At 46.9% G+C, this 57,671-nt stretch carries 54 protein-coding genes and 3 pseudogenes (2 of these 57 only partly in view); 21 read left to right on the forward strand and 36 right to left on the reverse strand.

The annotated features are described in order from the left end of the window. Window positions 1-81, forward strand: the 3' end of a protein-coding gene (locus tag A7975_RS26590) for an aldo/keto reductase (protein ID WP_053373483.1). The gene continues 837 nt to the left of window position 1, outside the view; 81 of the gene's 918 nt are visible here — the last part of the coding sequence; the start codon falls outside the window, past its left edge; the stop codon is at window positions 79-81. 85 nt (window positions 82-166) lie between these two features. Here A7975_RS26590 and A7975_RS26595 read toward each other — a convergent pair whose 3' ends face one another. The 3 genes from A7975_RS26595 to A7975_RS26605 form a co-directional block, all read right to left on the reverse strand. Next, window positions 167-715 carry a DinB family protein gene (locus A7975_RS26595; protein ID WP_065387126.1) on the reverse strand — a complete coding sequence of 183 codons (549 nt, stop codon included), beginning with the start codon at window positions 713-715 and terminating at the stop codon, window positions 167-169. A gap of 67 nt (window positions 716-782) precedes the next feature. After that, the gene (locus tag A7975_RS26600; protein ID WP_065387127.1) at window positions 783-1,730 is read right to left on the reverse strand and encodes a helix-turn-helix transcriptional regulator; all 948 of its coding nucleotides are present in this window, start codon (window positions 1,728-1,730) and stop codon (window positions 783-785) included. Window positions 1,731-1,758: 28 nt separating this feature from the next. Next, window positions 1,759-2,643: a LysR family transcriptional regulator gene (locus A7975_RS26605; protein ID WP_065387128.1), complete on the reverse strand. Its 885-nt coding sequence runs from the start codon at window positions 2,641-2,643 to the stop codon at window positions 1,759-1,761. Window positions 2,644-2,760: 117 nt separating this feature from the next. Here A7975_RS26605 and A7975_RS26610 point away from each other — a divergent pair, with 117 nt between their 5' ends. Next, window positions 2,761-3,510, forward strand: coding sequence for an SDR family NAD(P)-dependent oxidoreductase (locus A7975_RS26610; RefSeq protein WP_053373479.1), 750 nt, complete (start codon window positions 2,761-2,763; stop codon window positions 3,508-3,510). A 130-nt stretch (window positions 3,511-3,640) separates the two neighbouring features. Here the strand turns inward: A7975_RS26610 and A7975_RS26615 are convergent, their stop codons facing one another. After that, window positions 3,641-4,498 carry a class II fructose-bisphosphate aldolase gene (locus A7975_RS26615; protein ID WP_053373478.1) on the reverse strand — a complete coding sequence of 286 codons (858 nt, stop codon included), beginning with the start codon at window positions 4,496-4,498 and terminating at the stop codon, window positions 3,641-3,643. Window positions 4,499-4,970: 472 nt separating this feature from the next. Between A7975_RS26615 and A7975_RS26620 the strand changes: the two genes are divergently transcribed. From A7975_RS26620 to A7975_RS26640, 6 genes and pseudogenes are all read left to right on the forward strand, one after another. Next, window positions 4,971-5,129, forward strand: a complete 159-nt coding sequence (locus A7975_RS26620) for a carbon storage regulator (RefSeq protein WP_053373477.1) — start codon at window positions 4,971-4,973, stop codon at window positions 5,127-5,129. A gap of 372 nt (window positions 5,130-5,501) precedes the next feature. Next, window positions 5,502-5,675, forward strand: coding sequence for a carbon storage regulator (locus tag A7975_RS26625; protein ID WP_053373476.1), 174 nt, complete (start codon window positions 5,502-5,504; stop codon window positions 5,673-5,675). A gap of 183 nt (window positions 5,676-5,858) precedes the next feature. After that, a pseudogene (locus A7975_RS35685) lies at window positions 5,859-6,215 on the forward strand (flagellin N-terminal helical domain-containing protein); the annotation flags it as partial. A 1,890-nt stretch (window positions 6,216-8,105) separates the two neighbouring features. Further along, window positions 8,106-8,363: pseudogene (locus tag A7975_RS35690) on the forward strand (flagellin); the annotation flags it as partial. Between the two features lie 75 nt (window positions 8,364-8,438). Then, window positions 8,439-8,807 (forward strand): DUF8042 domain-containing protein, encoded by a 369-nt coding sequence (locus tag A7975_RS26635; protein WP_053373474.1) that lies wholly within the window; start codon window positions 8,439-8,441, stop codon window positions 8,805-8,807. A 291-nt stretch (window positions 8,808-9,098) separates the two neighbouring features. Beyond that, complete coding sequence (locus A7975_RS26640) at window positions 9,099-9,740, forward strand: FMN-dependent NADH-azoreductase (protein WP_065387129.1); 642 nt, start codon at window positions 9,099-9,101, stop codon at window positions 9,738-9,740. Window positions 9,741-9,897: 157 nt separating this feature from the next. Here the strand turns inward: A7975_RS26640 and A7975_RS35130 are convergent. The 5 genes and pseudogenes from A7975_RS35130 to A7975_RS26660 form a co-directional block, all read right to left on the reverse strand. After that, window positions 9,898-10,091 (reverse strand): annotated as a pseudogene (locus tag A7975_RS35130) (IS5/IS1182 family transposase); the annotation flags it as partial. Between the two features lie 237 nt (window positions 10,092-10,328). Beyond that, a complete protein-coding gene (locus A7975_RS26645; protein WP_065387130.1) occupies window positions 10,329-13,118 on the reverse strand; it encodes an Ig-like domain-containing protein in 2,790 nt (929 codons plus the stop codon). Between the two features lie 129 nt (window positions 13,119-13,247). After that, window positions 13,248-14,387 carry a response regulator gene (locus tag A7975_RS26650; protein WP_065387131.1) on the reverse strand — a complete coding sequence of 380 codons (1,140 nt, stop codon included), beginning with the start codon at window positions 14,385-14,387 and terminating at the stop codon, window positions 13,248-13,250. Continuing rightward, the gene (locus A7975_RS26655; RefSeq protein ID WP_065387132.1) at window positions 14,384-16,183 is read right to left on the reverse strand and encodes a sensor histidine kinase; all 1,800 of its coding nucleotides are present in this window, start codon (window positions 16,181-16,183) and stop codon (window positions 14,384-14,386) included. Before A7975_RS26655 ends, A7975_RS26650 begins: the two co-directional genes overlap by 4 nt. A gap of 198 nt (window positions 16,184-16,381) precedes the next feature. Then, entirely contained in the window at window positions 16,382-16,921 is a 540-nt protein-coding gene (locus A7975_RS26660) for an NADPH-dependent FMN reductase (protein ID WP_053373469.1), read from the reverse strand. A 363-nt stretch (window positions 16,922-17,284) separates the two neighbouring features. On the opposite strand from A7975_RS26660, the gene A7975_RS26665 reads away from it, so the two are divergent. Further along, window positions 17,285-17,686, forward strand: a complete 402-nt coding sequence (locus tag A7975_RS26665; RefSeq protein ID WP_065387133.1) for a RidA family protein — start codon at window positions 17,285-17,287, stop codon at window positions 17,684-17,686. 66 nt (window positions 17,687-17,752) lie between these two features. Here the strand turns inward: A7975_RS26665 and A7975_RS26670 are convergent, their stop codons facing one another. After that, window positions 17,753-22,156 (reverse strand): AAA family ATPase, encoded by a 4,404-nt coding sequence (locus A7975_RS26670; RefSeq protein WP_065387134.1) that lies wholly within the window; start codon window positions 22,154-22,156, stop codon window positions 17,753-17,755. 350 nt (window positions 22,157-22,506) lie between these two features. On the opposite strand from A7975_RS26670, the gene A7975_RS26675 reads away from it, so the two are divergent. Both A7975_RS26675 and A7975_RS26680 read left to right on the forward strand, forming a co-directional pair. After that, window positions 22,507-23,331: a MerR family transcriptional regulator gene (locus A7975_RS26675; RefSeq protein ID WP_065387135.1), complete on the forward strand. Its 825-nt coding sequence runs from the start codon at window positions 22,507-22,509 to the stop codon at window positions 23,329-23,331. A gap of 66 nt (window positions 23,332-23,397) precedes the next feature. Next, complete coding sequence (locus tag A7975_RS26680) at window positions 23,398-24,420, forward strand: serine hydrolase domain-containing protein (protein ID WP_065387136.1); 1,023 nt, start codon at window positions 23,398-23,400, stop codon at window positions 24,418-24,420. 138 nt (window positions 24,421-24,558) lie between these two features. Here A7975_RS26680 and A7975_RS26685 read toward each other — a convergent pair whose 3' ends face one another. After that, entirely contained in the window at window positions 24,559-24,837 is a 279-nt protein-coding gene (locus A7975_RS26685) for an alpha/beta-type small acid-soluble spore protein (RefSeq protein WP_053373464.1), read from the reverse strand. Between the two features lie 164 nt (window positions 24,838-25,001). Between A7975_RS26685 and A7975_RS26690 the strand changes: the two genes are divergently transcribed. Then, on the forward strand, window positions 25,002-25,382 hold the full coding sequence (locus A7975_RS26690; protein WP_053373463.1) for a DnaJ family domain-containing protein: 381 nt from the start codon (window positions 25,002-25,004) through the stop codon (window positions 25,380-25,382). A gap of 115 nt (window positions 25,383-25,497) precedes the next feature. Here A7975_RS26690 and A7975_RS26695 read toward each other — a convergent pair whose 3' ends face one another. The 4 genes from A7975_RS26695 to A7975_RS26710 all read right to left on the reverse strand — a co-directional run bounded on the left by A7975_RS26695 (window position 25,498) and on the right by A7975_RS26710 (window position 28,704). Beyond that, window positions 25,498-26,199, reverse strand: coding sequence for a DUF5666 domain-containing protein (locus A7975_RS26695; protein ID WP_141680423.1), 702 nt, complete (start codon window positions 26,197-26,199; stop codon window positions 25,498-25,500). A 121-nt stretch (window positions 26,200-26,320) separates the two neighbouring features. Beyond that, window positions 26,321-26,836 carry an RNA polymerase sigma factor gene (locus A7975_RS26700; RefSeq protein WP_369688964.1) on the reverse strand — a complete coding sequence of 172 codons (516 nt, stop codon included), beginning with the start codon at window positions 26,834-26,836 and terminating at the stop codon, window positions 26,321-26,323. Between the two features lie 190 nt (window positions 26,837-27,026). Continuing rightward, the gene (locus A7975_RS26705) at window positions 27,027-27,734 is read right to left on the reverse strand and encodes a DNA alkylation repair protein (protein ID WP_065387138.1); all 708 of its coding nucleotides are present in this window, start codon (window positions 27,732-27,734) and stop codon (window positions 27,027-27,029) included. Between the two features lie 271 nt (window positions 27,735-28,005). Continuing rightward, window positions 28,006-28,704, reverse strand: coding sequence for a DUF4386 domain-containing protein (locus A7975_RS26710; RefSeq protein WP_065387139.1), 699 nt, complete (start codon window positions 28,702-28,704; stop codon window positions 28,006-28,008). Window positions 28,705-28,793: 89 nt separating this feature from the next. Here A7975_RS26710 and A7975_RS26715 point away from each other — a divergent pair, with 89 nt between their 5' ends. Then, window positions 28,794-29,666 carry a helix-turn-helix transcriptional regulator gene (locus A7975_RS26715; protein WP_065387140.1) on the forward strand — a complete coding sequence of 291 codons (873 nt, stop codon included), beginning with the start codon at window positions 28,794-28,796 and terminating at the stop codon, window positions 29,664-29,666. A 223-nt stretch (window positions 29,667-29,889) separates the two neighbouring features. On the opposite strand, the gene rlmH is transcribed toward A7975_RS26715, so the two are convergent. The 3 genes from rlmH to A7975_RS26730 form a co-directional block, all read right to left on the reverse strand. Beyond that, on the reverse strand, window positions 29,890-30,369 hold the full coding sequence (gene rlmH, locus A7975_RS26720) for a 23S rRNA (pseudouridine(1915)-N(3))-methyltransferase RlmH (protein ID WP_053373454.1): 480 nt from the start codon (window positions 30,367-30,369) through the stop codon (window positions 29,890-29,892). Window positions 30,370-30,372: 3 nt separating this feature from the next. Then, window positions 30,373-30,540, reverse strand: coding sequence for a CxxH/CxxC protein (locus A7975_RS26725; protein WP_063845975.1), 168 nt, complete (start codon window positions 30,538-30,540; stop codon window positions 30,373-30,375). 385 nt (window positions 30,541-30,925) lie between these two features. Beyond that, window positions 30,926-32,290 carry a S1C family serine protease gene (locus A7975_RS26730; RefSeq protein ID WP_065387141.1) on the reverse strand — a complete coding sequence of 455 codons (1,365 nt, stop codon included), beginning with the start codon at window positions 32,288-32,290 and terminating at the stop codon, window positions 30,926-30,928. A 162-nt stretch (window positions 32,291-32,452) separates the two neighbouring features. Here A7975_RS26730 and A7975_RS26735 point away from each other — a divergent pair, with 162 nt between their 5' ends. Then, complete coding sequence (locus A7975_RS26735) at window positions 32,453-32,674, forward strand: hypothetical protein (protein WP_065387142.1); 222 nt, start codon at window positions 32,453-32,455, stop codon at window positions 32,672-32,674. On the opposite strand, the gene A7975_RS26740 is transcribed toward A7975_RS26735, so the two are convergent. The 14 genes from A7975_RS26740 to A7975_RS26805 all read right to left on the reverse strand — a co-directional run bounded on the left by A7975_RS26740 (window position 32,643) and on the right by A7975_RS26805 (window position 49,112). Next, window positions 32,643-33,449, reverse strand: coding sequence for an MBL fold metallo-hydrolase (locus tag A7975_RS26740; protein ID WP_053373451.1), 807 nt, complete (start codon window positions 33,447-33,449; stop codon window positions 32,643-32,645). The two genes, A7975_RS26735 and A7975_RS26740, sit on opposite strands and share 32 nt — an antisense overlap. Before the next feature lie 33 nt (window positions 33,450-33,482). Continuing rightward, window positions 33,483-34,238: a two-component system regulatory protein YycI gene (gene yycI / locus A7975_RS26745; RefSeq protein WP_053373450.1), complete on the reverse strand. Its 756-nt coding sequence runs from the start codon at window positions 34,236-34,238 to the stop codon at window positions 33,483-33,485. 25 nt (window positions 34,239-34,263) lie between these two features. Next, the gene (locus A7975_RS26750; protein WP_065387143.1) at window positions 34,264-35,718 is read right to left on the reverse strand and encodes a YycH family regulatory protein; all 1,455 of its coding nucleotides are present in this window, start codon (window positions 35,716-35,718) and stop codon (window positions 34,264-34,266) included. Continuing rightward, complete coding sequence (gene walK / locus A7975_RS26755; RefSeq protein ID WP_053373448.1) at window positions 35,718-37,565, reverse strand: cell wall metabolism sensor histidine kinase WalK; 1,848 nt, start codon at window positions 37,563-37,565, stop codon at window positions 35,718-35,720. The genes A7975_RS26750 and walK overlap by 1 nt, the downstream gene beginning before the upstream one ends. A gap of 2 nt (window positions 37,566-37,567) precedes the next feature. Next, window positions 37,568-38,314: a response regulator YycF gene (gene yycF, locus A7975_RS26760; protein ID WP_053373447.1), complete on the reverse strand. Its 747-nt coding sequence runs from the start codon at window positions 38,312-38,314 to the stop codon at window positions 37,568-37,570. Window positions 38,315-38,507: 193 nt separating this feature from the next. Further along, on the reverse strand, window positions 38,508-40,082 hold the full coding sequence (locus A7975_RS26765) for a M23 family metallopeptidase (protein WP_065387144.1): 1,575 nt from the start codon (window positions 40,080-40,082) through the stop codon (window positions 38,508-38,510). 141 nt (window positions 40,083-40,223) lie between these two features. Next, window positions 40,224-40,913: a hypothetical protein gene (locus A7975_RS26770; protein WP_065387145.1), complete on the reverse strand. Its 690-nt coding sequence runs from the start codon at window positions 40,911-40,913 to the stop codon at window positions 40,224-40,226. A 176-nt stretch (window positions 40,914-41,089) separates the two neighbouring features. After that, entirely contained in the window at window positions 41,090-42,376 is a 1,287-nt protein-coding gene (locus tag A7975_RS26775) for an adenylosuccinate synthase (RefSeq protein ID WP_053373444.1), read from the reverse strand. Between the two features lie 190 nt (window positions 42,377-42,566). Continuing rightward, a complete protein-coding gene (gene dnaB / locus A7975_RS26780; RefSeq protein WP_053373443.1) occupies window positions 42,567-43,928 on the reverse strand; it encodes a replicative DNA helicase in 1,362 nt (453 codons plus the stop codon). Between the two features lie 55 nt (window positions 43,929-43,983). Further along, window positions 43,984-44,427 (reverse strand): 50S ribosomal protein L9, encoded by a 444-nt coding sequence (rplI, locus tag A7975_RS26785; RefSeq protein ID WP_053373442.1) that lies wholly within the window; start codon window positions 44,425-44,427, stop codon window positions 43,984-43,986. Continuing rightward, entirely contained in the window at window positions 44,424-46,385 is a 1,962-nt protein-coding gene (locus A7975_RS26790; RefSeq protein WP_053373441.1) for a DHH family phosphoesterase, read from the reverse strand. Before A7975_RS26790 ends, rplI begins: the two co-directional genes overlap by 4 nt. An 18-nt stretch (window positions 46,386-46,403) precedes the next feature. Beyond that, window positions 46,404-47,309, reverse strand: a complete 906-nt coding sequence (locus A7975_RS26795) for a DUF2232 domain-containing protein (RefSeq protein WP_063845974.1) — start codon at window positions 47,307-47,309, stop codon at window positions 46,404-46,406. A gap of 239 nt (window positions 47,310-47,548) precedes the next feature. Then, window positions 47,549-47,980 carry a CBS domain-containing protein gene (locus tag A7975_RS26800; RefSeq protein WP_053373439.1) on the reverse strand — a complete coding sequence of 144 codons (432 nt, stop codon included), beginning with the start codon at window positions 47,978-47,980 and terminating at the stop codon, window positions 47,549-47,551. A gap of 79 nt (window positions 47,981-48,059) precedes the next feature. After that, a complete protein-coding gene (locus A7975_RS26805) occupies window positions 48,060-49,112 on the reverse strand; it encodes an LCP family protein (RefSeq protein ID WP_065387146.1) in 1,053 nt (350 codons plus the stop codon). Window positions 49,113-49,316: 204 nt separating this feature from the next. Between A7975_RS26805 and A7975_RS26810 the strand changes: the two genes are divergently transcribed. The 3 genes from A7975_RS26810 to A7975_RS26820 all read left to right on the forward strand — a co-directional run bounded on the left by A7975_RS26810 (window position 49,317) and on the right by A7975_RS26820 (window position 51,820). Continuing rightward, on the forward strand, window positions 49,317-49,673 hold the full coding sequence (locus A7975_RS26810) for a DUF4870 domain-containing protein (protein ID WP_053377548.1): 357 nt from the start codon (window positions 49,317-49,319) through the stop codon (window positions 49,671-49,673). Window positions 49,674-49,940: 267 nt separating this feature from the next. Beyond that, window positions 49,941-51,260 carry a hemolysin family protein gene (locus A7975_RS26815; protein WP_053373437.1) on the forward strand — a complete coding sequence of 440 codons (1,320 nt, stop codon included), beginning with the start codon at window positions 49,941-49,943 and terminating at the stop codon, window positions 51,258-51,260. A 107-nt stretch (window positions 51,261-51,367) separates the two neighbouring features. Continuing rightward, the gene (locus A7975_RS26820) at window positions 51,368-51,820 is read left to right on the forward strand and encodes a CBO0543 family protein (protein WP_065387147.1); all 453 of its coding nucleotides are present in this window, start codon (window positions 51,368-51,370) and stop codon (window positions 51,818-51,820) included. On the opposite strand, the gene A7975_RS26825 is transcribed toward A7975_RS26820, so the two are convergent. Further along, complete coding sequence (locus A7975_RS26825) at window positions 51,815-52,972, reverse strand: AI-2E family transporter (RefSeq protein WP_065387148.1); 1,158 nt, start codon at window positions 52,970-52,972, stop codon at window positions 51,815-51,817. The genes A7975_RS26820 and A7975_RS26825 overlap by 6 nt on opposite strands. A 166-nt stretch (window positions 52,973-53,138) precedes the next feature. On the opposite strand from A7975_RS26825, the gene A7975_RS26830 reads away from it, so the two are divergent. From A7975_RS26830 to A7975_RS26845, 4 genes are all read left to right on the forward strand, one after another. Then, window positions 53,139-53,807 carry a PspA/IM30 family protein gene (locus A7975_RS26830; RefSeq protein ID WP_065387149.1) on the forward strand — a complete coding sequence of 223 codons (669 nt, stop codon included), beginning with the start codon at window positions 53,139-53,141 and terminating at the stop codon, window positions 53,805-53,807. A 119-nt stretch (window positions 53,808-53,926) separates the two neighbouring features. After that, window positions 53,927-54,328, forward strand: coding sequence for a DUF350 domain-containing protein (locus A7975_RS26835; RefSeq protein ID WP_053373433.1), 402 nt, complete (start codon window positions 53,927-53,929; stop codon window positions 54,326-54,328). Window positions 54,329-54,350: 22 nt separating this feature from the next. Further along, window positions 54,351-54,857, forward strand: a complete 507-nt coding sequence (locus tag A7975_RS26840; protein WP_065387150.1) for a DUF4178 domain-containing protein — start codon at window positions 54,351-54,353, stop codon at window positions 54,855-54,857. A 9-nt stretch (window positions 54,858-54,866) separates the two neighbouring features. After that, the gene (locus A7975_RS26845) at window positions 54,867-55,652 is read left to right on the forward strand and encodes a DUF4247 domain-containing protein (RefSeq protein ID WP_065387151.1); all 786 of its coding nucleotides are present in this window, start codon (window positions 54,867-54,869) and stop codon (window positions 55,650-55,652) included. Window positions 55,653-55,735: 83 nt separating this feature from the next. On the opposite strand, the gene A7975_RS26850 is transcribed toward A7975_RS26845, so the two are convergent. From A7975_RS26850 to ssb, 3 genes are all read right to left on the reverse strand, one after another. Then, on the reverse strand, window positions 55,736-56,905 hold the full coding sequence (locus A7975_RS26850) for a cation:proton antiporter (protein ID WP_065387152.1): 1,170 nt from the start codon (window positions 56,903-56,905) through the stop codon (window positions 55,736-55,738). Between the two features lie 139 nt (window positions 56,906-57,044). Beyond that, the gene (rpsR, locus tag A7975_RS26855) at window positions 57,045-57,329 is read right to left on the reverse strand and encodes a 30S ribosomal protein S18 (RefSeq protein ID WP_053373429.1); all 285 of its coding nucleotides are present in this window, start codon (window positions 57,327-57,329) and stop codon (window positions 57,045-57,047) included. A 111-nt stretch (window positions 57,330-57,440) separates the two neighbouring features. Further along, a protein-coding gene (gene ssb / locus A7975_RS26860) for a single-stranded DNA-binding protein (RefSeq protein WP_053373428.1) crosses the window boundary here: on the reverse strand, window positions 57,441-57,671 show its 3' portion. It continues 297 nt past the right edge of the window; 231 of the gene's 528 nt are visible here — the last part of the coding sequence; its start codon lies off the right edge, out of view; its stop codon occupies window positions 57,441-57,443.

A 57,671-nucleotide genomic window follows, 5' to 3' on the forward strand; every position in this document is an offset into this window, starting at 1 on the left:
TGCATTAAAGCAAGCGACATTCACCTGACACGCGAAGAATGGTATGGCATCTTCCGCGCGGCAGGCAACATTCTTCCTTAAGGCGCAAACCGTTAAAGCAACCTCGGTCATCCATGACCGAGGTTGCTTTATTTTCTGTCCCTGCTGCCTATCTAACACTTTATGCTTAAGCGATCCCGGGTAACGCCTGCGCCTCTTTCAAACGATTCATCTGCAAACGGTGATGGCGATAATGCATTTCAATCAGCAAAAACCACTCGTTTGCGTTTAGCATGCCGAACCGCGGATGAGCGACCGCGCTTTGCTTATCTGCTGTTTCAAGCGTTGGCAGCACCTCTTTCATACGATGGACCACAGTGCTTAATCCTTGGATCAGCTGCTCTTTGCTTTCCGGCTGCTTAGGCGTATATTGCGGAGATGGCGGAACTTGGATACGTATAGGGGGGAAGCTGCCCAGCTCAAAAATCGCTTTACCCTCCTTTGTTTTTTCTCCTGTTGATGGAATGGCATCCTCCATTTCCGCCATGGTTATGCGTTCAATGTTTGGAAGCTGCATATACAGAGCCGAGTTAATGAGATGCTGATACATTTGTCCAAGCGACCACTCGTCCTCACTTGGCTGATGCTTCAACTGTTCCATGCTGAAGCCTTCTAATTCATGCAAATACTCGCTCACATTTTCCTCAAATCGCCGTAATGCTTCGGTTGCGTTCATATTCTTCAGCAGCTCCTTTATTTATCATCTGCTATGACTATACAAAAACGCTACTGACAACTGTATGTCAGTAGCGTTTTAACATTTTTTCGGCTTCGTCACGAATGCGGTTTCGGAAGGACTCAGGCTCCAGTACAACGACGCCTGCTCCCCAGCCGAGCACCCAATGGAGCAGCTCCTCGGGATGGCGGACACGGAAGCTGATAAACAAGCCATCTGCACGCTCTTCTTCTGCAACCGTATAAAAGTTGCTCGACTCCTTCACTTTATCTGCAATATCGCGATTCACATGAATGCGCACATGTATATGGCGGTCATCCTCCGGCTGGTAATCCTTTAAATTAAAATCAGGCTTTAGCTTGAATTTATCCTCCAGAACGGTAAGCTCCGCCATTCTCGACAACCGGAAATGACGAATCTCTTGCCGCATCTCGCAATAGGCAATCAGCATCCAAGACCCGTAAGAGAAAACGAGTCCGTAAGGAGCCGCGACACGTACACTTTGGCGATTCCCGCCGGGCTCGGCTATTTTTTTCGAATAACCAAAACGGATCTTCCGCTCATCCAATATCGCTCGGCGAATCATCCATATATGCTCTTTCTCTTGCTTGCGAGTGACATCTTCTCTAGAAGTGATCAGCCTCATAGTTTTGCGTACCCTAGATGCTTCGCTTCTAACCGGCTCCGGCAGGATGGCTTCAATCTTTCCGCGTGAGGATTGAGCCTTGCTGCCATAGTCCGCGTCGAACCTTTGCTCAATAAAATCCGTTCCGATAAGCAAGGCTACGGCTTCTTCCGCCGTGAAGCTGACTGGCGGCAGAAAATATCCTTCCATCAAGGAATAGCCAAGTCCGGGAGCCCCTACCACCGGAACGCCCGCTTCGCTTAGCGCCTGAATATCCCGATAGATCGTCCTCACGCTCGTTTCGAATATAGCTGCCAAATCCTCAGCCCTTATAACCTCAGTGCGCTGCAGCTCCAACACGATAGCTAACAATCGGTCTGTCTTGTTCACCCGGCCGCAGCCTCCTCTTGCGATTGAACTAAAATTCAAATTGCAGTCTTTGAATAAACCTTTTCGATATTTGCGTGGGGTGCTTCCCCTTATGGAGTACCCACCCATAGTGAACAGGGCTTGCATTCGGCATATCAAGCTCTATCGGAACAATCTCAGAGTGATCATCCCGGAACGAGTATTCCAGTCCGACAGTAATAGCGAGCCCACGCTTCACTGCGTTTTGAATCGCCTTCGTATTATTCGTAGTAAAAAGAATATTCGCTTTTCCATGCTTTGCGATTAAGGCATTCGTATCGTCCACCAGAACCTTATCATCATATAATACCAGCGTTTGCCCAGCCAATTGCTCGGGCGTAATTTTCTTTTCAAAAGCGAGTGGAGAGTTTTTGTTTACGCCTACGACCATTTTTCCTTCCAGCAGCTTCTCAAAAGAGAAATGCTCGTTTTTTTCTTCAAAATGCTCCGATAACACAATTAATCCAATATCAATTCGGCTATTGGCCAGATCATCTAATATTTCCTTCGGTCCTTTTTCGAAAATTTCTATTTTAACATTGGGGTAGTCTTCCTTGAATTTAGAGACAGCATCAACGAGCAAATGCATCGGACCCGGTATGGAAGCTATTTTTAATTCGCCGTTCAAGGTGCTGCTGTAGCTTTTTGCCTCTTCTTTAAGCTCGTTCACTTTCAGTAATACCTCGTTTGCTTTCTTAATGATTTGTTTTCCTTCCACCGTAGGGAGGGCGCCTAAACCGCGGGATCGAGTAAACAAGGAGAGGCCTAATTCTTTTTCGAGCAAGGAAATGGATTGGCTAATGGCCGATAAAGTGACATGCGCGTTCTCGGCAGCTTTGGTGAATGACCCTGTGCTTGCGACCTCCACAATATATTCCATCTGTTCTAAATTCATCGTTATCCGTCCTTATTAAGTACTGCTTAACTATAAGTTATTATAATTTAATTTTATTTAACTTAAAAGAGAGTTAAACTAACTTTGAAAACAACACTTCACTAGGAGGCATACATCATGAGCATAAAAAAAGTGGCAGTTATCACAGGCGGAGCTAGCGGAATAGGGAGAGCAACAGCTATAAAATTCGCAAGCAAAGGGGAGCAGGTTGTTGTCGCTGACTTTAACGAAGAAGCTGGCAACGAGACGGTCAAGTTCATTAGGGCTAACGGCGGCGAAGCTATTTTTGTTAAAACCGATGTATCCAAGTTCGAAGATGTTGAGGCGCTTATCGAGAAGGCAGTCGCTGCTTATGGCAGAGTCGATGTTATGTTCAACAACGCTGGCATCGGGCGGACTACGCCTGTCCTTGATCAAAATTTAAATGATTACCATAGCGTAATCAACGTAAACCAGCATGGGGTTACGCATGGCATTATCGCGGCAGGCAAAAAAATGAGAGAGCTGGGCATTAAAGGCGTCATTATAAATACCGCTTCTGTATTTGGATTCTTAGCATCCCCAGGAACCTTTGCTTATCATGCATCCAAGGGTGCTGTCATTATGATGACGAAATCCGCTGCTTTAGAGCTTTCGCCTTACGGCATACGGGTAGTCGCCATTGCACCGGGGGCAGTTGATACGCCTATTATTCAAGGCTATAAGGATCAAGGCCTAATCGACTCCATGAAAGCGAAGGTTATCGGAAATAAGCTAACACAGCCTGAGCAAGTCGCCGACTCCGTTTATTTGCTCTCCTTAGATGAAGCGAGCGCGATCAACGGCAGCGTGGTCATGGCTGATGAAGGATATGCTTCTTTTAAATAATGAAAAAGGAGAAACATCATTCGGAACAGGGAATGGTGTTTCTCCTTTTTTTTGAGCATTTACAGCCATAAAAAAATGGTTGGATCGATTGCAGGATGCAATCGGCCCAACCATTTTTACATTTTGCTTATTACGCTTTATTGGAAGAACCAAACTCGCGCATTTTGCCAGCAACTGTTGCTTTGATAGCGTCACGGCCTGGTGCCAAAAATTTACGTGGATCGTATACTTCTGAATCAGAAGTCAAGATTTCACGAGCAATTTTTGTGAATGCGATTTGGTTTTCTGTGTTTACGTTGATTTTTGCAGTTCCAAGCGAGATTGATTTCTTAATATCAGCAGTTGGAATGCCTGTACCACCGTGCAATACCAATGGAAGCTTGATTGTTTGGCAAATTTCTTCCATTTCTTTGAAGCCTAGGTTTGGTTCGCCTTTGTAAGGACCGTGTACGGAACCAAGTGCTGGAGCAAGGCAGTCAATGCCTGTAAGCTCAACAAGCTGTTTGCACTCTTGTGGATCTGCATAGATAACGCCATCAGCGATAACATCATCCTCTTGTCCGCCAACTGTTCCAAGCTCAGCTTCAACGGAAACGCCGCGCTCATGCGCGTATGCAACTACTTGTTGCGTCGTTTTTACGTTTTCTTCGAATGGGGAGTGGGAAGCATCTATCATAACAGAAGTGAATCCTGCATCAATGGCTGCTTTACATTTTTCAAAGCTTGAACCATGGTCAAGGTGAATAGCAACCGGAACCGTGATTTTCATTTCTTCAATAAGTGATTTCACGATTGCAGTTACAACTGTGAAACCTCCCATGTAACGAGCAGCACCTTCAGAAACACCAAGAATAACTGGTGATTGCTCTTCTTGAGCAGCGCCAAGAATCGCTTGTGTCCACTCTAGGTTGTTGATGTTGAATTGACCAACAGCGTAACCTTCTTTTAAACCTTTGTTCAACATATCTTTCATCGAAACCAATGCCATTTTAAATCCTCCTTCAAAATAATTGCAATTTAATGACTAGACCTTTCAATCATACCCAATTCATCTACAGTTTAAAATGGCGTCCTTAAGCTGCAGTTATACTGGCACGAACGGAATGGGTTTTGCCTCGTTCACGTTCCTCTTATAAGTCTACATTTTATCACAAATTTCATTATAAGACACCTATAGAGGGCTGATTACTTTTTGTCACTTCTAAGATTATATCATATTCATCGTTATATTATGGCCTCGTCCCAATTTGCTATCCCAATCGAAGCATCTTTATCCATTCTTATTTTTGAGCATAATCATTGCTGCATTTTTCTATTTTATTTGTTATTTCTGCAAAAATTTTGTCGATCTATAACTTTCGTTAGATTTCATTCTGCTGCGTAAAGATTAGGATGGTTAAAGCAAGAGAGAGAGAAGTGCATAAATGGCCTTTATAGGATTCCATTAAGGAGCGAGGATAATGTTAGTACTCGGAAGAAAACCAGGAGAGTTCATCGTCATTAATGAGAGCATTATTGTTAAGGTAATTAGAAGCGAGGACGGGCATTTGCGTCTTGCCATTGATGCCCCGCGCGACATTCCGATTATACGGGGAGAACTGCATGATGCAAATAAATGAGCAGCACCGCTGCTTCCAATCAGGAAGCTGCACTAAAATATTTTTTGCGATTCTAAAAAAAGCACTAACAAATAATGTTAAGCTGCCGATATATTCTATAAAGCACAAATGATTACACTCATGGACGAGTGAATAAGCATGGTATTTATTCAGGATGAAGATCCGTATATACCTGCCTATTTATTCGTCCTTTTTGCTATTTAATAATGGATTTGCCTGGTTTTCTCTAAGATTGATTCATACGAATTGCGTGAACAAAAATCAAGAGACTTATGGATGAGCAAATATGTCGATTGTCTTTCTTCAGGATGAAGAGGGGCAACGACGTATTTGCTCATCTTTTTTTATACCAACTTTTAAGGAGATGGGTGAATGCTAGTACTCGGAAGAAAACCAGGAGAATTTATAATGATCGACAATAACATTATGGTGAAAGTTGTAAAAAGCGAAGAAGGGCATTTACGCCTGGCCATTGAGGCTCCAAAACATATTTCTATCGTTCGCGGAGAGTTGTTTGAGGAGAAAAAGAGGCTTCAGAATCAATAAAAAAACCCGTTGCCTTCCACTTAAGGATGAGTGGTGAAGGTCAAGGATGATAGGGACTATGGACTTGCAGCTCATTGCTTGGATTAGCGCGCAATTCGGCAACGGCCTGTAAGGACATCGTTAAATCTTCAAAGAATGCAAACGGATATGCATTCTAACCAAACCACATGGAGGTAATGATCAATGAGAATTAATCACAACATTGCAGCACTGAACACATCCCGTCAACTTGGTACAAACGGCGTCAACACATCCAAAAACCTGGAGAAGCTATCATCCGGCCTTCGCATCAACCGCGCAGGAGACGACGCTGCCGGCCTTGCAATCTCCGAGAAAATGCGCGGCCAGATTCGCGGCTTGGAGCAGGCTACACGCAATTCCCAGGATGGCATTTCACTGATTCAAACGGCTGAAGGCGCGCTAAGCGAAACCCACTCCATTCTTCAGCGCATGCGTGAGCTCGCTACTCAATCCTCCAATGATACGAACTCCACGACTGACCGTGAAGCGATCCAAGAGGAAATGAACCAGCTTTCATCCGAAATCAACCGTATCGGCAACACAACTGAGTTCAATACAAGAAAAATTTTGAACGGCGATGTTGCGGTTACTGGCGATGGCAAGGCACTTGTCGGCGGGGCAACGACTACGCTTGGCGCCGGTATTACCGCTGTCAAAGTAGACCCGAAAGCGGCTGCGCCAATTGGCATTTATGATGTCAAAGTCACTTCAAGCACAGTAGCGCAAATCGAAACGACGGTTCTATCCAATGTGACAGATGCTTCTGTAACAGCTGGAGCGACGGTTGATCTGACAGGCGGAGCCTATAAAATTGCGATCACGGCAGAAAACACGAAGCAATTGGACGGTGCAGCTACCGATGCTGGAGCAATCTTAAATTCAGCTAGCGGCAATACGCCTATTACGCTCGAAAGCAATTCCTCGCTAAATAATGTGAACCATACACTCTCCGTCAAAAAAGATCAAATCTATTCCTCCATCGGAAGCGGACTAGATATTAAGACAGGTACTGCCAACGCTACGGATTCCGGCACGTACACGATCAAGACATCAAGAACGATCGATGCAACTAAAGTGACGGACAATGGCGCGAACACGCTGAAAGCGGACAGCGTAATCACTAACTTCACAATGGCACCGAACGCGACTACCGCGCAGGCTGCGCTTATTAATAATGGTACTGGCAATACGTTAACGATTAACGTAGTCGATGGCGGCGACGCAACGGCTGATATTACGTTTACATTCAATGATGGCACAAACACGAGCACCGTTTCCATCTCCGGAGCGGCTGGCGATGGCGCAAAAACGCTGCAAGTGGCTGGCGTCCAATTTGACGTGGATGTTGACAAAATTATTGCCGGCTTGAACCTTGCCGATGCTGTCAATGACAACGGTACGTATAACGGCCAAGTCATTAACCTTGCTTCCGGTGCAGCGCTGGATCAAGTTACAGTTACTAAAGGAGCCGACAGCGCGACAGCGACTATCGCATCGAACACAAACGGCGATTTGACGTTTGATCTCGATGGCGGCGGTACAGACCTTACTCTAACTTCTACTGGCGCTTCCTTCGTATCGGGCAACTCTTTGTCCACTACTGTGCAAAGCCAATATACCGTTGGTCTTAAAGAGACGGTTTCCGGTACTAAAATCGGCACGGATACGGTTGTTAATGAGCTTCAGCTTGCCAGCAGCCCGAATGCGCTGACGAACCTGTCCTTCGGCGGGTCAGGCGCGCTTATCGACCTCAGCACAGCTGCCCTTCAAGGAAAGGCAGCAGGCGCTAACTACGATGTAACCTTCAATGTTAAAACGGCAGCCGGTTATACGGCAGAGCTTCAAAAGGCGGATGGAACGGCGGTAGACGGAGCGAAATACTCCTTGAGCGCGACAGCAGCCGATAACACTACCATTGATCTAGGGCGCGATGTCGTATTAACGTATGATGGCGCTGACCTATCCGGCAGCGGAGATATTTATTTCGGCGTTAATGCGAACGTGACGGAATTTAAGTTCGAGCTGACCAATGATGGCGGCACAACTACCTACGATACGAAAACAGGCAAAGCCGGGGATACGATCGCGTTTAATAATGGCGTCTCGCTTACAACCAATGCGGCTACCCTTGCCAACTCCACTACGACTACCTTTAAGCTTGAGAACGATATTATCGATAACTCCTTGAGTATGCAAATCGGCTCCAACAGCGGTCAAACATTAGCCGTTGAGATCGCCGACATGCGCTCCCAGGCTCTTAAAGTAACGGGAGACACCGCCAGCTCAACCATTACAGCGTCAAACGGCAAAGTGGCTACTTTAACAGCCAAGGCTTCCGTAACAAACAATACTGCCAAAGAATTCTCGCTGGATGTCACTACGGCCGCAAACGCCTCAGCAGCCATTTCCGTCCTTGATGACGCGATCGGCGCCGTATCCACGGCGCGCTCTAAGCTTGGGGCTTACCAAAACAGACTAGAGCACACGATCAATAACCTGGGCACTTCTGCTGAGAACCTGACTGCTGCTGAATCCCGTATTCGCGACGTAGATATGGCAAAGGAAATGATGGAGTTCACGAAGAACAACATCTTATCTCAAGCCGCTCAAGCGATGCTGGCACAGGCCAACCAGCAGCCGCAAGGCGTACTTCAATTACTTCGTTAATCGCAGCAGCAAGCAAGGAAACTCTAGGCTCTCTAGAGTTTCCTTTTTTCTACAATGAATAAGGGAGGGCCTATTATGGACAAACATCTCGATACGCTGAACCGAACGATCGAGTTGGCAGAGACCTGCCTTGAGGGAATTGAACATATGAAGAAAAGGCTAAATGAGGGCTACATCGAGGATACGATTACATTGTTCAAAGGAATCGTTGAAGCTTATTATCATATGGAAATATTACTCCAGGCTCTGTCAGCCGTGCTGCCTGCCAATCAGTTGAAGGAACTGACTCTGGCGCTGCGTCATGCTTTGGAGCAGCTCACTTCAGCATATGAAAATAACGAATGGAACAGCATACAGGAAATCATTCGCTTCACGCTGCTGCCGGCCTATAAAAAGTGGAAGTCCGAAATTGCGCAAGCATTTTCATCCTATACATACTCTTGATTAATGCTTGAGACATGCTCGTCTCCTAACAAGCAAAAAGCCTGCCATATGGCAGGCTCAGACTGTAGAGAAACCCACGCTTTTTCCGAAGCGCAAGGTTTCTCTTTTTTGTTTTAAGACACGGCGTTAAGGGGTTTTCCCTAGATTTCCCTCTTTTTACTACCCTGCTACCAGTTGATCTATCATTTTCAAATAGTCATAAAATAATAACTCGTTTTATGTCACAAATTGAAGTCGCCAATTGTCTTATCAGTGTCCAAAAAAAATCACAATTAGAGGAGATTAACCAAAATGGCAACCGTATTGTATATTACAGCTCATCCGCATGATCACCAGAACTCTTATAGTTTAAGTGTTGGAAAAGAATTTATTAATGAATATCGAGAAGCTAATCCTAACGATGAAGTACTGCATCTTGATCTTTATCAAGTAGATATCCCGCAAATTGATGCAGATGTATTTAGCGGATGGGGAAAATTAAGCTCTGGCACTGATTTTAATCAGTTGAGCACAGAAGAAAAAGCGAAAGTAAGTCGACTTGGTGAACTGGTAGACCAATTTGTTGCTGCAGATAAATATGTATTTGTTAATCCAATGTGGAATTTTTCTTTCCCACCAGTTATGAAAGCATACATTGATTCTATATGCGTTGCAGGGAAAACCTTCAAATACGTTCAGGATGTAGGTCCAGTTGGGTTACTTGGTGATAAAAAGGCTGTGCATATTCAAGCAGCTGGTAACTTTTATTCGCAAGGGGCACCATTTGCAGACTTTGAAATAGGTCATCGTCACTTAACTATGATTATGAAGTTTTTTGGTGTTCCTTCATTCGAAGGTATCTTTATCGAAGGTGTCGCTGCAACGCCGGATCAAGCTCCGGCAATTAAAGAGAAAGCCATACAGCAAGCTCGTGAATTAGCTCGAAAGTTTTAAATAACAAGGACAAAGTGGAACATAACCCTATTGAAAAAGAGTCTTCTCAGAAATACTTTATGAAAAAGAGAAGGAGACCGGTAGTTGCCGGTCTTCAGACTGTAGAGAAACCCACGCTTTTCCGAAGCGTTGGGTTTCTCTTTTTGTTTTGAGACACGGGGTATAAACCTTGTGTGGAATGGAAACGACGATATGCGATCACACCAAAGATTTTACGCGTTTCAAGACCTTTACAGATAGGTGCTGTCAAATAACCTGAATCTAAAGCAACTGCTTCTACATGAAACCAAATTGTTCACTTTGACGTTCTAAGCGAGAGAGGTATGGCACAGAATCATGTACATTTTCTTGCGAAGCATATGATCGGCGGGCACTAAATCCTCAATAGAAACCAATTCAAAATGTTGTTGTTTATCGCGATTAGAACGCAGCATACCTAACACCTTCCGATCGAATGAGTTAATATAAATACTATATTAACGCGGTGTCGTATTAAATTAATTCAACATAAAATGAGCTGTCGAGACTTTCTCGACAGCCCAAGCCTGCCATATGGCAGGCTTTTTGTATGAAAGCATTTCGCGTTAATTATTTTATAGCTTCCAATAATGCTTTTAGATCCGCATTGGTTTGCAGCGTGTGTAAAACAATCGTTAACGCTTCAGCGCGAGATGATGGCTTGTTTGGCGCAAATTGTCCATCACCCGCTCCGTTAATAATCCCTGCCGCTGCTGCTTGCTTGATTTGATCTTTGTTCCACGCTCCATCAATATCTGTGAATGCAGGCGCTGAAGCTGTGTTTACAGCTTTAAGGTCAATGATTTTTGAAATAATGGAAATGATTTCAGCACGGCTGATTTCTTTGTTTGGCTTAAATGTGCCATCTTCGTACCCTGAGATAATGCCGCTTTCTATTAAAGCAGCAATTGATGCTGAAGCCCAGTGATCGGAAACGTCGCTTAGCTTATTTTTATCACCCATCGCAGAGAGGTCAAATACCTTTGCAATAATGGTAGCAAATTCGGCGCGGGTAATACTTGCGTTAGGATGGAAGGAGCCATCCTCATATCCGTTTACTATCCCCAATTTCACGAAAATATGAACGGTTGCCCCAGCCCAGTGGGAGTTTGTGTCTTTGAACTCGACATCCGTTGGGTTAGCTTTCGCTTCCTCTGCTTTCTTGTTTAAGCTGGATATCACTTTTTCCACTTGAATCACATTTTGATCAAATTTCACTTCAGGCGTTGCTGTCGGTTTTGGTTCTGGTGTTGCTTCAGGCTTTGTTGTCGGCGCTGGTGTTGGCGCTGGAGTAAGTGTCGGATTGCCATGATCGTCACCGCTGCCAGAGCTTACTTTAACCTCGACTGTTTTTGTTCCATAAACGGCACTGCCGTCAGCAGCCGTTGCTTTAACGGTAACCGTACCAGCTGAAACACCCGTCAATACACCGCTTTTGCTGATTGTTGCTGTGCCTGTTCCGTTTTCAATAGACCACTCGATTGATTTGTCCGTTGCATGAGCAGGAGCAACAGTCGCGTCTACGGTTAACGTCTGGCCAACCAGCACGCTGGAATTACCCGTCAGCGTAATCGAGGCAACAGGGATTTGGACAGCCGTAATCGTAAGAATCGTGCTGCCTACAACTCCGCTTTCATCGGCAGCTGTTGCTTGGACCGTTACTGTGCCTGGATTGCCCGCAGTAAGCTCGCCCGTTTCTTCATCAATAACAGCCGTACCTGTTCCATCTATTACGGACCAAGCGACCGCTTTGTTTGTTGCGTTGCTAGGAGCTGCCACAGCATTCATTTGAAGCTTCTTACCTGATTCGATTGTAGTAACTTCACCATCCGCCGTTACGGAAATCGTTTGAACAGGTATGGCAGGCTCATTAATTTCAATCGTTTTTGTTCCAAAAACGGCGCTGCCGTCAATAGCCGTTGCTATAACGGTAACCGTACCTGCTGAAGTGCCGGTCAATACACCGCTTGTACTGATTGTCGCTGTGCCTGTTCCGTCTTCAACAGACCACTCAATCGATTTGTCCGTTGCATGAGCAGGAGCAACGGTCGCGTCAATGGTTAACGTCTGGCCAACCAGCACGCTGGAATCCCCTGTTAGCGTAATCGAGGATACAGGGACTTGGGCAGCTGTTACCGTAACAATAGTGCTGCCAACGACTTCGCTTTCATCGGTAGCTGTTGCTTGGACCGTTACTGTACCTGAATTGCCCGCAGTAAGCTCTCCCGTTTCTTCATCAATAACAGCCGTACCCGTCCCATCAATAACAGACCAAGCAACCTCTTGGTTTGTTGCGTCGCTTGGAGCTACAACAGCATACATTTGAAGGGTCTTGCCTGATTCGATTGTAGAAACCTCATCTTCCGCTGTTACGGTTATGGTTTGAACAGGTATGATAGGTCCATGAATTTTAATCGTTTTTGTTCCATAAACGGTGTTGCCGTCAATAGCCGTAGCTTTAACGGTAACCGTACCTGCCGAAATACCCGTCAATACGCCGCTAGTGCTGATTGTCGCTGAGCCTGTTCCGTTCTCAACTGACCATTTCACCTTTTTGTAAGAGGCCTCTACTGGCAATATATCCGCGAGCATAGCCAAAGTATCGCCAATTAGCAAGGAAGAGGCATCCCCTACGCTGCCTACATTGATTGCTGCCACAGGTGTAGATTTTTTGTGAAAAGGATCATTCGTTATGAATTGAGAACCTGAATATAAAGAAAGAGGTGCATTATAAATTTCACTAATGTCGGATTTAATTTGGAAAGTGACCAATCCGTTAACGGTGTACCACGAGTAACCCTCGTCTACCGTATTCGTTCTCTTATAAAAATCGCCATTACTTAGGTCATTTGGATCTATGTTATAGAAGGTTAAAGCTGTATCTGCGGAATGTGCAAAAATTTCCGTTCGATCATCCACAAGCTCGCCATCGGTATCATAAACAGCAAAGGTTACGTTTATATACCCGGGTTGATTCGGAGCATTTTCCGGTGAATTATTTAACTTGACATAGCCTACAGGAAGCGTGGGTTTACTTGCCGAAATGCCACTGACAGTAACATAACCTCCACCGCCATAACTCATGTTTGGAACCCAGCTCACCACACCATCGCTTACGTATCCGCCTACAATGGGTTGCGTGCTATTCGTAGCAACGGTAACGTTGTTTTGATTCTGCAATAGGTTAGGTGCCTGAACGACATCGCCATTCGAATATCTGATGTATGCATGCTCTGTTTCACTTAACCTCTCCGAGTTAAAGTTAATGGTGACTTGGTTTGTATTGATCACACATCCGCTTAACAGACTCAGAATCAAAGCCGAAACTAAAAATAAATTGCGTGTTGAAAATCGTTTCATGCTAACTTATCTCTCCTTATATCCATAGTTAAATCCATTATATCCAAGCCCAATGACGGCAAAATGACAAACTTCGACAAAAGAAAAAAAGCCCCCATTATTTTAGGAGCCTTTCATATTTACCCATCCTTATTTATCCAGCCCAGACAGCAGGCTGAGATATAAATCAGCAGCCTCGCGGGAGGGTTTTATACCGATCTCTCTATGCATCGTATCTTCATATTGCCTATATTGCCGGATCAACGCTTCCTTGTTCTCTTGCAAAGCATAAGCTTTCATAAGCAGCATGAAGGATTGTTCGTCCAGTTCATTGCGCGACATGAGCTTCATTAACAGCCTAATGGCAGCATTTGTCTCGCCCTTATTTAACAAAGCTATACATAATCGCTGGGTAAAGGAGGTGTACAGCAACGAAAGACGCTCGATCTCGTTCCAAGCCCATGCAAAAGCGTGATCCCCAAATAAGTCCCCCGCGTACAGCTGCTCTAGCGCAATCGCCTCTTCCAGATTTGTCTCATCCACGACTGACATTTTTCTACAGCCTTCTTCAAAGCTTACAAGGTCTACACTCACCTCACTCAGGCTAAGAGCGTAGTGGTTGCTGTCAGAATGCAAATTCTCTCTCAGGCCAAATGGATCTAATACCTTCCGCAGCTGATAGACGGTCGTATTCAAGTAAACCTCAGCATTCTTTTGCGGCATGTCGCCAAACAGCTCTTCGATCAGCCTTGCTCTGGATATCAGCCTTCCTTTATGCATAAGCAAATAGCCAAACAGCTCCGCGCTTTTGCTTGATTTCCATTTCGCCCTTAATCCCTGCGTGCTTTGAATATCTATAACACCTAAGCAGTTGAACCTCATTTCATTTAGAGGCGCCGCCCGCTCCCCTTGCTGCAAGCTCTCTTTACGCTTCTCAGCAAACGCTCTTTGCAGCGTTTTTTGAAGTCTTTCCAGCACAACCGGCTTTACGATGTAGTCGAAGGCATACACATCAAAGGCAGGCAAAGCATATTCTTTGTGGGAGGTCAGGAACACGATCTTTATTTCCCTTCCTACCTCTCTTAACCGTTCGGCAAGCTCTAGCCCGGTCTCCCTCGGCATGCTAATATCCAGAAACACCAAGTCTACGTCATGATTCATCAGATAAAAAAATGCTGTTTCCGTCTCCGTGAAGCTGCCTGCAATTTCTACTTCCGCAGACGTCTTCGCCAGCATCCGTTTCATAATTAAATGCATCGCCTTCTCGTCATCAATAAGGATAACCTTCATCCTGCGCTCGCCTCCAAGCTGCTCAATTGTCTGAATGCATGTGCAGATGGCGTAGGAACGGAGAAGTAGAAGGTACTCCCTTGTTCCGAACTATCGAACCAAATGTCCCCACCATTTAAAAGAACAAATTCCCTGCATAAAGTAAGTCCCAAACCGACGCCCCGTTCTCCTGCTGTTCCTGTTGATGACACCGGATAACCTTCCTGTAACAGTGAGCTAGCTTGTTGCGGCGATATTCCGTCCCCAGAATCGCTTACAGAAATAATGAGTTTATCGGCATGATGTTCTGCTTTTAATCGGATCGTGCCCCCGATGTTGGTAAATTTAACGGCATTGGACAGCAAATTTCGGACGATCAAATCCAGCATTTCTTTGTCGGCTAACACAAACGTATCCTTCGGTATTTCCGATACCAATTGGATTTTCTTACTCTCGCAGCGAACCGCCAACAGCCGTATGCAGGCCTGTACGGTATGGTTTATGTCTCTCTCCACCGGGTTAAACACCATGCCATCGCGTTGGCTTCGGAACCATTCCAGCAAGCTCTCTACCAGTGCAAAAGTATTTTCAATTTGCTGTCCCATTTCATGGACGATTTCCTCATGCTCTCCGCCGTAGCCTTGCAGCTCGTCCTCCATGAGCTCCATCAAATTGATGAGCACCGCCAGCGGATCGCGAATATCATGAGCGACTACGTTAAACATTCGATCCTTGAACATATTCAGTTCGCTTAGCTGGCGGGCATTATCAAGCAGCCGCTCCTCTGAACGCACCATTTCCGTAACATCGCTTAACAAAAACATTTTGCCGGCAGGCTTCTGGTTCTTATCGCTAATCAAGGTCATATGCACATTATAATAGGGCTCATCCGCTTGACCCGAAATTTGAACCTTGCTGTTCAAAGAAGGCCCTTGCATGATTCTCTCCAGCAGCAATGGATATTGCAAAAAGACTTGAGCTGCCGGCAACCCGATCCATTTATTATTTATCCCTTTAATAACCTGCTTGCTGGATTGGTTAAAGCTAGTCAGCGTATTTTCCAAATCAAATACGATTACCGCATCCTGCATCGATGCAAACACCTTTTGCAGCGCTAAGGGCGCCAGTCTAAGCATGTTGAATTGATAAATACCCCACATGTAGAAGATGCCTGAGAAAATAAAACCAAATGGGGAGATATCAATTGGCATATAAATGACATTGCTTAAATAAATAAGCGTAAATCCAAAAGGCCCCCAGGATCCAATGATCATAAAAGCGATTTGTTTCTTCATGCGGGATGTCGCTTTTAGAAACATTTCAACCATTAAACCCATGCCTACCACAAAGAAGGAATAGGAATAGTAGACATGCAGCTTGTACAAAGGTCCTTTCTCCGTCGTTACCAGCGGAAAGCCCTCCGAGTAATTTAAAGTCATGCTTTTATAAAATAAATGATGCCAATCGTTCGTATAATGAGCTACAAAGGTAATGGAAGGAACAATCATCAGCAGCGCTACTACCCATTTTCGAACGAGCGCTTGCCTTCCCGTATATTGCAGCACCATAATAATCCATAGAATAGTGCCGAATGGGATGCCTAGATATTCAATTCGAAGCCAGAAGCGTATATGTTCTAAATCGGTGCTAACAATTTCAAAAGCGTATCCGAAAGTGTACAATGAACCCGTCAACATGCCTAGCCCATAACTAATCGCAATAGGCAGCTCTCTTCTTTTCCAAGAGAGATAGCACAGCATTAGCGAGCAGCAGGTAGCCGCCATCAGCAATGCTGATAAATATAAATTGTAGCTCATAGATGCTAGCCCCCGTGCTTTATGTACTCTCTCATTATGCTTCTCCTATGTTAGCAGATGAAGTTGCAAAAACATATATTGCCGAAGCGAAAAATGGCATAAAACACTATTTTTTATTATTAAAAATTCGAACCCCAAAAAAACCCTTTAGGCGACGTTCACCTAAAGGGCTTTTGGGCTTGCTATAGTCGGTTACGATTACCGCAACGATTTTAATGCGCCGCTCCAAGCGAGCACTTGGTCGAGCATGCCGTTCACATTGGTAAGATGCAGGTCCGCGGGCTTGAACACCGTTCCGTTCTCAAAATCAGTAAATAGCGACAAAGCCGGGTGTATGCGGACATCCGCTACAGACAGCTCTCCTAAGATTCCGCGCAAATGCTCTGCTGCGCGGGCGCCGCCAACGGAACCATAGCTCACGATGCCTGCTGCTTTATTGTTCCATGCATCACGCGCATAATCGAGCGCATTTTTTAATGCTGCAGAGATGCTATGGTTGTATTCCTGAACGATAAATACGAATCCGTCCAAGCTGCCTAGCTTAACGTTCCAAGCTGTCGCTTGCTCTGTAGCATCAGCCTCTCCCAATAGCGGAAGCTTGTAGTCCGCAATATCTACGATTTCATAATGCGCATCGTTACGTTTGTCAGCGACACTTTTCACCCATTCGCCTACTTGAGGACTTACACGGCCTTGACGAGTGCTTCCTAAAATAATCCCGATATTTAATTTTGACATCGTTATCCTCCTCATTCAACTTCAACCTTTAACATAATATCCATTTCATTTGAACAATATGTATAGGCTCGGCGAAGCATAATGCTCGGAAGGGTCCGCTTAGGTCCAGCTTTTATTATTGCTGGGTTAGTGTTATGATTTTGCTGTACGTTCGTTTACTTATAAAGAGTGAGGAGGGGTACCTAATGAAGAAAAGATCGATTAAATATTTATCTTGTGGCATTGGGTATTCTACTGCTGTTTTTTTCTAAAATGAATATAGACGGGATAGGTCTGTCCTATAGGCATGGGAATTTAAAAAAACAGTGAAAATATATAACCTATCGTTATGTATTTTCGATTTATAAGGAGACTTTACTGACGATGAACTTAAATAATCATGTAATTAAACGATATAATCCTTCAAACATAGCGAAGCCGGTTGGCAGCTATAGCCATGTAACAAAAATAAGCAGAGATGCTGAGATGTATGTTTTCTCTGGCCAAATTGGCATAGACCAAAACCAAAATATACCCGATGATTTTAACCAACAAGTTACGAATACAATGAACAATATCGTTGAAATCCTTTCATCCAAAAAGCTGACTCCCGATCATGTCATCAAAATCAACATTTGGGCTACGGAAGAAATCGACTGGGATCACTTTTACGCCATTTGGCATAACGTATTCGGTCCCACGCCTCCTTCCATGACCGTTGCATATATCACGGCATTAGGCTTGCCTGAATTAAAAATTGAGCTGGATGTTTGGGCTGCAGGTTAAAGACAGACCTCCCGCTACGCAAAACGAGCCCTAGAAGTCATTCTAGAGGCTCGTTTTGCGTTGCTATTAGTCCAGAAGGCGCAGTTCCCTTACTTTGGATATCGCTTGCACTCTTCGATTTACTTGCAGCTTGCCATAGATGTTGAAGGCGTGAATTTTGACGGTTCCTTCGGTTATTTCTAGCCGTAAGGCAATTTCCTTATTGGTCAAGCCGTCTGCCATTAGACGGATAATTTCCATTTCACGATTCGTAAGCGATTCGACCAAGGAAGGCGCTGCTTTCACGCTCGCGGTCTCAGCAGCTTCGCCGCCGACATGCATTTGTGATTGCCAGAGCTTCAAATAGGCCATTCTCGAAAACAGCATTTCGAGTACTTCCAAACGGTCCTTGCTAAAAGCATCGGATGTTAAATTATTTTCCAAATACAAGACGCCGAAACGATGATCAGGATAGCTAATGGGCAAGCATAAAATCGATTTGGGACGTTTCAGTCGGATATAAGGGTCCGCGGCAAATATACTGTGGCAAGCTTCGCCCAAAACGACCGACTCCCGCGTTCGCATCACGAATTGAACAACCGCTGTTGAATAATGATCGCTGTTATCGGCAGGCTCCGCTTGATCCCGATTTATATCTTTCTCAGCCTCTACCATCAATGTTCCCTCTCGTCCAAGCAGGATCAATCCTTTTTCGGCGCCGGCATTGCTGATCGCCAGATCAAGGAATTTCCATAGCAGGTCAGCCTCTGCTTTATCCTTGGATACGATTTTTGAAGCCTGCCGGAGCGTATCCATATCCAATTCCTTATCGAGTCCTCTATTTAGCCCGTTGTCGACGGCGACAATTTCCAGATCATCACCATAGATGGCTTCTGCCGCATCTGTTTCTATGAATGACAGCTTCTCAAGAATCGGGTGGATTTCCTGCATTCTTTTTATTTTACCTAACGCGCCCCACTTGAAATAAGCCCTGCAGGCATCCTGAAGGTAAGTTTCCGCAATTTTATGTTTATCCATAGAAAGGTAATAATGGGCCGCCCGTTCACTCGCAATCGCTTCATCCCGGGGCGATCCCGATTTTTGAGCCATTTGGATGGCCAGAACATAAAGCTTCTCTGCTTTCGCATGCTCCTGATCCAAACGCGCTATTTCCGCCTGCATCAGCCTATGCTTGGACAATGTGCTCTCTGGAACGACCTTTGTCCATTTTTTCATCCGGGCGAGCAATTTATTTAATACTTTGCGATAGCTGCGTCTGACTGAATCCGAAGCATGGGGGTAAATGGCTGTGATCGCTAAAGCATGATAGAAACTGTGCCTTTGATTAAACGACAGCACCGTACCCATCTCGAATTCCGCCGATTCCTCAGCAAGGGCTGCAACCTCAGAATAATGGCCAAACAGATAATATATCTCAAGCTTGCATGTGTAATAATAGTATCGATTTCCCTTGTACGTATTGTTCAACACTTCTTCTCGCAGCAGGCTTTCTTCTTGAAAATGTTCACAGTCAAACGTTAATTCAGTCTCCTGGGTGCTCTGCAAAAGATGTACATATTGCCTCGTTTGATAGATGACCCTTAAAGTCATGCGGTCCAGCGCGCGGATTGCTTGTTCTGCATGCTGATTACAGATATGGTTCAAATGCCTCAAATCTTCGCTGCCTGTAATCAATCGTGAAGATATGGCATAACCCGCGTAAATCATATCCCCGCCTTCCAAGCTTAACTGCTCCGATCTTTGAAAGTGTAGGCCCGCTTCTTGAGGTCGCAGAAATTGCAAAATCAGCCCCATAATAAAATGCATTTTTCCTTTTAATAAGACACTGTCTATTTTTTCTGAATGATTAAGGGCAATCTCGGCTAAGCGGAGTGCTGTCTTGTATCTTTTTAATCCGAAGCACACCGCAATGGCATAAGAGCCAAGCGCAATTGAAAAAGCTTCAGAATTGCCTTGCTTCAAAGACACTCTTACATATTTGGTGAACAATACAAGAGAGGATTCCTCGTTAATAATAAATAAAATGGACGATGATGCCATGACGATTTCCGCCAATGCTTTATGCAGCGGGTCGCGGCTTACAGGCAGTGCCTTTATAAGCCCCGGATTGCTCGCAAGCCAGAGCTGCGTGTACGTAATTTCAGCTGCTATGGTTAGGCGCGAAGGCTTGGCCGGAATATACAAACCAAACTCCTCCATCGCTTTTAAAGCTATCTCTCCCGCTTCATGCTCTCTCTTTCGATAAGCGTACATCATCAGCTGGATAATATAGACGCGGGCTCGGTCTGTTTGGCTCGAAGAATGCCGCAGCAGCTGCTCCAGAATGGATTCCGCCTGAGCAAAGTTTCCGCAAAAATACTCGCATTCCGTGCTTTCAAGCAAGAGATTGTAATACAGAGCATCTTGCCTGGACCATCCCTGAGCTTCAATGAGCTGCGCGCCTGTCTTTAAGAGCGCCAATGCTTGAACATACGCGGTAGAAGCCTTCGCCTTTTTGCCTGCTCTTAGGTTAAGGCGCGCCAATTGTTCCATTTCCGCCTGGTCAGCCATGAATGAGCTGCCTAAATTAAGATGATGCACGACCTCGAATAGATGATCGTCTGTTTCCTCCGTGCCAAAAAAACGAAGCATTAACCGGCCGATCCTCAAATGGACATTGTTTTTCTCTTCATCTGGTATGAGATCGTAAGCCGCCTTCTGCACCCGATCATGCAAGAAAATATAGCGCTCCTTCTCAATCAATAACAAGCCTTCGTTAAGCGCGGGCAGCAGGCTCTGCTCCGTATGCGCAGCGTCCCGTTCGTAGAGCATCGATAACGTCCGGATATCAAAGGTATTTCCGATGCAGCCCCCTAAACGAAGCAATTGGCGGGTTTCTTCCGGAAGCGTATTAAACCTGCCTACGATGAGGCTCATGACGTCCTTAAAGCCTTCCCGTTCTTTGATTGATTTAATGTGCCAATCCCATCTCGCATGCTTCGAATTGAAATAGAGCAGCTTCTCGTCAAAAATAAATTGCAGCAGCTGTTGTACATAAAAAGGATTGCCTGCTGTTTTCTGATAGATGATTTCCGCCAGCGGCTTGATCCTGCTTGCCTTGTCATGCAGCACATCCGCAACGTATTGAATGACATCCAAGTAACCGAGCGGATCGATTTTTATAAAATGAATGCCGGAGTCTTTCACCCGCAAGTTGTCAAAAAACATTTTAGCCAATAACTGTTCGTCATCGATTTCATTATTTCGATAAGTGCCGATTATTAAGAGATACTTATTGGACGGATCATTAATCAGAACCTGAAGTAAATCAATCGAGGCAGGATCTGCCCATTGCAAATCATCCAACGATATAACAACAGGATGCTTCTTATCCGCAAAAACCTTAATAAATTTGCTAAATAGGGTTTGAAACCGATGCGTCGATTCTGCTGGGGATGAGTCCTCTACAGGGGGTTGCTCGCCTATAATCAAGGTTAGCTCGGCAATCACCTCCGTTATAACCATTCCGCTTTGTCCAAGCGCTTTCAAAAGCTTCTTTCTCCACTCGGCAATCTGCTCCTCCGTCCCTGCCAGAATTTGCCGAATGAGTTCACGGAAAGCGGCGATAAGCGCTTCAAAGGGAATAGACTGATTCAGCTGATCAAACTTGCCGGTAATAAAATATCCCTTTTTGTGCCTAACGGATGTTTGAATTTCTTTGACTAACGCTGTTTTGCCGCTCCCAGCATGGCCTCCGATTAGGACAAGCTCCATGGAGCCCGAATAGGAGCTCTCGTAAGCGTCAAGCAGCTCCTGCAGCTCTTTTTCTCTGCCATAGAGCCTATTCGGCAGCCGAAAACGGCTTATTTCGTCTGATTCTCCTAAAGGAAAAGCTTCGTGAATGCTATCCGTCTTCAGCCGATCCGAGCACTTAAGCAGATCAGCATGCAGGCCGTAGGCCGTTTGATATCGATTCCCCGCTGTTTTAGACAGCAGCTTTAATACGAGATCGTTTATGATTTGAGGGACATTGGGGTTTAGTGTACGTGGAGGAGTGGGAAGCAAAGCCATGTGGGCGTGAATCCATTCGTTAGCGGTTCGCGCTTTAAAAGGAAGCTCACCCGTCAGCAGCTCATATAAAAGAACACCTAAAGCATACAAATCACTGCGTCCATCGATTTTTCGCTTCATGCGGCCCGTTTGTTCCGGTGAAATGTAGGCTAAAGCTTGAATGAGATCGTCTTGCGATAAAAAGGTTTGCCCATCGACAGGCATCATTTTGGATGGATGGATAAGCTGGAGCGTCAACCGACCGGATTGGAACCGAATGAGTATATTGTCGGGATTTATATTTTGCTGGATCAAACCTCTAAGATGCTGCTTTTGCAGCAGCTCTGCCAGTGCCAATGAAATAGAAATAAAAGCCTGAAAATCGATCCTGTTTTTTTTCATATAAGCGCTTAAAGTCGTCGTCCCGTTGTTGTTGTCCAAAGCTGCTAAGCCCCCATCTGACGGTCCCTTTAATAAAAAAACAAGGCACTCGGCGAGTACCTTAGCATGTCCGAATATTCAACCCTAATATAGCACCTGCTAGGAGGATTCACAATGGTATTTCACTGCCAATCCTATTCGCGCATCGCTGCATTTTTGGTAAGATTGTCCATATTGAATGGAAGCATCAACCGGGTTCTATTGATGCTGCATCGTAAGAGACGAGCGGGTTCGAGCCATTCTTTTGCAGTGGACTTTTCCCTTAGGGCAAGGTGTACAGTAGTAATGAGCAAAGGCTCGATACTTAAAGCATTTTGTCCGTATAAAATAGGAAGGATGGAGGTGAGCGCGTGCTATCAATTGGAGAATTCTCGAGGATATGCGAAGTATCTACCAAAACGCTTCGTTATTATGATGAGATAGGATTAATGACTCCTGATGAAATCAATCCCGAAAACGGCTATCGGTATTATTCCATCCGGCAGCTCAAAAAGATGCTCTTGATCAACCGTTTGAAGTCTTATCATTTTCCATTGGAAGAAATTAAAGCCTTCTTGGAATGGGAAGATGATCAATCCGAAGAGAAGCTTTGCTCTGCCCTTAATCGCAAGAGAAAGGAAATACAAGAAAAACGGAATGCTCTTGATTACACCCTAAAACAAATGAGCCATGATATTTTAGATTTAGAAAAAGGCATTTCCATTATGTCTTACCTAGACAATATCGAGGTGCAGCTTGTTGAAACCCCGCCAATGAATATCCTTTATATGCGTCAGGTGATGAGCAGCAATGACTATGCCGCGGGATATGGGAAGTATTTTAGCAGGCTGTATGAAAAGATTGCTTCTGAAAAACTCACCCTGCTTGGCGCGCCGATGACCATTTACCACAGCTCTGAGTACAACCCTGCAGGCAATGATACCGAGTTTGCCATTCCAATAGCAGAGCCTGTAAAAGGAACGAGGGATTTGCCTGGGCAGCTTTGTGCGAAGTCTGCGCTTAAGGATTCCTATTCTAAATTAACATCCGTATATGCTAAGCTGCGGGAATGGGTAGAAAATGAAGGCTATCAATTGGCGAAATCGCCCTATGAAGTCTATTTAACCGATCCCCATCAAGCCGCCTCTCCTGAGGATATCGTTACCGAGGTGTATTTTCCCATTAAGAAAAAATAGCAGCAGGAACTGACATTTTATTTACCGCTCGCTAATCAAAATAATGTCTTTCAGGAGGTAGCTGTCATGCAAAGAATTGAGTGGCCAACTACAGAGTGGCAAGCCGGAGACCCTGCTGCATTGCGTATGGACGCTGAAAAGCTTTCAGAGCTTGAGGGTATCATAAAAACCGATTACGGCAATATCAACGGGATTGTTGTTGTGAGAAATGGATATATGGCTTACGAAAAATATTATAATGGGTATGGCCCCGATGATACGCACCATGTGGCATCTGTAACGAAAAGCATCATATCTGCTCTCATTGGTATTGCCCTAGATGCGCAATATATAAATCATATAGACCAGAAGGTGCTCGATTTTTTCCCCGAATATGTCCCTGATGCTGCTGACAGACAGAAACAAGTAATCACCATACGCCATCTTCTCACTATGACAGCTCCCTATGCGTTTGAAGACTGGCACGAACCGCTGGACATCATGTGTATGCAGCCTGACTGGGTAAAGTATACGCTGGATTTGCTCGGACAAAAAGGAGAAATCGGAGCTTTTAAGTACTCCACCGCAGGGGCGCATCTGCTTTCAGCCATTATCACTCGCAGCACAGGAAAAAGTGCCCGTGAATTTGCCAATGAACGCTTATTTAAACCCATCGGCATGAAAGAAATCCCGGATTATGAGATGAAATCCTTTGGGTTTGATGATTTATTCGGGAAAGCTGTGAAAGGATGGGTCAACGACCCGAGCGGCAATTCCACAGGAGGATGGGGACTTACGCTAAATGCCCGTGATATGGCGCGTTTTGGTTTTCTATATCTGAACGGTGGCATTTGGGACCATGCTCCGATTATTTCGAAGACATGGATTGACGAATCTACGGCTATGAACCCAAATAAATACGGATATCTGTGGTGGCTAGGTGATGAAGATGGGACTTTTGCGTACTTAGCGCTTGGCGATAGCGGTAATGTCATTTGCTGCATTCCGGAAAAAAGCCTGGTCGTAGCCATTGCATCCGCATTCATGCTAAATCCGCGAGATAGGTGGACACTGATTAAGGAGCATATACTTCCGGCTTTAATAGACTAAGCGAAACGATTGCTTAATAATAGCAGCGGCAATCGACGAAAACCCCTTCTTATGGGAAGGGGAAGTTGTCGGTTTAGGTCATCAAGCCTACTGCGATGTCATTTGAAGTGAATGCTTCTCAGATGGCTTCAGAACGGGCTACTCCCTGTTCGCTATTTGCTCTTGGGCGAGACGGATCATTTCCCTAACCATGGAGCCGCCAATCTTGCCTCCGACTTGGCCGGCTGATTCCGTAGTCAGATGACCATTGTTCCCTGGATGCAGTGGTACGCCAAGCTCCTTTGCCACTTCGTATTTTACGTCGTCCGGTTGATTCGGATTCACGGCATATCCTTCGCGTTTCATAACATCAGCTTTGAATGCTTGCATCCCCTGTTCGACTCCTGGCACCGCATATTTTCTCCTTCTTCTTGCCATCACGCAGCACTCCCTTCGATGTTTTCCCTAACATGCCCGGAAGCGCAACAATTCATCCCGATCCCGCTTCGGTGCGCGTTCATTCATGAGAGGGATGCTGGCTGCACTCCTCAAATAATTTGTTGTAGGGTGTGATAAAATAATATCGAGGAGTTGATAAACCGATGGAATTTATACGCTCGATCGCAGAGGAGAGAATCTTGGAAGCTATCCGCCGCGGGGAACTAGACAATTTGCCGGGCGCCGGCAAGCCGCTTCCACCTAATGATCTGGAGAATGTCCCAGAGGAACTTCGGGTCGGCTTCAAGCTGCTCAAAAATGCCGGGATGATTCCAGAAGAAATGCAGCTCCGCAAAGAAATGGTCACGCTTGGTGATTTGCTCTCCGCCTGCCGAAACGATTCCGACCGCCAAAAGCTTCAAAGTGAGTTGTCGGCAAAGAAGCTACGCTATCAATCACTGATGTCCGATCGCGGATGGATGATGTCGGAAGCGTTCGCCGAATACGAGCATCAAATTCAACAAAAGCTAATCGAGAACGATTAATTAGATAAAGCGTCAGCTTCGCAGGCTTACCGACGAAATTAGGGCACCTTCTCATGAAGGTGCCTAGGCATTTTTTTATTTTATTTCTTCTTGCCATGTTGCTCCCGTATATCTCTTACTTTTGCGGAGCCATATTGTTGTAGATGTGCGTTGCATTTACTTTTCCCGTGCCAACATCCTCTGTCGTGAATCCGGACACGATATTGCCGACTTTAAATTCTTTTTGCAGCAGCTCTTCAGATGGTTCAGCGGCTGTTGGGCCTCCGATGCCCAATTCCGTTTCCGGCGTTACTGTTACCCATAAGTCGCCTACCTTGAAGCTTTTTCCATCTACGCTTACTTCCGTAATCACGCCCTCAATATTGACTGCAGCTTTTCCTTTAATAGGCGGGTTCGTGCTAGTGTCCTTCTGCGGGGCCATATTGTTGTAGATAACATCTGCCGTCACCTTTCCTGTGCTGACATCCTGAGACGTGTAACCCGACACGATATTTCCTACTTTAAATTCTTTTTGCAGCAGCTCTTCGGATGGCTTGGCGGCTGTCGGTTCTTTACTGCCTAGCTCTGTTTTATCTGTTACGGTCACCCACAGGTCACCTACCTTGAAGCTTTTGCCGTCTTCGCTCACTTCGGAAATAACGCCATCAATGTTGACTGCCACTTTACCCATAATAGGAGGCTTTGCTACAACAGCCGAGGGTTGTGGCGTAGCAATCGGCGTGTTCTGGCTCATATTGAAAATGCTGACCGATAATACCGCACATGCTGCAATACCGACTGTCCAACCTGTTAATGTTCTTTTTTTAGCTTTTTCCATTTTAAATGTCTCCTTTTGATTGCTCTTATTTGTTTGTGCTGTTTTTTCCATTTCCAACATCAACTTCTGATAGGTTGCTTCTTTAAAATCCTCACTCGTTTTCACTCGGGACATCCCGGATTTATATAATGATCTCTTCATCCTCAAGGCCTCCAATCTTCTCTTTTAAGATAAGGCGTCCTCTCGCTAGCCATGTACCTACCGTTGCAGGCTTGGACTGCAAAATATCTGCAATTTCCTGAATGGAATATCCCTCATAATAGTGCAGATGAATCGGAATCCGATATTTCTTATCCAAGGCCAGTACGGCCTGTAAGACCTCACTTTCTTCCTTCGGAAGGTAGCTCAGATCTTCGGGAACAGGGTTCCTGCTTTTGAACCACCCGGTTTTTAGCATGTTTTTACTTTTATTAATGGTCGTTCGAATCAGCCAAGCTTTTTCGTGTTCACTGCTATTAAATACAGGGCGCTTTTGCAAATAGGTGAGAAATACTTCCTGTGCCACCTCTTCTGCGTCAGCTATATTTTTCAAGTATGCAAAGGCAATTTTGATCATGCTTTGTGAATATAGATCCAAGGCCTGCCGTACGGATTCATTGAGCTCAAATGAATGGTACACCTCAGCACCCCCTTTCACTATTAATACAACTGAGGACCCTCATATTTTTCATTACGGCAAACTTATTTTGCACACAGATAATTCCAATGAAATAAACGTTCGGCTCGAAGGGATGGAATTGGGAGACGCAAAAAAGCCCGCCAATTGCTGCGAGTGCAATTGTACGGGCTTTTTTTATTTTACATATCGATTATTCAATATTTCTTGACTAACATCTTACATATTTCCGTTTGAAGCCGAGCCGACCTTTGTCCGTCGCCTTTTGGATATTATCAGAAGCGTTAATGAACTTGCTTTTTGCGGTACCGCGATTGACCTCCACCGGGCCAACTTCCTTAGCGGTCTCGACCGCCTTATCATGAAGCTGCTGATAAGATACGCCCACCGTGTACACGAAATTGTTCATCGCGAATTTCGTGCGATCAGGAGCATCATGGATCGTATTTTTTACAAGCTCCAGCATACTGGCTATTTTCCCTTCGGAAAATTCACTATCCGGACGACTTCCGAGCAGCCAGCAGTAGCAGCTCCAGCCCGCCGACATTTTCAGCTCTATATCGCTTGCAATCCATTTATCGGAAACTTCTTGCGCAATATCCGTTTCTGCCAAAGTTACCGCTACCACATAATCCGACAGCATATAAAAATAGGCGCTATCCATCCACCTGTCAAAATCCGCCTCAGTCATTGCTTTAGGTTCCGCGATCACCCCGGCAAAGTACATAGCATCGTAATTCCCTGTGGCATAGAGCTGCTCGGCCAATGGCTGATTGTGTTTTATTTTCCTAAAGATAGGCTTCATCTCGCCTGTGGCCACGCCAAAAAGCGGTTCGTGCGCGCCATTGGATTGGTATATCTTCTTAGTGCGCTCCTTGCCGAGAGCTTCAAGCTCCTGCATGACCATTTCTAGGTTCATTATTGGCACTTCCTTTTTAATGATTTGTCGTTAGGGAGTAAGTGTTCTTTAAGTGAATATATCATAAACTGCTTTAATCCAATTATATCAGAACTAAAGCCGCTTTATTTGGTATAAACACGGCAACCTGTTAAATCTTGTTTGTCTTTTATGCAGTTCCCTGACAACAAACATGCCGCTATTTATGGTACGGTTCACCTTAACCCCTCAAACGGCGAAAGAGGCACTCATGCGGAGTGCCTCACTTCATACTCGCAACCAATTGATGGAGCTAATTCGCTCTTAGTTTTTCAAGGTTTTGCTTGTGAAATCCCTTCACGATTAGCCAGACGGCCAAACTCATCTCATAAACGCCCACTGGCAGTGCGATAAGTCCCTTTGCCACAGAGAATGATCCTATGATATCGAACATATTTAGTAAGCCAGCTATAAAGACCAAAACAGCTGTAGCCATACCTACGATCGCTAACGGTTTTGGTACTAAGCCAGTTCGAAACAGCAAATAGCTATATAGGCTAGTATTGATGCCCAACATCAGATTTGGACCTAGCACACTCGTCCAACTATGAAAAGATTGCAGCACTACACCTATAGTTTGCAGATTTCCTTCACTTGCTGGGCTTGCTGCTTGATATTCGGAACTAAGATGCAGTAAAGCTAGTATACCTACCAAACCAATCGCAATAAAAACAGCTTCCATAAATCGGAGACAAAGATACCCTAAGGCAATATGTTCATTCCAATGACGAAGGTACGGAAACAGCATAACAGCTGTCCCAACAGCCGTCACTACAAGTAAAAGATCATTCAATACACCAATTATAACCTCTGTCTCAGACCCATTTGCCACAGCCATATACCATTGTTCGGATAATACCGGCTCATAACAAACAACCGCTATAATGGAAGCACCCGCAGCTAAGATATAAAAAATTCCGAGTATAATACCGTTCATTCTGTCTTGTTTCATTCGTTTTTTCCTCCTAGTAATTTACTCTTCAGCTGGCTGCGTATGTTATACTGACTAGAAGTAACTTGAAAACTCTTAGAGGTGTTAGTATGGACCATTATGAAGTAGTCGAGAATGCGTTGATCCATATTGAGGACAATTTACAACATCCCCTATCATTGGATTCCGTTGCGAATGCCTTCAACATATCCAAATATTATTTTCACAGATTGTTCTCCGCTATGATGGGTTGCTCGTTAAACAACTACATCCTCACGAGAAGATTAAATGCATCGTTACAATTGATACAAAACAACAAAAACTTGTCTCTAACCGATATTGCTTATCAATTGAATTTTGGTACGCAAGCCTCATTCACTCGCGCTTTCAAACGCCAATACGGCGCAGCTCCAAGTTCTCTAAAAGCAGAAAACAAGAATATTTCTCTGTTACCGATCCCCTCAGTGGTTAGAAGACCCATTAAAAACATTAACGGTGATATTGTCACTGACTTCACACTGACAGAATTCGGAGAGACCCGAGTAAGCGGGATCGCCTTCGAAGTGGATCTAGCAAGCGATGATTACAAAAAGAAGATTCGCTCACATTCAGAAATGTTGTTGAATCACGTTGATGACACCATAAATGGTTCCTGCTACGTGATCTATTCAAACTGTCAACCCGATTCAACCCGTTTCAAGGTTCTGTTCGGGATCCCTCATGAAGTACAGATCGATGAACCGAATTATTTTACCGTTACTATACCTCAGCTCTTTTGTGCCAGGTTCAACTATCGAGGGGATCTTCTTGACATTGGCGATGTCTTGAAAACCGATTATGCAAGATTTCTAAAAATCTCAAAGCAAGAAACTGAAGCCTCAAATATTGAACTCATTCAAGCCTTTGATGATGTTCACGATCTAGAATCTGCCTACCACATCTATGCACCCATCAAAAAACTACCTATTGATTCGGAGATCTAAAATCGCATTTAAGAAATCATGCTGTCGACTTCCTTTCTATTTCGATTTTCAATATTTGATTTAGTACCAATAAAGTAACACAGCGGGTTTTCGTCAGACTTTCCATATCTTGCTGTAATAAGAAACTGGATCATTTTGAGGAAGTGCCTGTAACGAAAAAACGTACCTCTTTCGAGGTACGGAAGGAATTTTATTTAGAGTAAGCTTTTAAAGAAATTCGCCGTCACTTATGATATGGTTCCCCCCGATTTATCTTCACAGCCCGATAAATCTGCTCCACCAGCACCAGGCGCATTAGCTGGTGCGGCAAGGTCATGCGCCCAAAGCTCAGCTTCTGCTGGGCGCGCTTAAGCACAGCGGGAGCAAGACCATTGCTCCCGCCAATAACAAAAGCCACGTGGCTGCGCCCATACGTGGCTAATTTATCGAGCTGGCCAGCGAGATCCTCGCTAGACCAGAGCTCGCCTTCCAGCGCGAGCGCGACAACATGCGCTTCAGGCTTCAGCTGCGCCAGAAGCCTCTCGCCCTCTCGCTCGCGCACAATCGCTTCCTCCGCCGGACTCATCGTCTCCGGCGCCTTCTCATCGGGCACTTCCGTGAGCGTAAGCTTCACGTAAGGCCCTAACCGCTTGGCATATTCCGCTATGCCAAGTACCAAATATTTTTCCTTCAGCTTTCCAACAGCAGCTATCTGTATATGCATTATCTAAACCACCAAAAAAGTAGCCGGCTCATCACAGAAATCGCATTTGCGCGGAGGATCCCAATCGGCGAATTGCGTCTCCTTCAAATCCACTACATCCGGTGCATCTTCATATTCATCTACAAATCGGTCTAATGCCGTCTCCATATGCTCTTTACACACACAATACATACTCTGCACGCTTCCTATCCTAGTTGATTGAATTCCCGATCGTCTTTCCAGCTCTTACTCTTAACAGTCTGTCCAAAATATCTATACACAGCATATCAGAAAACGCCTCTCCATGTGAAGACGACAAATTCTGCACGGCCCCGCGCTTAGCTCTTTATACTAACTTTACACTAGTCCCAACGGACTTTGCTCTTCGCACTAATTCTACACACTTTGCCCTTCTTCCTAAAATCCAACAAAAAAACCGCGGTGCCAAAATGGTTTCCCATTCGACACCGCGGCTACTCTTGCTCTTTGCTCTTTGCTCTTTGCTCTTTGCTCTTTGCTCTTTGCCTTTTACTCTCTACTCTTTACTTTTCACTCTTCAAGCCTCAATCTCTAACCCCTACTCCTCATCCTGCTTCTCACCAAGCTTAAAATGAGTCTTCTTCAATTCCCCGTCCCGGTAATAGCTGATCTCGATCTCATCGCCAATCTTCTTCTGGCTGTACAAATATTTGCGCAGCTCCATCGTGCTTCCGATCGATTGGCGATCCAGCTTGACGATCACATCATTGAACAATAAGCCCGCATCCTTAGCCGGACCAACCGCTTCCAGCACGATGACGCCATCATAGACATCATCCGGCAGCTTAAGCGGCGCACCTCCGTCTTCTAGCACATCGCCTTCGCCTGCTGCTCCGTCTTTGTCCGCCTCCGGCAGCACGCCTTCCTCGCCAGCGCTCTCTTGCGAGTCCTGGAAGCCCTTCTGCTCCCAATACTGCTCCAGATCCATCGTATAGACACCAAGATAAGGGCGCGGCACATAGCCCACTTTAATCAGGCTCTCGACGATTGGCATAGCCAGGTTAATCGGAATGGCGAACCCGATGCCTTCAACGCCGAGATCAGCAATTTTCATACTGTTGATTCCGACCACACGCCCGTTCAAATCAATTAACGGCCCGCCGCTATTGCCTTGGTTGATGGAAGCATCGATTTGAATGACCTCTTGCTCCCAGTCGTACACGCCATCCTGGTTGAGCGATACCGGCACAATTTGTTTGGTTTTGCTTACGCTGCCCGTCGTGACGGACTCCCCTAGCCCTAGCGGATTGCCGATTGCAATAATATATTCAGCGGGACGAAGCGTCGACGAATCGCCGATTTCCGCGACCACATCAATGCCTTTGGCATCGATCTCAAGCACGGCAAGATCCGTAATTTGATCCTTGCCGACAATGCGGGCATCGCGGGCCTCGCCGTTCATCAGTACAACCTTCACCTCTTTTGCTTGATCAATGACATGAAAATTCGTAACGATGATTGCTTTGCCATCCTTCTTACTTATAATGACGCCAGAGCCTACACCCGCTTCGCGCAGCGTGCCTTTATCCTCCGAGTCCTCAGGCAGCGCTTTGCCATTGCCGATGCCAAGCGCAAACTTTTGCAAATTAATGACGCTTACGACGGCCGGCCTTACCTTTGCGGATGCCTGAATCGGACGCTCTAGCGGATCGACGGCCTGAACCCCGCCTGCTGTCGCGACAGATCCTCCTCCTCCGCCAATACCGCCGCCACCGCCGAACACAACACCGAACAACAGCGTTGCGGCAATCGCGCTTGTAATCGAGGATACGAATGCAATGCGGACATTGGACCACTTGCGCCCGCCGCTTTTATATGGAAAAGCAAAGTTGCCTTTTCTGCTCTCGCGAGCAGCGCGCTTGGATACTTTGGTTGAATAAAAATCGTCGTCGAATAAGCTCATTGCGATCGCTCCTCTCGATGCCTCTCGGACATCAAGACTATTTTTTTCAATCTAGGAATGTTTTCGGAAGAACTGACTAAAATAATAATAGATTCGGACGACGCGTACACGAAATAATGAATTTATTTTGTAGAACCGTCCCGCCAAAGGAGAGTTGCTAATATGAAAGCCAAAACCCCCGCAGCTTGGGAGCATGTGCAGCTTGCTGCAAAACTAGCAGACCTAAAGGATGACCACTATCGTACCGTTCTTACGTTAAGCGCAATGCTAGAGATTTTCATAGATAAGGGCATTATTACGAGAGAAGAGCTTAGCTCCAAAGCAGACGCGCTCGACGCGCAGCTGGAATCGCTTATTTCCGCTTCACTTCATCCCATGGCGTAGGTCTGTCATGGTATGTAGCACGCAGCGGATGTTCTTCCTTCTTATAAAATATTCCGTTATCCTCTAATATAGTATTCACGGTCAGCATGGCTAAATCCATTAAGTTATGATCAAGGCTCAAATGAGCCAAATAGACACGTTTCGTTCGGTCCGTCATGAGCTCAAGCAGCGCTTCGCCTGCCGCCACATTCGATAAGTGACCCACATCGCTCAAAATACGGCGTTTCGTATTCCAAGGGTATCGGCCCATTCGAAGCATTTCCGTATCGTGGTTGGCTTCCAGCACGAGTACATCCGAATCGATAATCTGACGCTTGACCTTCTCGCTCACATACCCAAGATCGGTCGCAAGGCTAAGCTTCTCGCCATCCTCTACGAAGCTGTACCCTACCGGCTCCGCCGCATCATGCGAGATCGGATAGGATTGCACCATCATCGACCCGCAGGCGATCTCTTCGCATGTTTCCATAATGACACGTTTCTCTGCGGCTATCGTGCCGACATGTCTTTCCATTGCAGCCCATGTTGCCTCGTTGGCATATATGGGCAAGTCATACTTTCTCGCGAAAGCGCCAAGCCCTTTTATATGATCGGAATGCTCATGCGTGACAAACAGCGCGTCCAATTGATGGCCCGACACTCCCCGCTCACGCATTAGCTCATCCAGCTTCTTCGCGCTCATTCCCGCATCGACAATGACCATTTTCTCGTTCCCCTGTACAATTGTCGCATTGCCGGTCGAGCCGCTTCCCAGTACCGTAAATCGAAGTCCCATAATCGCTCTTTCCTGTCCTTTCTCCCGCTCCCGTTAACGTAAACCGTTCGCTGCCGCTTCCCCTTGCTCTTCATCCGTTGCAACCTCGCCGCTGATCGCGTGCACATAAAACAAATGCCCATTTTCGAGCATAACCCGCCAAGATGGCGCCGATACCTGCTTCTCCGAATCGAAGATTTGGCCTTTATAGCCAAGCTGGATATCCGAGATGACAGCTCCGTCCGGCAAATAAGTTTCAATCAAGCTCGCCATGACCTTCGCGGCCGGCAGCACCTGCTTCGCCTCGCCCGATCCGAGCAGCTCCACCCGGTCCTGCAAGAAGGAGGTTATTTTTTGATTGCTAATATATAGCGTCAGCTTCACATCGAACATCGGACGTCCTTCGACTACCCGGTATAAGACAAATTTGTCCACGCTGCTGTTCAGCAGATCGAATGCGTATTGATCAAGCTCGGGAATTTTGCTCCCTAATGTCTTTACTAACTGTGTCTTTGAATAAATAATCGTGCTGTCTACCGGCTCGTCCAGTATGACAGGCTCCGCGTTTTTGCGGCTGTCGGAGTGAAGCAAGTACGTCAAATCCGCTAGCTCCGGCGTTTCCAGCGGCAGATTGGCCTCCAGCGAAATACGCTTCTGCTGCATCAGCAGCACCTTATCCTGCGGCAGCTCTGCCGTATTCACGTTAATGTTCAGCTGCTCCCGGATATCCAGCCATAGCTGGTAGCCTAACAATACATTGAGCAGCAAAAACGAAATAATAAGTACGTTTTTCGCCCGGCCCCAATCCACTCGCCTTCACCCCCAACCGTCTTTACTATCGCAAACCAACGTCTTTGCCCGTGAGCAGCTGAGTGGCGCCCCTGGCAGCCAAGCTGGCAGCACCCGCGCCGCCTGCGGCTGTAGTCGCCGAGTCTTCCTTCGTGCTGCCATCAGCTCCCTGCTCTGTGGCATCAACCGACTTTGGCGGCTCATAGCCGCTAGGATAAGCCTCTACCAGCGCTTCCTCTGTGCCATCCTTGAGGCGAACCGCCCATACCGGAATGAACCGCAGCCGTTTGTCATCCACCGGCGCCGCTTGAAGCGCCGGGAACAAAGCCGTTACCTCATCGCGTTTCCTGTAATTTCCGAGCTTATTTTTCAGCTCATCGCCGCCAGGCAGCCAACGGACATTACGTGATTCCGATTGTGGGGCGAGTGTAATAAGCGATCTTGCATATTCCGTCACGACCCCTTGCTGCAAGGTCAGCTTCATATATCCATAGCGGAACGGCGGCATCTCAATGACCGGATACTGCTCGACGTACTGTTTAAAGCGAATATATTTGCCTTCCTCGCCCGGCATTGCATTCACAAACCGGTGAACGCCATCCCAGCCGCCATGCTGATTCACAAAGTCTACCGAGGCGTACACGTTGTCGCTGAGCAGATTCTCCGTAATTTGCGGCGCGCTTGGATCGGTATAGCTAATCCACTTGCCATTTTGCTCCACCTGCAAGCCCCGCTTGCCGTCGGTATAGATCTGCGAGCCGCTTCGGTCCTCGATCGCTCTCGTTGTGCTTGGATCAAAGAACACTCGCTGCATCAGATCCGGCGAATACGTTTCATACGGGAATACCATTTCCTTCGACTGAATCGGTGCTGCCGGAAGATAGAGACCGTCCTCCGTCATCGTATACTTTGGCTGGAATTGCCCAAAGCCCACATAATCCTGCACGTCGCGGACCGTTAGATCCGCACGAACCGACTCATATACCATTTGATTGTCCGCACTAAAGAAGAAGGTCCGAACTTCCTCAGAGCCTGTCGTCTTAAAAATCCAAATCCGATCAATCGTCTCATTCAAAAACAGCAGATCGCCCTCCAGCTTAAGCAGCTTTTGCAGCAGCTCAACCGGAATCCCGTTATCGAACCGCAGCTCGATGCCGATATCGTTTTTCCGGATCTCCTCCCAGTTCAGCACGTCCGAAGGGTTCCGCTGGAAGCCCTTAAATTCTCTACCCTGAATCCGCTGATTAAGAATCATGTCATAGAACTGCGTGCCCGGGTAAATGACCGTATGCTTATTACCGCCCAGATGAATGACGAGCTCCTCTGGAAAAATAACGCTCTCCACGCTCGTCGGCGGTCCCATCGGCTCCGCATTCACATAATCCTGGTCGCTTCTTACCGTCGCGCCAAGGCCCGGCATGCTGTAAGCGAGCAGATAGCTTTGCAGAAGGCTAAGCGCTACTAGCACAATCAGCGTTGTCGTCTTTATCTTTTCCTTCATCAAAGCTCACCCCCTTCTTGCAGCAGCGGGAGGGTGAATGTAACCGCAGTTCCCTCATTCAGCTCGGAAGAGAGGGAAATCGTACCGCCATGCGCCTTCACAATTTCCCGGGCAATCGAAAGCCCGAGTCCTGTGCCGCCCATATTGCGCGAACGAGCTTTATCCACCCGATAAAAGCGGTCAAAAATACGCGTTAAATCCTTTTTCGGAATACCGATCCCGGTATCCTTCACGCTGATTGCCAGCAATGCCGAATCGGCCGGCCTCTTCGCCGTTAACTCAATCGTGCCACCGTCCAGCGTATATTTGATCGCATTGGAAAATAAATTATCCAGCACTTGATCGATTTGATCGCGGTCGAGCCAAGCGGATTCAAGCCCTTCGTCGACCCGAACCTTTGCTTTAATCGACTTCTGTCTAAGCTGGAACGAAAACCGGTCAGCCACTTCGTCAAGCATATCGTGCACGTTAGTCTGGCGGCGCCGAAGCGGCGCTTGATTCGAGTCGAGGCGCGACAAGTGCAGCAGATCGGTTACGAGCCTAATCATCCGCTCGGTTTCATTGCGAATGACGCCAACAAAGCGCTCTGACAGCTCCCGCTCTTCAAGCGCGCCGTCATTAAGCGCCTCGGCATAGCTCTTGATCGTCGTAAGCGGCGTCCGCAGCTCATGCGAGACGTTCGCAACGAACTGGCGGCGCGACTGCTCCAGCTTCTCTTGCTCGGTTACGTCCTGAAGCACCGCAATCGTACCGGTCGTTCCTTTGTCTCGGCGATGGATAGGCGTAAACGTAGCCCGCAGCAAACCCTCATTGCCCTCGCTAATCTCCTGCTCATCGAAATTGCGCTCAATAAGCAGCGTCTGGCCGCGGCCTTGCTGCAGCTCTTCCAATCTTTGCTCCGACAGGTCGAACAGCTCCGACAATGCAAAGCCTTCACAGGATCGTACGTCCAGCAGCTCAAGCGCCCGCCGGTTCCATACGATTACCTTGCCATTCTCGTCTGCCGCTACCACGCCATCGCTCATGTTGGAGAGAATTGAAGCGAGCTTCTCGTTTTCTTCTTCATTAACGGATAAAGCTTCCTTGAGCCGAATCGTCATATCGTTAAAGGCTTTGCTCAAGCTGCCGATCTCGTCATCTCCAAGCACCGGCACCTGAAGATCAAACTTTCCTTGCGCAACCGCCTCCGCTTGCTTCGTCAGCCCTTGAATCGGACTTGTAATCGTGTGGGCAAGCAATACGCCGAGCACCCCTGTAAGGCCAAGCGCAATCAGCGTGCCCGAGAAAAAGATTTGGTTGACCCGGTTCACTGTCTTATACAGCTCGTTCATGGACGCTACGACGTACACGACGCCCACGACCTTGTTGTCGTTAATCGTTACCGGCTGCGCAATCATCTTCATGCGCGTATTGTCTTCATCTATAATTTCTTGCTCGTTATCGGTAATGTTTTGGAGCGCCCGGCTTACGGCAAGCGATTTGTTCTTCTTCCCGATGTACGACTGGTTGCCTTGAACGGAGGTCGCTACCACCTTGGCGTTTGAATCCAGCACCTGTACCTCGGCGCCGCTAATACTAAACAAATTTTGAACGACAAGGCTAAGATCCTCCGTCGTGCTCTCCGCGGAATCGCCTTCCGTATCGGGCTTAGCCGCTAAGCTGGGAGCCGCGAATTTGGACAAAATATCTGCCTGCTCCTTCAAATTGCTTGTGAAGCTATCAATCAACGAATTTTTGACGGTGCTTATAAAATAAACGCCGATGAGCTGCATCGCCACCAAGATGAGCAGCAAATAAATAATGACCAGCTTAACCTGAATCGTACGGAAGAAGCTCTTTCCCTTCATCCTTAACTAAGGCCTCCAGACTTGGAGTTGCGCATCATGTAGCCAAGACCCCGCCGGGTCATAATGTACTCGGGTCGGCTAGGATCATCCTCGATTTTCTCGCGCAGCCTGCGGATCGTCACGTCGACCGTTCGCACGTCCCCGAAATATTCGAATCCCCATACCGCCTGCAGCAAATGCTCGCGCGTCATTACCTTGCCGCTGTTGCGTGCCATGTAATAGACAAGCTCATACTCGCGATGGGTCAGATCCAGCGGCTCGCCGTCTTTATAAACCACATACATATCCGTATCAATAAATAAGTTAAACAGCTTAAAGCCCTGCTGCTCTTGCTCGGCCGGAGCCTCCGATGCGCCGTTATTGTCTTCGCCGGAGCCTGCGGGCTTCTGCTGCCTGCGCAGATGTGCCTTCACCCGTGCCAGCAGTTCCCTTGTGCTGAACGGCTTCGTCACATAATCATCCGCGCCTAGCTCAAGGCCCAGCACCTTATCAATTTCCGTATCTTTCGCCGTTAGCATAATAATCGGCATTTGCAGCTTGGTTCTCACCTCGCGGCATACGTCCATGCCGTCCTTCACAGGAAGCATCAAGTCTAGCAAAATCAGATCCGGCAGCTCCTCAAATGCAAGCCGTACCGCTTCTCCGCCGTCAAAGGCGCAGATGACCTGATGACCTTCCTTTTCCAAGTTAAACTTTATAATATCTGCTATCGGCTGCTCGTCATCGACCACTAATATTTTTCCGTGCATCGCTACACCCGCCCGTCGCTTGTCCTTTTTTGATTACCTTCTATTTTAGCACACGTTATCCATTAGTTCACAATGAAACTTCCCTCATGTTAGCAAGGTTTTTCCTGTAGTGCTCTAAGCCGCAGAAATAAAAAAAGAGAATCGCTTCGCAGTATGCGAAAGTGATTCTCTTGGATTGAAATGGGGTATGAAATTATAAGTACTTTAACGGATTTTGCAAAACGCCGTCCTTATGCACTTCAAAATGTAAATGAACGCCAGTCGAGTTGCCCGTGCTGCCCATAATGCCGATCGTATCGCCTTTTTCGACAATGTCGCCTACGCTCGTTTTGTAAGAGCTTAAGTGGCCGTAAACGGTTTTGTAGCCGTTCTTGTGGTTCACGATAATCGCCTTGCCTAGACCCGGCTTCGTGCCGACGAATTCAACTACGCCTGTGTCCGCTACATGAATGTTCTTGTTTCCTGTAAGATCGATGCCGTTATGCATCCGTCCCCAGCGCTTTCCGAACTTGCTGGTCAGTCTGGAGCCCGAAACAGGCATCGCAAAATTTCCTGAGCCTTCGCCCAAAATAACCTTAGTGCCTCGCTCAACGATTTTTGGCTTGGCTTCTTTGATGACTTCCTTCGTAAGCAGCTCCTCGGTTACGACATAACCGTTTTGCTTCACGATGCGATAAGTCATGCGCTTAGAGCCTGCTGAACCAAGCGAAATCGTATTCGATTCGCCAACGCGCATGCTTGCATTTTTCTTGATTTCAACCGGCGGCTCGATCGTTTCGACCTCTACTAAAGTCTCAACCGTCTTCACCGTAAGCTCCGGCTGGAGCACCGTCAAATCGAGAACGTCGCCAATTGTAATTTTGTCGTCCTTAATCCATGCATTGTTCTTATAAATAACCTCTGGTGAAATATCAAACTTCTGCGCGATACAGCCGACGCAATCGCCTTCTTGTACCGTATATTTTGTCGGTTGGATGCTGCCTTGAACGAGCATCTTGTAAATGGCTTCCGCTTCCATGATCTGCTCCGGATCGGTATCGATCGACTCCGTCATAACGGCCTCGATAAATTCGACCTCCGTTACCTCGCGGCCAGGCACCTTGGATGCAGCCTTCGTATCCTTCGCCGGCACAGCCGCTTCCTTCGCGTCGAACGAGAGCGACTTAACTTCCTTTGAGCTCTTCTTTGCTGCGGCAAGCTCAGGCGCAAACTTGCTTTGTACACGAAGCAAGACCGCATCTGCTGTTTGCTGGTCTTTCACAATTCCGATTACTTTGCCGTCAACCTTCACTTCAACGCCAACCGCGTGAGAAGTGAACATTCCCTCCAGCTTGTCCAACGTAACGTCCGTTTCAGGCGTTCCTTTGAAGGCGCTATCGGCCTCATATGTAATCGTACCCGTATCAAGCACCATATTAATATCAGGGTTAGCTTTCTGCACTTCTTCGGTTTCTAACAATACTAGCTGCTCTACTGCTTCTGGATCGCTTACGGTCCCAACAGCTGTTCCATTCATATATACGTTATAAAATTCGACTGTGTTTGCTTGGACATATTGGATTCCGCTAAATCCGGCTACTGTGAGGAGTACGAGAGCCCCGCCCGCTAGCTGAACCGGCTTCTTGCGCCAAAATGGCGTGTTTGCCTTGCCGCTTGCGGATTGTTGCTGAGTCTTGCCATTCAAGTGTTGCGATCGGTCATGCCGAAAGTACTGGATCGCTTGATTCCATACCTTCTGAATCCGACCTTGGTCCCTGAAAACGGTCATGATTGTCTCCTTTTCGCGCTTATGCAACTTTTTTTCCGGTTTCCGACATTAAAAAAAGACGAATTATCCTGTCGGATCACTCGCCTAATACTTTAACATATGCCCAACAATTGGAGCAACCTTTACCCTATCTTAAAAAAATTAATATTTTTTCAGAATGTCCATCATCTGGCCGTATTCCGTCTTGTCGAGATGCTGTGCCATTATTTGTTGAATCGCTGTCAATTCTTGCTCTGTCAGGCCATTTTCGATATATTGAGATATTGTTTGCCATGATTCCTGCGGCAGTTTAGTCATCAATAATCCGAAGAGCGCCTCTTTGTCCGTATCGCTCATTTGTTCCTTTACCTCGGTCAAATCATCTGTCGTCATCGCCGTCTCGGTATCATCGGTGCCTGCGGTTCCCTCCTGTACCTCACCGCCGTTCGTCGCAGCGCCCCCACCTGCCTGCGTGCCGCCTCCAATGCCAATATCTGTTAGCGGCGGCTCTGTCACCTGGCCAAACGCATCTACCGACGCTGGAGGGTCGCTCTGCTCATTCGTATCCGCTTGCGTGTCCGGCGACTCTTCTTTAGTATCCGGTGTCGCTTCCTTAACAGGCGGTGTCTCTTCTTTCCCTGCCGTATCGGCCGTTATGAGCGGATCTGCTCCCCAAAGCTTCCCCCATACGCCTGTCATCGCCATCGGCGGCACTTCAAGCGGCAAATTAAACTGTTTCAGCAGCGTATCTACATAACTCGTTACAATATAACCCGTCGTCCATATCGACAAAAAGCTTAATATCAGCCCCGCCGCAACTAGTTTTCCGAGCCATCCGATCTTTTTCAACATTCTTACACCAACCCTCTCAATCAGCAGCCGGAACTTCCTTTTCTATCAGCTGCTATTTCCCATAATCTGTTACATACTATTATGGTCAAGTTTAGAGAGAGACATTCCCCCTGCGGGCTATATGACAAACAAAAAAAAGGATGACCCGACGGGCCATCCTTAGTTAAGTTCCTATTCTATTCGTAGATCGGACGAACGGGATTCGTTTGCTCGCGGTTGCGTCCTACCGAGAAGATCGCAATCGGAATGCCAGTAAGCTCGGATACGCGGTTCAAGTAGTTGCGTGTATTTACCGGAAGATCGTCAAGCGTTTTTGCGCCGGAGATATCCTCTGACCAGCCTGGGTGCTCCTCGTAAACCGCTTCGCACTCGGATACCATTTTCAGGCTTGCAGGGTAAGTTTCGATAACCTCGCCGCGCAACTTGTAGCCCGTGCAAATTTTAACCGTTTCAAGACCGGTCAGCACGTCAAGCGAGTTCAGGGACAAGCCCGTAATGCCGCTGACGCGGCGCGCATGGCGGACAACGACTGTATCGAACCAGCCAACACGGCGCGGACGGCCCGTTACTGTACCGTATTCATGGCCTTTGTCGCGAATAAGCTGTCCGATTTCGTTATCCTGCTCCGTTGGGAACGGGCCGTCGCCTACGCGAGTCGTATATGCTTTGGCTACGCCGATAACTTGCTGGATCTTCGATGGACCAACGCCTGAACCGATACAAACGCCGCCTGCCGATGGGTTGGAAGATGTTACGTACGGATAAGTTCCTTGGTCGATATCAAGCATAACGCCTTGAGCGCCTTCGAATAGTACCTTCTGGCCAGCATCGATTGCATCGTTCAGCACAACCGAAGTGTCCGTTACATATGAACGCAATACTTCTGCGAAACCAAGATAGTCGCTTACGATTTTATCTGCATTAAGCGGCTCTCCGCCGTATACTTGCTCGATCAGTTGGTTTTTCTCAACGATAATGCTGCGGACTCTTGATTCGAATTCCTCAGCATCCATCAAATCGGCGATACGGATACCGTTGCGCGCTGCTTTGTCCATGTAGCAAGGGCCGATCCCTTTGCGTGTCGTGCCGATTTTGTTATCGCCTTTGCGATCCTCTTCAAGACCGTCAAGCACAAGGTGATAAGGCATGATGACATGCGCGCGATCGCTAATTTTCAAATTGTCCGTTGAGAAGCCATTGTCATGAATATAGTTGATTTCTTCGATCAGCGCTTCCGGATTAATAACCATTCCGTTACCGATGACGCAAGTTTTATTATGATTAAAAATACCCGATGGAATCATCGTCAATTTATATTTTTTGTTATCAATAAGGATCGTGTGTCCGGCATTGTTTCCTCCTTGGTAACGAGCGACGACGTCGGCTCCCTCTGCCAAGTAATCAGTGATTTTGCCTTTACCTTCGTCTCCCCACTGTGTACCAACAACAACAACCGTAGACATAATTATACCCCCGTCCGGTGTTTATAAACACCGAAAATTACCGTCAAAATGCTGTAGCACGAAATTTCCTTCAACAAAAGGCTTCGTGTTATCAGTCAAAAGACAGCATTAATAGTGTAGCAGTCCATCTTCGAGAAGTCAAACTAAAAAACGAACAATTGCATAGCTACCCCTGCAATTGTTCGGATATTCATGATGCTTGCATCGGATCCTGATGCGCGCGATCAATACTTACGAATTTATTATATTTTTTCAGAAAGACCAGCTCTACCGTGCCTACCGGCCCATTCCGCTGCTTGGCGATAATAATCTCGATAATGTCTTTTTTCTCGGACTCTTTATCGTAGTAATCATCCCGGTATAGGAACGATACGATATCGGCATCTTGCTCGATCGATCCCGATTCCCGAAGGTCAGACATCATCGGACGTTTATCCTGCCGCTGCTCAACGCCCCGGCTGAGCTGCGAGAGCGCGATAACCGGAACTTCAAGCTCACGCGCAATTTGCTTCAATGTACGCGATATTTCAGATACCTCTTGCTGCCTGTTCTCGCCCGCTTTGCCGCGGCCGGAAATAAGCTGCAAGTAATCGATTAGAATCATGCCAAGCCCTTTTTCCTTTTTCAATCGGCGGCATTTGGCGCGAATCTCGGCAACCGTAATACCTGGGGTATCATCAATAAAGATTTGCGCCTCGGATAGCGAGCCTATCGCCATCGTCAGCTTCTCCCAGTCGTCGCCCTCAAGGTGGCCCGTCCGCATCCGCTGCGCATCAACATTCGCTTCTGCGCAGATCATACGTTGTACAAGCTGAGCGGCTGACATCTCGAGACTGAAGATCGCAACGGTCTCACGGGCACGGACACCTACGTTTTGAGCAATATTAAGCGCAAATGCCGTTTTTCCTACGGAAGGACGCGCAGCAACGATAATAAGGTCACTCCGCTGGAAGCCTGCCGTCATCCGATCCAAATCGGTAAAGCCCGACGGAATCCCGGTCGTGCCTCCCTTATCGGCGTACAACTGCTCGACCTTCTCGAACACTTCCATCAACACGTCGCGGATGGAAATAAATCCGCTGCCTGAGCGGCGGTTCGAAATTTCAAGAATCTTTTTCTCCGCGTCGCCGAGCAGAACGCCAACATCCTCCGAATTCGCGTAACCATCGGATACGATGTTGGTTGCTGTTCGGATCAAGCGCCGCAGCATCGATTTTTCTTCGACGATCTGCGCGTAATAATCAACGTTAGCCGCCGTCGGCACGGAGTTGGCCAGCTTCGCCAAATAACTGACTCCGCCTATTTCTTCAAGCAAATGCTGATCCTGCAAATGCGCGGTCAAGGTTACGAGGTCAACCGGCTGGTTGTTCTCGGCAATCTCGACCATCGCTTCATAAATTTGTCGGTGAGGACCGCTGTAGAAGTCTTCGCTGCGCACCCGCTCCATCGCTGTAATAAGCGCTTCCGCTTGCAGCAATATCGCTCCGATGACAGCCTGTTCAGCCTCTAAGTTTTGCGGTGGAACACGGTCAAACATCAGCTCTGTACTCATGGGTCCCTCCTGTAAGCATAAGCTTGGGTTTGCTATGCAAACCTCCGCCTACTTTCTATTCCTCGGAAGCCTGAACGCTCAGCTTCGCTTTTACTTCAGGGTGAAGCTTAACAACAACCTGCGTAACGCCAAGCGTGCGGATCGGATCTTCCAGCTCGATTTTCCGTTTATCGATTTTAATGCCTTGCGCGGCCAGCGCCTCGCCGATTTGCTTGCTTGTAATAGCGCCGAACAATCTTCCGCCTTCGCCAGCTTTGGTTTTGATGACAACCGTCATCTCTTCCATCTTCTTGGCAAGCGTCTCAGCATCTTCTTTTTCTTTCTCCTTGCGCTTTTGCTCCGAAGCATTCTGAACCTCAAGCGTCTTCAGGTTGCCGTCGGAAGCCAGCTTCGCCAGCCCTTGCGGCAATAGAAAATTGCGCACATACCCTTCGGATAGCTCCTTCACTTGCCCTTTTTTCCCTTGTCCCTTAACATCCTTCAAAAAGATCACTTTCATTCAAATAACCCCTCTTCCGTTTCAATTTCGTCCAAAACCCGCTTCAGACGTTCGGCTACTTCAGCCACTGTTCCTTCAAGCTGAGCGGCAGCATTCGTCAAATGTCCGCCTCCGCCCATTCTCTCCATCACTACCTGCACGTTCATATGGCCCAGCGAACGAGCGCTTATGCCAATCAGCCCGTCAGGCCGCTCCCCAATGACGAAGGAAGCGAGTATATCTGTCATATTCAGCAGCGTGTCCGCCGATTGCGCGATGAGCAGCTGCGAATATTTTCGACCGCTTTCCGTTACAGCAATCGCCACATGCTCATAGAGCACCTCGGCATGCTTAATAATTTCCGCCTTGCGCACATACTCTTCGAGATCTTCCTTCAGCATGCGCTGAATCATCATCGAATCCGCCCCGTTGCGGCGGAGGAACGAAGCAGCCTCAAACGTACGGGCTCCCGTACGCAGCGAGAAGCTTTTTGTGTCTACCGTAATGCCGGCAAGCAGTGCCGTCGATTCCCTTACATCAAGCACGACGCGATCATGAATGTATTGAAGCAGCTCGGTTACGAGCTCACAAGTGGATGAAGCATAAGGCTCCATATACACGAGTATTGCATTGGCGATAAATTCCTCGCTGCGGCGGTGATGATCCACTACAACGATACGTTCCGTCTGCGTAAGGAGCTTCGGCTCCTTCACCATCGACACCTTATGCGTGTCGACGACTACCGCAAGCGACTGCGGCGTAATTAGCGCGGAAGCCTGCTCCGGCGATACGAACCGCTTCGACAGCTTCTCATCTTCCTTGATTAGCTCCATCATTTTCTGAATCGCCGGATTGACGCCTTCAAGCACGATGTAAGCCTCTTTGCCAAAAAGCTGTGCTGCCTTCATCACGCCGATCGCAGCGCCAATCGCATCCATATCGGGCATCTTATGCCCCATAATGACAACGTTATGGCTCTCGCGTATGAGATCCCGCAGCGCATGGGCAACTACCCGCGCACGCACGCGCGTCCGCTTCTCTACCGCGTTGGACTTTCCGCCGTAGAAGGACTGGCGGCTTCCGACCTTAACAGCCGCTTGATCGCCGCCTCTGCCGAGCGCGATATCAAGGCTCATATGCGCCCATTGGCCAAGCTCAATAATGTGCTCGGCGCCCGCCGCGAAACCTATGCTGAGCGTAACCGGTATTTTGTGATCGCCGGTAATCTCTCTAACCTCGTCAAGCACAATGAATCTGGATTGCTCCAGCTGCTTTAGCGTCTTCTGGTCCGTCACAAGCAGAAAGCGGTCGGACGTCAGCCTTTTCAAATAAATATGAAATTTTTGCGCCCATTCCGTTATTTCTGTCGTGACCTTGGAGAGCATGGAGCTGCGCTGATGATCATCGAGGCCTTGCGTCACTTCCTCAAGGTTATCGATCATAACAACGCCAAGAACAAGCTTCTCATCATCGTATTTCCGGCCAAGCTGCCAGCGCTCCGTAATGTTCTGAACGTACAAGATCCGTTCCTTTGGCTTAAAGATCAGCTGGTACACCGAGGAGCCAATGGTCGCTTCGATGATGCCTTCCCGCTCCTTCACCTGCTGCAAAGACGGAAACAGCTCCGCAAGCGGCACGCCGATTACGGTTTCCCGCTCCAAGATTCCTGCAATATAAGGATTATGCCATTCTACAGTTCGATCTTCGTTATATAAAATAATGCCGAAAGGAAGCTCGTTCACGACATCGTTGCCCGCCTTCTTAACTCGATAGGACAATGTGCCCAGATACGATTTAAGATCTTTGCGGAAAGCCCGCTCCGCCATTACGGTATAGAATAAAACTCCGCCAGTCAGCAGCAGCCCGAGCAGCCCAAGGAGCCACTCGAACCAGGCAAGCGCCACCGACATGAGCACCATTAATACGAAAGCCCATATCTGATGCATCCCGTGCCAACGTGTTACCAAAAACTTAGGCATTTCCAATCCGCTCCTGTGCTATGGTTTCGTAAACGACTTGCGGATTGGAAAAGCGGTATCCAGAACGCCAATTAAGCTTAGCGGCGGGATCAAAAGCACCGGAATCGCAATAAGGACCGGCACCGCTTTATTCCATCCTCGCTGGTTCGCAAGGAAAAAGAAAAATCCGACAGCCTGAAACGCAAAAACAAAACTAAGCAGAGGAACCAAGTTCATCAAAGCGACTGCAAAAAAAGAATCGCTCGTCCGCGACGCAAACAGCTCCATCACATAAGTGAGCAAGTACAAAACAACGAGCAACCTTGGCAGACGCCAATCCTTGGCACGTGTAAACCTTGGAACCTCAGGCCCTCCGCTCCACTTAACTGCCCTGCGGGCGATGAACTGCGTAACGACGGTCAGTCCAAATGCGATCATAATAAAGGTAACCGGAATCGAATTGATCATCGTGTGGATCACGATATCCGTCAGCCCAGAATCCCATCCCGCAGGCATGACATTTTGCGCCAATAGATCCTCTACCGATGACCGTACAAATGAGCTTAATTCTTTAAGGAGCGAAATATCGAGGAACACCTCGAATATAAGCAGCTCCAGCATCAATTGAGCGAGAACCACGACGCCGACCGTCCGTACTACCCTTGAGGCAGGCGCTTGCTTCATATACAAGTGGCCCATCACAATGGACGGAATGAGAAAGAACAATCCAATAATAAGTGTAGCCGGTCCACCGATAAAAAACGCCAGCACCCATACGGGAATCAAATGCAGCGCAAACGACTTGGGCGGCAAGGTCGTATAAAGCACGACATACGGCACCATAAGCAGCAGCATAGTAATGACGTTAAAGACCGGTACGAGAAGAGACAATAATAATAAGAGTGCCGCACAGCTCCACAGCACTGGTTTCAAGCCGGTTTTCAAACCGTTCACCTCTTGCTTATATAATCTGGTTTCTTACGAAACTTTTACAACTCATTATAGCATAAAAGCTCAACATATCACGTACATTCCCACTTGCTCGCTCTTAGGATGGACACCCGCTGTGCTGCTCATACAAAAACAAAAAGACGGAACAGCAACCCCATTCCGCCTTAACTTCTTATTATAATGCCCTGCGCGCTTTGAAAATAGTACCTCAAAACCACTCGCTTTGCCGACGTTTAATTATTATCCTGCAGCACGTTATGCTGCTCCATAATGATTTTTTGGCAGTAATCGATAATTTCGCTCCTGCGGACAATGCCGATAAAACGATTCCGGTCATCGACGACAGGAACAAAATTTTGCAGCTTTGCGAGTGAGATCAGATCATCCATATTCGCGTCGATGCGCACCGTTTTATTATTCATCCGCAGCGGCACATCCATAAGCTTCACTTTATTCGACTGCTCTAGTGTCAGGTCGGCATGATCCTTGATGTACCAGAGCAAGTCGCCTTCCGTAACCGTGCCGGCATAACCGCCGTCATCATTAATAATGGGCACCGCCGTGTAGCGGTGGTATTCCATTCTCTCGAGCGTCTGCCTAAGTGTTGTATCCTGCGTTAAACATACGACATCCTGCTTCGGCAATAAAAAAAACGCAATATTCATCTACATAACAACTCCGTCCCGTTTGCTCTTTCCTTTGCTTCTTATGCCATAGGCAGCAGACGGACCGGAGCAAGCCGCATTACTGCTGCTTTGACGTAGTCTCGCTGCTGGAAAGCGTCCCTGTGTCTTTCGGTTTGTTCTCATTGTACTTATCCGGCAAAATAAGGCTGGATGCAGGCGTGTCAGCGTTTAGCCAGTTTTTAATCATCGCCTGTACCTTCGCCAAATCATCATCATCGGCAAAATAATACCATGCTCCGCCGTTCTTCAAGCGATGTCCGCTGCCGAGCAGCGAATGGCTGTAGATTTTCCGGTCTTTCGCCTGCAGCATGCCTTGGCCTAAGTCTATAAGCTGCTGCGGACGCATGTCAGTGCTAAAATTGTCACCCATAATATCCATGAGCTGAGGAATCTTGGACCATTGATTCAATTGCTTGGCTTTATCCATAAGAAGGCCTAAAAAAATCTGATGACGCTCCGTACGATTAATGTCCCCGCCAGCGTCCTCCCGGTATCGGACATAGTTAAGCGTATCTTTACCGTTATAGCTCTCCTGGCCAGCTTTGATTACAAATTTCTCATGATCAGGATCATCGTTGACCATATCCTCTTCGATAGGAAGAGCGATTCCGCCAAGCGTGTCAATGACGTTGCGGAAGCCTTCAAAGTTAATAGAGGCGTAATAATTAATAGGCGCGTCTAAAAACTTTTCTACCGTATTCATGGCCATTCCTGCTCCGCCGAAAGCGAAAGCATGCGTAATTTTATCTTCTTTGCCCTTCCCGACGATCTCCACATACGTATCGCGCGGTATGGAGACCATTAACAGCTCGCCGTCGTTCGGACGAACAACCGTATATATCATCGTATCCGAGCGTCCGATTTCTTTGCCGCGTTGGTCAACGCCAAGCAGCAATACGGAGAACGGGTTCTGCTTCTTATCTATTGTACTAACCGGAATGGGTTCCCGTCCATCGATCGGTTTATAAGATTGTTCTAATTGTTTTTCGACATGACCTTGCAGGAACCAGTCAAATCCAAGCGAGGCCAATGCCCCACGGTTGAAAAAACCGGCAATGATAAGGATAACGACTGCGGCAGACGCCGTATATAACCATTTGCGTTTATTCATAAATAATGAATTCTCCTATCCTTTATATACTTTTATAAATTGCCTTCTCAGTTTAGACGATAAAATGTCGAAACAGGTTACAAAACTTTTACAACGAAGTGTTACCAAATTTTGATATTATTTTATTAAACCAAAAAGGTCTATTGACTTTCAATGACGAATACAATCATTGCAAGTATATGTCAAATAGAAAGGGTGAATATTGTGAACTTACCTCCTTCCATTCAGCCGGACAAATCATCAACTGGTCTGGACCCTAAGGTAGCAGGCTTGCTTTGTTATCTGGGAGGCTTTGTTACCGGTATTATATTTCTTATCCTCGAGAAACAAAGCCGCTTCGTCAGACTGCATGCCGTGCAATCCATCGTCGTATCCGTAGCGCTCATCGTTCTCAACATTTTGTTAGGCTTCATTCCTATCCTCGGCGCCATTGTCGGTTTTCTGCTTACGATTGTCGGCTTCGTCTTGTGGATCGGACTCATGCTGCTTACCCTGCAAGGAAGACTTGGCAAGCTGCCCATTATTGGCGACTGGTCGGAGCAGCAGGCGAATAAATTTTAATCTTTTTCTGCTCAAAAATGGGACGGCCTGCCGCCGTTCTTTTTTGTTCAACGTACAAGTTCATATGAACTATTCATTAAACCGTACTTATGATCTCGTAAACGCGAGAGATTGGCTAATAATGAACTATTGCCCCCTTAAAATCGGTTTTATTGCCCTATTGCAGCCTTTTATCCGTCATTCAGCGGTTTGATGAATTGGCTGAAAGTTCGTACTATTAAGTGACTGCTAACAAAATTCGATTAAAAAGGATTGTGAACATTAATTATGGGTATAGGACTTAATCTATTTTTGGTTGCTTTACTGGTTGTGTTAACCGCTTTTTTCGTAGCTACAGAATTTGCTATCATCAGACTACGATCCAGCCGCGTTGACCAATTAGTCGTTGAAGGGAAGAAAAACGCGCTTGCCGTTCAACGAGTAATAAGTAACTTGGATGGTTACCTGTCCGCCTGTCAACTCGGCATTACCATTACAGCACTCGGTCTTGGTTGGTTAGGTGAGCCTACAGTAGAGAAGATCCTTCTCCCTCTATTTAATCAATGGGAATTAAACAATGAGCTTAGTCATATTTTATCGTTTCTTATCGCATTCGTCGTTGTTACCTTTATCCATGTCGTCATTGGTGAGCTTGCGCCTAAGAGCTTAGCGATTCAAAAAGCGGAGCAAGTCAGCTTTGCGGTAGTTAGGCCTATCATCTTCTTCTACAAAGTTATGTACCCTTTCATCTGGGTGTTGAACGGCTCTGCCAACGCTTTAGTTCGCATGTTTGGCTTAAAGCCCGCAACGGAGCATGAGGAAGCCCACTCCGAGGAAGAAATTCAGATCATTCTTAGCGACAGCTTAGAAAGCGGCAAAATCAATAATACGGAATACGGCTATGTAAACCGAATCTTTGCTTTTGATGAAATATTAGCCAAAGAAATTATGGTTCCGCGTACCGATATGTCCGTCCTATATAAGAACAACACGCTTCAAGAGAACATGGCGATCATCCGCAAGGAGCAATATACGCGTTTTCCGGTTGCCGGTGACAGCAAAGACAATATTATTGGGATGATCAATACGAAGCAGCTGTTTCTTCAATATCAAGTAAACAAAGAAATTGATTTTCAAACGCTTATTCAGCCCGTTATGTCTGTTTCTGAGGCGCTGCCCGTTAAGACGCTCCTGACCAGAATGCAGCAAGAACGCGTCCACTTTGCGATCGTTGTTGATGAGTACGGCGGTACATCCGGACTTGTCACCATTGAGGATATATTGGAGGAAATTGTCGGTGACATCAGAGACGAGTTTGATGCCGATGAGCGCAAAGATATTGAAATGCTGTCCGATACCTCATACCTGCTGGACGGCAAGGTTTCCCTCACCGAGCTTGGTGACCTAATTGGTACGGAGCTTGAGCATGAGGAAGTCGATACGGTGGGCGGATGGTTGTATAGTGAGATGGAGGATGCCAAGCCAGGCAAGCAATTCGGCTTCCACAACCTAACCTTCACGATTCGCGAAGTCAGCAAGCATCGCATCAATAAGGTTGAGTTAACGATCGCTCCAAATGATAAAATACTCAAGCCTGAGGTTGTATAACGAACAAAAAAGACGGTGTCTGATGACATCGTCTTTTTTGTTGCCAGCGTATGGTGATATCGGTTAAGGGAACGCTATTTAAAAAAAGTTCAAGGGAGGAATTTCTGATGTGGGTGAATATCATCTTCGGATTCATCATTCCTTGGCTCGTTGCCCTATACCTCGTTCGAAAAAGCCCTAAGACCTTGCTGTTGATTTATCCCGTCGGTGCTCTTGTATCGATGGCTATTAACTCGCTTGGCTTTCAAATGCGATTTTGGGACTTCACGCCCCTCATTCCTAATGATGAATCCGTCTCCGCGCTGCCGCTCGATCTTGGGCTGTATCCGATCATTGCTTGTTTCATGATATGGACCATTATGCTGCATCGGAATAAGACAGCGCTTATTCTTTTCCTTTTCGTTCTGTTCACGACGCTGCTCGAATATGTGGGGCTGTTGATTGGCAAAGTAACGTATGGAAATGGATGGAATATAGGCTTTACATTCCTCTCCTACCTCCTGGCTCTAGGATTCGTTTATATTTACTTTAGAATCCTCGAGCGATTCCGTTTATTATAAGGTCTTCTCTAAGCCCTCTTCTTCCTTGTAGATCGACGAGCGGTTCTTGAACCATTCGAACAAATGAATAATCACTACCTTCAATACGGCGTATCCCGGCACCGCCAGCACGATCCCAGCCAGACCGAACAGGTTACCCGCCGTCAAAATAACAAAAATAATGGTGATCGGGTGGATCTGTAAGCTTTTGCCCATAATTTGCGGCGAGATAAATTTGCCTTCAATAAACTGGACAATCGTCCAGATGACGATCATTTTCAGCAGCATGACAGGTGAAGTAACAAGTGCGACAATCAAGGCCGGCGATATCGCGATTGCCGGTCCTAAATATGGAATGACGCTTGTGCAGGCTGCAACCAAAGCAAGGACAAGCGAGTATTCAAGCCCTATGACCAAATACCCCACGTACAACAATAGCCCGATGCAGAAGCTGACAATAATTTGTCCCCTAATATAGCTGCTGATCTGACCGTTCATCTCGGCCATAATCCGTTTCGTCTGCGGCTGCAGCTTATTAGGCAGGAACGCTACGATCGCTTGCGGCAGCTGTTTTCCATCCTTTAACAGATAGAATAAAATAAACGGCAGCGTTAAAACCGCGAGAAGAACCTCCTTGAATGCCCCTACAAAAGAACCTAAGCTCGATAAGGTTTTGTTCAGAAGCGAAGTGGCTTGCTCTGTAATATTTCCTGTCAGCTTCGCAGGATTCAAATTAAACCATTCCTGGATTTGAAGAAAGCTGCTGCTGCCCATAAAATCCTCAAAGTTCTCCCGCAGCTGCTCCCCGTATTTCGGGAAGTTGTGTACGAAGCTTACGGCTTGGCCATTTAATATCGGAATAACCGTAACCAATAAGATCGTAATCAGCCCTATGCCCAGCAGGAAGAGCCCGATGATGGAGAATACCCGCTTGACACCCTTTCGCTCCAAATAATCGACGATCGGATTCAATAAATAATAGCCGATTCCCGCCAAGATGACTGGCAGCAGAATCGTTTTGATGAGAACCGTTAATGGCGTAAAAATGTAGGAGATTTTTGTGAAAACCATAATATTGAGCCCGACGAGCAGCAATACAAGCAGGAACAACACAAATTTATTGTTTAAAATAAACTTTTTGAACCGCTCGGTTCCTGTTCTGGCATTTTCCATGATGACGTACCCCTCTTTCTTCTCTTTCAGGTCATTATTTTCATTAATTGTAGCATTACGGCAAACGAAATTGCGAATGGCACCCATTCCGCAATTTGCTTGCAACTATTTTCATCGGCTTCGCGTATCATTACTTATGTGAATCAAAATCCTAGGAGGGATTCCATTGTCTATATTTAAACGACTGCGTGACCTTACGTTATCAAATGTTTACTCACTTATCGAGAAAGCCGAAGATCCGATTAAGCTCACAGACCAATATATACGCGACATGCAAGAAGATCTATCCGATGCAGAGAAAGCGGTAGCCGCACAAATCGCCATCGAGAAGAAATTCAAACAGCTTTATGAAGAGCAAGCGCAGCTTGTGGAGAAGCGCGGCGAGCAAGCGCATCTTGCGGCACAATCCCAAAACATTGATCTGGCCAGGCGCGCTCTAGAAGAGAAGAAATCAGCTGAACAGAAGGCTGCTGAATACCAAGCTAATTTTAATCAAAACAAATTGCTTGCGGATAACCTTAGAGGCAAGCTGGATGAAATGCGCAAGCAGCTAACTGAGCTCAAGAACAAGCGCGAAACGCTTGTTGCCCGTTATAATGCCGCCAAAGCTCAGACGGAAATCAATAAAGCGATGTCAGGCTTCGGTACGGATTCTGCGGCTGCCGGCATGAAGCGTATGGAAGAGAAAATGCTGCAAATGGAAGCCCAAGCCGATGCGGGCAACGAGATTAATGCCAAAGGCAAATCGCTTGATGATGAGTTCGAGAAGCTAGGCAAAGACAAAGCGGTTGAGGACGAACTGGCCGCTCTAATGAAGCAATACGAGAAGCAATAAGTTCTTCCAATTAACTAACAATTATTGTATATTATGACCGCTGGTGTTACAAATCGGACTGCCGGTTTTAACGGAAGCGGTCATTTTTTTCTAAACTTGAAACTTTGGAGGAATTAACCATGTCTTGGATTGATCTCATTCGGATTCCGATTTGGACGGGTGCAGGCGCAATTTTATTAGTCATTATTATGTTTCTTGATTCTCGCTTTACGAAGTACAACGATTTGCAGGAAATAAAAAACGGAAATACCGCAGTCACGACCCGTTTCGTGCTGAAGCTGTTTGCGCAAGCGTATATTTTATCCCAGTCGATCAGCAAATCAAGCGAAATGTGGGAAGCGCTCGTCATCTCACTCGTCTCCTTTGTCCTCCTGCTCGTGCTGGAGTGGATTGTCGAGAAAGTCGTCATTGCGATAAGCGGCATGAAGCTGGAGCAAGGCATTCATGAGGGGAAGGTCGGATACGCATTGTTCGCAGGCTCGCTCCATGTGGCTGGTGCGTTAATCATCGGATCTATTTAACTTTTTAGAAGGAGAATACAAGATGAGCTTGTTCAAAAGAATCAAAAACCTGATTACGCCGGCAGAGCCTCCTATCATTGAGAAAAGCATCATGACATTATCGCCTGGCGATGTGTGCGAGGTCTCCTTAGTTACCTATAACATAACAGGCAGAACTCATAATCGAGCCCGCAATGCGATTGTTCTCACGCTTCAAGATGGGATATCGATTCGTTATTTGACCATTGAAGAACGGGAAAGAACCGTTTATGCGCTGTATGACTCGATTGATGGACGGCTGGATTCCATTGACGAGGTGCCTACCATTTTGGAGCTGGATGACCGTACTTATCATATGGAGGAGCAATTCTCAGGATTCATCATAGCAAGCGGCAAAACGCCTTACATGCAGGGAGGCGAACAGCATGTCTGGCAATACCAGTCGGACGATATGAAGCTTCTGCGAATCGAATGGCAAGACGGACGCTTCATGCTCTATGAAGGAGAAAGCGTTCTGCCTGCCGATGTACGCGTGCTGCGCGGCGGATAGGAGGAATACATGAACAAATGGTGGTATCAGTCGATTAAGTACCTGCTTCTCCTTAGCTTTATCATTCCTCTTCTCGCAGCTTGCGCCGTTTCGGACACGGTTAAGGAGCAATATCCGTTAGAATCGGTCAATGGCTCAGGCAATCAGACCTCATACGTGTATCGCGCCGAGAATCGTCCTGTTCCTGATGTCGCTGCGGATTTTATCGATCAGCGTAATCCGAAGCAGCAGAGCGACGTGAGCACGGAGCGGATGTTTCTCGTTTACTCCGATGAGATCATTCATTTGCAGCAAGCTCCGGACGCGCCGGAAGATACGCTTATCGAGATTGATTCAACGGAATATGTTCGGCAAAATTACAGCTCAAGCTTTCTCCAAGCTTATTTAATAGCTAGCGTACTCGACGATATTTTCGACAAGGGCAAATACGGCAGCGGCAAGTACCGCGGTTATTCCTCCAAAGATAAATACAAGCCGAGTACAACCTACAGAATGCCAACGGTAGAGGATAAGAAAGTTGCCCCGCCCGCAACGGTTAACCGTACAGGTTCCATCTTCAAACGCTCGAAGGATGCTGGCGCATCAACGACGGGAACGACAAGCAGCGGCTCCCAAAAGGGCTCAGGCACGGATGATAATAAGCAGAAAAACTCTATTACGACTAAGCCTCCTGCCAAGGGCAAGATCGTAAAGGATAAGAAACAAAAAAGCAGCTCAAACAAGGTTTACACGAAGCCGCGAACGTCGAAGCCCTCCGTAAAATTTGGCAAAAGTCGAATCACTCGGCGGCGTTAAGCCTTATTGCAAAAGAGAGCCGTATCCCATTGTGGATACGGCTCTCTTTTTTTGGTGATTGCTGAATCTTGAAATGAAACAGCTTATTTTGCGAGCACTTTTGGGCTCTCCACCTTCAGTTTTTGAGGAAAAACGAGCTTCAGCACAGGTGGCGTAACAAGCGTAGTTACGATAACGACCATAACGACTGACGTGAAGTATTGCGGCAAGAGCAGTCCTGATTCCAAACCGGTTGCTGCAATAATAAGCGCTACCTCACCTCGTGATATCATCCCTGCCCCTATTGCAAGCGACGAGTGGTTATTGAACCCCGTCAGCCTAGCGCCTAACCCGCCGCCAATCAGCTTCGTCAATATAGCAACAAGCGATAACAGAATAATAAAGACAATCTGGCTGCCTACGCCTTCAAACGTAATGTTCAAGCCAATGCTTACGAAAAACACCGGCACAAATAGCGTATAGGCAATCGGCTCCACCTTCGACTCCACGTCATGCTTAAACGACGTTTGCGAAATCGCGATTCCCGCTGCAAAAGCGCCAATAATGCCGGCAACGCCCATGCTCTCGGCAAAATATGAAAAGGCAAAGCAGGCAATTAAGGCGGCGCTCATCGCTGCCTCCGTAATTTTGAAGCGAGCGAACCATTTCATGAAATGCGGTATCACCCATATGCTGACGGCGATTACGATCACAAAAAATAATGCCTTCTTCCCGATCAATAGCGGGATGGAGACGTTATCGGTTGTTCCAAGCAGGCTCATCATAACGGCCAGCAGTACAACAACGACTACATCATCTACCACTGCAGCGCCAAGTATCGTCGTGCCCTCTTTCGAGCTGAGCTGATTCATCTCCTTCAGCGTTTGAACCGAAATGCTTACGGAGGTCGCACACAGCAATAAGCCTAAGAACAGCGCCTCCGAGCTGGACAATCCAAGCGCGGCAGCTACCCCATATCCTCCGACAAACGGCAGAATGATTCCCCCTACCGCAACGGCAAAGGCTGCCTTCCAGTTTTCACGAAGCTGCTCCAAATCCGTTTCCAAGCCCGCGATAAACATAAGCAAAAGCACGCCGATTTCTGCAAAATGGCCAATAAAATCATCAGGCTGAACCCAGCCTAATACCGCGGGACCTATGATGATACCCGCCAGCAGCTTGCCTAATACAGCGGGCTGACCTAGCCGAACAGACAAATGTCCAGCGAGTTTTGTAGCTATAATAATGAGAGCTAAATATAAAATGAATTGCATTCGCATACACTCCTTTGTGTTCCCATTGGGTTAGCATGCAACAAAAAAAGGCCCGTATGCATACGGACCCCCGGTAAAATAACAAAAGGAGCCCTTGGTGACAGGCTCCTCCGTTTTTCATGCATATTCACTTATCGACCTATTCAGTCGTGTAAGGAAGCAATGCGATTTGACGTGAACGTTTAACTGCGATTGTAAGCAAGCGTTGGTATTTCGCGCTTGTTCCAGTCACACGACGTGGCAAGATTTTGCCGCGCTCGCTGATAAACTTTTTCAGCAAATCTACATCTTTATAGTCAATTTTAGTGATTTTGTTTACAGTGAAGAAACACACTTTCCGACGTTTGTTGCGTCCGCCTTTACGTCCGCTGAACTTACGTTCTGGACGCTCGTCGCCACCGTTATCTCTTTGCTTGAAAGCCATGATGGATATCCTCCTTATCGTTGAAAATTTTACAATTACACAACTGCTTTATATCGCAATAAAGGCTGTGCAACCGTTCCATTGATACGCGAAGTAGAAACTACTTCGTTATCAAAATGGCAAATCATCCTCTGATATATCAATCGGGCGTCCGTCATCCTGGAACGGATCACGGCTGTCGTTACGTGAGTTATTACCAGATGGCCGGTTACCACCGCTTTGGGAAGCGTTGCTGCCGCCGAAAGATCCGCCGCCGCTGCTTGTACCGCCGCTGTAGCTGCTGCCGCCTTCTTCTCGCGAGCCTCCGCCACCTTCACGATTGGATTCCAAGAACCGAACATT

Source organism: Bacillus sp. FJAT-26390 (genome assembly GCF_001682865.1).
Lineage (GTDB): Bacteria > Bacillota > Bacilli > Paenibacillales > Paenibacillaceae > Pristimantibacillus.

Bases quoted from the DNA above. Each gene is read 5' to 3' on its own strand.
- A7975_RS26595 (WP_065387126.1), bottom strand. From the start codon at position 715: ATGAACGCAACCGAAGCATTACGGCGATTTGAGGAAAATGTGAGCGAG.
- A7975_RS26605 (WP_065387128.1), bottom strand. From the start codon at position 2,643: ATGAATTTAGAACAGATGGAATATATTGTGGAGGTCGCAAGCACAGGG.
- A7975_RS26610 (WP_053373479.1), top strand. From the start codon at position 2,761: ATGAGCATAAAAAAAGTGGCAGTTATCACAGGCGGAGCTAGCGGAATA.
- A7975_RS26615 (WP_053373478.1), bottom strand. From the start codon at position 4,498: ATGGCATTGGTTTCGATGAAAGATATGTTGAACAAAGGTTTAAAAGAA.
- A7975_RS26620 (WP_053373477.1), top strand. From the start codon at position 4,971: ATGTTAGTACTCGGAAGAAAACCAGGAGAGTTCATCGTCATTAATGAG.
- A7975_RS26625 (WP_053373476.1), top strand. From the start codon at position 5,502: ATGCTAGTACTCGGAAGAAAACCAGGAGAATTTATAATGATCGACAAT.
- A7975_RS26635 (WP_053373474.1), top strand. From the start codon at position 8,439: ATGGACAAACATCTCGATACGCTGAACCGAACGATCGAGTTGGCAGAG.
- A7975_RS26640 (WP_065387129.1), top strand. From the start codon at position 9,099: ATGGCAACCGTATTGTATATTACAGCTCATCCGCATGATCACCAGAAC.
- A7975_RS26645 (WP_065387130.1), bottom strand. From the start codon at position 13,118: ATGAAACGATTTTCAACACGCAATTTATTTTTAGTTTCGGCTTTGATT.
- A7975_RS26650 (WP_065387131.1), bottom strand. From the start codon at position 14,387: ATGAAGGTTATCCTTATTGATGACGAGAAGGCGATGCATTTAATTATG.
- A7975_RS26655 (WP_065387132.1), bottom strand. From the start codon at position 16,183: ATGAGCTACAATTTATATTTATCAGCATTGCTGATGGCGGCTACCTGC.
- A7975_RS26660 (WP_053373469.1), bottom strand. From the start codon at position 16,921: ATGTCAAAATTAAATATCGGGATTATTTTAGGAAGCACTCGTCAAGGC.
- A7975_RS26665 (WP_065387133.1), top strand. From the start codon at position 17,285: ATGAACTTAAATAATCATGTAATTAAACGATATAATCCTTCAAACATA.
- A7975_RS26680 (WP_065387136.1), top strand. From the start codon at position 23,398: ATGCAAAGAATTGAGTGGCCAACTACAGAGTGGCAAGCCGGAGACCCT.
- A7975_RS26685 (WP_053373464.1), bottom strand. From the start codon at position 24,837: ATGGCAAGAAGAAGGAGAAAATATGCGGTGCCAGGAGTCGAACAGGGG.
- A7975_RS26690 (WP_053373463.1), top strand. From the start codon at position 25,002: ATGGAATTTATACGCTCGATCGCAGAGGAGAGAATCTTGGAAGCTATC.
- A7975_RS26695 (WP_141680423.1), bottom strand. From the start codon at position 26,199: ATGGAAAAAGCTAAAAAAAGAACATTAACAGGTTGGACAGTCGGTATT.
- A7975_RS26705 (WP_065387138.1), bottom strand. From the start codon at position 27,734: ATGAACCTAGAAATGGTCATGCAGGAGCTTGAAGCTCTCGGCAAGGAG.
- A7975_RS26710 (WP_065387139.1), bottom strand. From the start codon at position 28,704: ATGAAACAAGACAGAATGAACGGTATTATACTCGGAATTTTTTATATC.
- A7975_RS26715 (WP_065387140.1), top strand. From the start codon at position 28,794: ATGGACCATTATGAAGTAGTCGAGAATGCGTTGATCCATATTGAGGAC.
- rlmH (WP_053373454.1), bottom strand. From the start codon at position 30,369: ATGCATATACAGATAGCTGCTGTTGGAAAGCTGAAGGAAAAATATTTG.
- A7975_RS26725 (WP_063845975.1), bottom strand. From the start codon at position 30,540: ATGTATTGTGTGTGTAAAGAGCATATGGAGACGGCATTAGACCGATTT.
- A7975_RS26730 (WP_065387141.1), bottom strand. From the start codon at position 32,290: ATGAGCTTATTCGACGACGATTTTTATTCAACCAAAGTATCCAAGCGC.
- A7975_RS26735 (WP_065387142.1), top strand. From the start codon at position 32,453: ATGAAAGCCAAAACCCCCGCAGCTTGGGAGCATGTGCAGCTTGCTGCA.
- A7975_RS26740 (WP_053373451.1), bottom strand. From the start codon at position 33,449: ATGGGACTTCGATTTACGGTACTGGGAAGCGGCTCGACCGGCAATGCG.
- A7975_RS26750 (WP_065387143.1), bottom strand. From the start codon at position 35,718: ATGAAGGAAAAGATAAAGACGACAACGCTGATTGTGCTAGTAGCGCTT.
- walK (WP_053373448.1), bottom strand. From the start codon at position 37,565: ATGAAGGGAAAGAGCTTCTTCCGTACGATTCAGGTTAAGCTGGTCATT.
- yycF (WP_053373447.1), bottom strand. From the start codon at position 38,314: ATGCACGGAAAAATATTAGTGGTCGATGACGAGCAGCCGATAGCAGAT.
- A7975_RS26765 (WP_065387144.1), bottom strand. From the start codon at position 40,082: ATGACCGTTTTCAGGGACCAAGGTCGGATTCAGAAGGTATGGAATCAA.
- A7975_RS26770 (WP_065387145.1), bottom strand. From the start codon at position 40,913: ATGTTGAAAAAGATCGGATGGCTCGGAAAACTAGTTGCGGCGGGGCTG.
- A7975_RS26775 (WP_053373444.1), bottom strand. From the start codon at position 42,376: ATGTCTACGGTTGTTGTTGTTGGTACACAGTGGGGAGACGAAGGTAAA.
- dnaB (WP_053373443.1), bottom strand. From the start codon at position 43,928: ATGAGTACAGAGCTGATGTTTGACCGTGTTCCACCGCAAAACTTAGAG.
- rplI (WP_053373442.1), bottom strand. From the start codon at position 44,427: ATGAAAGTGATCTTTTTGAAGGATGTTAAGGGACAAGGGAAAAAAGGG.
- A7975_RS26790 (WP_053373441.1), bottom strand. From the start codon at position 46,385: ATGCCTAAGTTTTTGGTAACACGTTGGCACGGGATGCATCAGATATGG.
- A7975_RS26800 (WP_053373439.1), bottom strand. From the start codon at position 47,980: ATGAATATTGCGTTTTTTTTATTGCCGAAGCAGGATGTCGTATGTTTA.
- A7975_RS26805 (WP_065387146.1), bottom strand. From the start codon at position 49,112: ATGAATAAACGCAAATGGTTATATACGGCGTCTGCCGCAGTCGTTATC.
- A7975_RS26815 (WP_053373437.1), top strand. From the start codon at position 49,941: ATGGGTATAGGACTTAATCTATTTTTGGTTGCTTTACTGGTTGTGTTA.
- A7975_RS26820 (WP_065387147.1), top strand. From the start codon at position 51,368: ATGTGGGTGAATATCATCTTCGGATTCATCATTCCTTGGCTCGTTGCC.
- A7975_RS26825 (WP_065387148.1), bottom strand. From the start codon at position 52,972: ATGGAAAATGCCAGAACAGGAACCGAGCGGTTCAAAAAGTTTATTTTA.
- A7975_RS26835 (WP_053373433.1), top strand. From the start codon at position 53,927: ATGTCTTGGATTGATCTCATTCGGATTCCGATTTGGACGGGTGCAGGC.
- A7975_RS26840 (WP_065387150.1), top strand. From the start codon at position 54,351: ATGAGCTTGTTCAAAAGAATCAAAAACCTGATTACGCCGGCAGAGCCT.
- A7975_RS26845 (WP_065387151.1), top strand. From the start codon at position 54,867: ATGAACAAATGGTGGTATCAGTCGATTAAGTACCTGCTTCTCCTTAGC.
- A7975_RS26850 (WP_065387152.1), bottom strand. From the start codon at position 56,905: ATGCAATTCATTTTATATTTAGCTCTCATTATTATAGCTACAAAACTC.
- rpsR (WP_053373429.1), bottom strand. From the start codon at position 57,329: ATGGCTTTCAAGCAAAGAGATAACGGTGGCGACGAGCGTCCAGAACGT.